The following is a 57671-nucleotide window of genomic DNA, read 5'->3' on the forward strand; positions in this document are numbered from 1 at the left end:
ATGAGCATAACGACGTTGATGCATCCGTCGTAGAAATTACATCTGCTCCCGAAAATGAAACGACGACTACCTCCGCTGCATCTGAAACCGATTCATCCGTAAAGGATGCTGTCGAAGCGGGTGCCTCTTCTTCTGAGGATCAGACTCCTCCTGTTAAACAACAGGAGGCCACCACTTCAGAATCCCCTGCTGACGCTGATGCGACACCAGAACAAGAAGAAACAGCGGAAGAAACGACACGTTCTGAGGTTTCAACTTCAGATACAGAGTCAAACATAACCGATGTCCATGCAGAAAACGCACAAGAGCCGGATCATTCCTCCGCGTCTCTTTTCCATACAGAAAACGATGCCATTCCCTCCTCTTCTGAGGCAGAGCAATCCGCTTCAGCCCACAGTGACAGCGAGTCTGAGCCTACGGCAAATTCTGAGGAGCCCGCGCACGCTGAGGAGACGATACACACCCATAGTGAGCCTGAGACAAGTACCGAAGAGGTATCCACGCATGCCGAGCAAGAGACTGAACAATCCTCTGTAACACCTGAAGAGGTTCCTGATACACAGGAGCCTGTCCAAGCGTCTGTAGAAGAGGAAGCAACCACTGTTTCTTTCGCTCATGTTGAGGAAGCCAGTTCCGTGGATACAGATACATCGGCATCTGTCGAGGCCACATCTGAGGAAGCAGAACCTTCCACGACACAGACCAACGAGGCACCTGTAGCCGAAAATGCTACCATCCCTGCCGATCAAACAGAGGATCAGGATATTCAGGGCGCGCAGAATGCGCGGCCAGTACAGGCAGAATTGCCTGAGGTATCACCCGCTGCGGAAAATCCAACTGCGCAGGAAAGCTTACAAGAACCTGAACAGAATTCCATTCCTGCAACAACCTTCCCATATGTAGAAGAAGCGGCCCTTATCGATACAAAAGCAGAAGAAGTGCGGCCATTTACAGATTTCATCGCCGAGTTTCGTCAGGCTGAAGCCGCCTTACATGCAACATTACGAGATACACAGGCCGAGGCATTCTCACTTCTGTCATCGGTAGCCGCTAACCTTGCTAGTTCAGAAAACCAGGAGAAACCTGAGTTGATTGAGTCTACCGAAACATCCGCCACAGAAAAGAATCCTGGCACAAATGAGCCACAGAAACATCAAACACGCTTCGGTCATGCCCGACGCGAAGCTGAACAGAAAGAAGTGCAGCATGAGGCCGAGTCGCAAGAGGCTAAACCTGCCGTGCGACCAGTTTCACCACTCTTACGACCCGCCTCCCGCTTACGTTTACCCCGCCATGGAATTGGCAGACATGTACGTGAAGATCTGATTCAGGCGGCAACTGAAGAAGCAACAGCTCCAGAGACAAACGCTGAACCCGTGATTGAGCCTACTGCTGAGCCAACACCACGTCCCGCTCGTCGCTATCGTTTTGATCGCCCTGCGACTGCAGCGACATCTGATGTCAATGGTTCTAGCAGCCCGACCCATCACACGCCAACGGTCATCCGCGCGGCGCAAACACAGACACCCAGTCCAACGCAAAAACTTGAAGAGAAACGCCTTGCAGCTTCAGTAAACAACCGTGTTGAGGAAGCGAAACAGACACCTGAGTCATCCTCAAATGGTACCGCCAATGCGATCAATCAGCCGGTTGAGGTACAGAGCAACAAAAAGCAGCAGAATGCTCCGCAGGAACCCGAGGCCACGCCTGTCGCAACACCAGTAGAACATGGGCGTCGTCGTCATAACCAGAAGGAGCAGCAGAATGCAGCTCCAACTCAAGAGACAGAGGCATCTGCACCGGTAGTAGAATCGGTGGCTGCTACCACGAAAAAGGATGTTCCCCCTGAAGAATTGCCACCATTGGAATATTCCGAATTGCAAAAAGCGAGCTCTCGCCGTCGCCGTCGCCATCGCTCTGGCACAAACAGCACGGTTGCTCATTCAGTACCTGCGACAAACAGTGTCAATGAGTCACCAGTTGTACCACCGACACCGACGCCGACGCCGACACCTGCGCCCGTGCCAATGGCCGTACAGCATCCGCGTACCCCGGTGACGGCACAGGATAATGACAATCAAATGTATAACATTGTTTCTGGCTACACTGTCAGCCAGATGAATCAAGGAAATGATGTGACTGGACCATTTATGGGGCCGGAGCCCTCTCCTGCTCGCGGTAGCGTTGTGATGCGCGATGGCCGTAATACACGAGCCGAAGCACGTACAACGCCAACCCCCGCGCTTTATTCAGCATCGCGTCCTGCCGAGAGTGGTTTCTCGACAGCCGCGATCAATCAATTTGCGAACGTTGTCGCACAGGCATTACAGACACAGACAGATCGCATGGTGGCTGAATTCCGCCGTGCCAATCAGGCACCAACTAATGTCTCGGTGACCTTGCCGCCCTTCCCTTCTACGGAACGTGTTGGCGTTTTCGTCGACGTTGCTAACCTGCTCTACTCGGCGCGCACACTGCGCATGGGTGTAGACTTTGGCAAACTGCTGGACTTCCTGCGCGGCAATCGCCGCCTGGTTCGTGCTCATGCATATTGTCCAACCAGCCCACAGGTCAGCGATGAGCAGATGTTCTTACAGGCGGTGAAAGGCCTGGGCTATCGTATCACCACCAAAAACTATAAAACATTCTCCAGTGGTGCCAAGAAAGCCGACCTGGACCTGGACCTCTGTATGGATGTGGTACGTCTGGTTGACGGTGGGGCCGTTGATTGCGTCGTACTGGTCAGTGGCGATAGTGATTTCATGCCCATGCTGGATTACTGTTCTGACCATGGCGTTCGCGTTGAGGTTGCGGCCTTTGACGAAGCCATGTCCGCCACTCTCCGCCAGAGTTGCGATCTGTTCATCAACCTGTCCATGCTCGAAGAAATTCGCGCATAATTGCTGAACAGTTTGTGAAGACAAACGTAGCGACAAAGAGAAAGCGGGCTTCGCACCTGGGTGCGGAGCCCGCTTTCTCTTTGTCGCTATGAGCCCTCATTCCTGTTATTTTAGCGGTATTGCATGTTACAGCACGTCGCTAGCACATGTTTGCCCCAATCGCCGCGATCAAACCTGCCAGCAGGGCGGTACGAGGAGCGATGCTATCTTTTTCCATGTATTCATTGGGACTATGATCCAGGCCTCCTACCGGTCCCAGGCCGTCAAGGGCGGGATAGCCAAAGCCAGAGGCATAGTTGGCATCAGAGATGCCACCAGTGGGCGCATGATTGACGGCAAAGCCCAGTTGATTGGCAATTTCCTGCGCCCATTGGGCCATATGGAGATTTTCTGGCGTGCAGAGCATAGGATCGCGATCATCGGGATCGGTCTCCAACGTTAATTCAACCCCTGGAATACATTTATCTTGTAACAACTCATACCAGCGGTGTTCGAGATCAGCACGATCCTGATTGCTGGCGAAGCGCACATCAATAAAGGCTTCCGCATAGTCAGGTACTACATTGGTTGCAGTACCACCATTGATACGTCCGGTATTAATAGTCAGACCTGAACGCCAGCCATTGAAGTCCTGCAATTGTAAGATCTGATGGGCAAGTTCAACGATTGCATTTGAGCCTTTTTCTGGCTCGACGCCCGCATGCGCTGAATGACCATAAGCACTCAATTTATACCAGGCTCCGCCTTTGCGCGCGCTCACCATATCCCCATTTTCACGCGCCGCCTCTAACACAAGCGCAGCATGACATCCCTTACAGACCGTTTCAATGAGATTTGTACTATGGCGATCACTTATTTCTTCATCAGAGACACATAGAAAACGAATTTCAGCAAAGTCCTGATAGTGAATAAATTGTAACGCTTCCAGAGCATAAATGGCCGCGAGGATGCAGCCTTTCATATCAATCACGCCAGGTCCATAAATTCTATTCCCATCAATACGCACAGGGCGCGCTGCAGCTATGCCCACCGGATAGACAGTGTCCATATGACCAAGCAACACGATAATCCCTTTACCTGTGCCCCGTAGCACGCCATAGATATCATTGCCCCAGGTTTCATTTTCGACGATTGTCACATCCATACCCAGACCACGCATGCGTCCCGCAAAATAGCACGCGACTTCATCTATACCCGCTTTGTAATAGGTGCCGGAGTCGATGGCACAAACATCACTTAGCTCATGGAGATAACGCTCTAAATGTTGCTGCACATAGACCTCCGCCTGTTGGGCGGGCGTGCGTTCCGCGAGCGAGGTTTGTTGCGATACTGGAGACTGTGTACTCATAATAACTACTCCTACTCAACATCAAAACTACAGTCAACTTTCCTTCAAAAGAAAGTTCCGAGTTCATTGGTGGTATGTGTGATCCCAGTCAGATCTACTGGCGACAGCAGAAAATGCCACTTGATTCTGACACTCAACCATATCCCATCTCTACATTGCCCACTGGTCTGGCCTGATTTTATGGTCCACTTCGGTGGTTAGCGATAAGCCAGCCACCGAAGATCACAGTGGATCACCATCGATACCACATGAGAGGAGCGCTACCCCGATTGACACGAGAATGCAGATCAAAAGTTGAGAAAAGATGGTATATAATTCCATAGATCAGGTTTGTTTCTTCTGCATGTGAGGACCGTATTGTTCGTTCCACACTTCACTGTCTCTCTGTATACGCTCTTAGCAAGAGAACAAACAGATGTTGTTCCTATGGGCTACATCGCCTGAGAAGAAGATATTTCTCCACACTCACAGATAAAGCTATCGTAGCTGCTTCTGCCGATAAAGTCAGGGCCATTATAATAAAAAAAAGAAGCGGAACGCTGTATACGTTCCGCTTCTGGTAATCATCTATTACACAGCGAAACGTGCTCTGTCTAAAAAAAGATTAAGCAGCTCCAACCAGAAATGGAGCTGAATAAACATTATAATGTTGCGAGCACGCCTCAGATTCATTTTATATCCCTATTATGTTTTTTGTATAACTTAAGTCTACTTACGTTATACTTTTATCATACATATGCTGTCAAGGAATTTGAACGGTCCTATGACCTTCTTACCACCGAGGCACCGGGCACGACCAGCCCAGTCTACAAAGTGATACAAACCAGGTTATGAATCCCAGCGGACTTTTTCTACTATGGATCGACCCTGCATGGATAAAAATTCAGATCGCCTGAAACAACAAAGCTATTAACAAATCGTGAAAGAGAGTAACAACTATACTTACAGATATTGACCGGCTATTCAATTGGATATGCCAAAGAATAGACGCCACCAATCGTTCCAGTAGCCCGCATGCGAGGATGCAGGGGTCGAGGACGATGCTCGTGCTGGCTGTGGCTGATCGCCATTCATGATCACGACAGGTTGTTCACCGGGACGTATATAGCCAAGTTCTTCTCGTGCTTCACTTTCAACCACGGCTGGATCTTGATAATGTTGGGCCGCATGCTGAAGTTGCGTGTGCTTTGCCTGTACCTGTTCCAGATTTTGCTGTTCCTTGTGAACCTGGGCAATAAAATGATCATTTGACCACGCCTGCGCGAAGGTGGCGAGTAGAAAGGCAATGCAGACCAATCCAGTGATCCATAGCAAGGTCCGCGTAAAGAGTGATGTGCGTCGTGCGCGTGAACGACCAAATGTCTCTTCCATCCCAATGGCTGAAGTCACATGGGCGGAACTTGCCTCTGGTCGCGCCGCAAATTGTGGTCTTCTTGGGCGACTTTGCACATTCCCTCCTTTCAAGTAATATACGAATTACACACCTTATAAGTATCATGATCCCCATTTTATCACGCATTCAAGCCCTATTTAGATGCTACACGCAACGTGTAGGAGAATCTGACACATTCTCCTAGAGAGTGTCAGCCTCCCGTGGTCTCCACAGTCTCTGTACATGAGTTTTTGCACCTGCGGTGCTCAAACATCTTTTTAGTGTGTAGCAAGATCCCGATGGTACTGGGAGTCTGACACATTCACAGCTTGAGTTTGTACAATTTTGAAAACATGAGCTCGAAAATGCGTCGCACTGGCCCTTTTTCGCAGGCTCAAAAACCTAAAAATGTACAAAGCCGAGCACAGACGCTGGGAAGAGGAATTTGCTAGAGAGAGAGGGATGAGATGGGGAAGTAAGAGGAGCCGTCTCAGAAATAATAACAGTCTTTTACGGCCCTCTTAGCGCATATGTAAAACCAATAAACCCATGATATCGAAGCCAATCAGCACAAACATTAAGGCCAGACCAAAGAAGATAATCCATTGTTGCCAGCGCTGACGCGGAGATGAATTCTCAAATAAATAGGACAATGGCTCCGTCTGTGGACCGGTCTGTGCCTGGATCAATGGTTCCGTCTTGTACAGCGGCCGGGACTGTACTGTACGCAGCGTGAGATCACTTAGATGACTATGCTCTGCCATAATGCGCTCGCTCAGTGCCTCATCAAAGGAGGCATGTAAAGCCTCCTCATTGATAGGTAGTGGTTTGGGGAGCACAATACCCATTGGTTGCGTCGCATAGCGGTCATCTGTTGCCGTGACTGGTGGACATATATCCAGGGCTGTATCAGTGTTGATACACAATGTCGCATTCATGCCTCTACCTACCTCCTTAGTAATCTATTCTCTACACGATGAATAATAGCGGAAGTAAGACAAAAATACATGGGTCAGATGACCTGTTTTGAGCTCGCATAGCAGCGATTAAGGAAAATCTAATCCTATTGCCAGCAGGAATTAATGCTTGAGCACCTGACGCGGGTAAGGTCTACTCTTTATCATCGGTCCAGGCACGGCAAACGAGAGATCTTCAGGCTGCAGGCAGTGCTGCCGATAACAGCAAAGAGTGAAAAATGGGGATGTACAGAACATTCCAGAGCCGCTGGTATACTGAATTCGCGAGTCAAAAATTGTAGCTATGCCAACAACTACAAGCCGTATTCGCATGCTCAATGGTAAGAGTAGAGCGCTATTTTTTTCTATTTTTTATAAGGAGTCCCCACATGCTACCCTCTGTACTCATGCATGAGTCTGTCTTGCATGGACGACCTACTGATAGATACAACCTGACAGGATATTTGCAGTGGATCTGGCAAGTGTATTTTACCGATAGCTTTTTCGTCAATGAAGTCACCATTGATTATTGCTATCCCTGGAAAGCACGCCTGGGATTGATCCGCCTCTCTGTGGATAATACGGAGACATTCATTGGGATCAATACGCTTCTACAATCGTTCCAGGTGCCTGAGTATGTCATCATCACGACTATCGCACATGAATTGGTGCATTATATTCATGGCTTTGGCTCACCGCTCCCGCGTCTCTACCAACATCCACACGCCAACCGCGTCGTCGATCGTGAATTAGAGAAGCGCGAATTGGGCGAATACCTGCGCTGTTGCAACGAATGGATTGACAAGTACTGGTATTCATTCTATGATATGCAACGGGCGGCTGGTTGGGCGGGGATTCGGGATATCAATCGCTCCCCACACCGAAAAAGCAAGTAGAATGCATTCCAAAAAAACAGGCATTTTCGTTGCTTTGTAGAAACAGAAGAAGATGCAGGTGCCACACTTGACATCCCTTAGTGCCTGTGGTATATTCTAGCTAACTCTAGGGATACGTACTACGCTAAGCAGATAACTCACAGGTTCCCACCTGAGGTATGCGTGTTGTACAGCATCTCTGGCATACGGCTGGCACCTCTTTAATAACCATCAAGCCACCTATGACCAAGTCTTTCAAGCAGGGTAATATTTTCAACATGACCCGAAATATGAAATTCCCACCATTAACCATCCTGGTTCAACCGCAGAAAGGAGAAAGGGCGTTTTCCTCAAGTGTCTGCTGCGCCCTTACACAACGTGAACATAGCTGAGTTAGAAACGAAAACCATCACAGAGTTACGCGATATCGCTCGCGACCTCGAACTCTCTGGTTATAGCATCCTCAAGAAACAGGACCTCGTTTTCAGACTTCTACAAGCCAATACCGAGCAACAAGGTAACATTTTTAGCGCGGGAGTATTGGAAATCGTAGAGGATGGATTCGGCTTCCTACGCCAGGAACGCTTCCTACCAGGCAACATGGATGTCTATGTTTCGCAATCCCAAATTCGCCGATTTGGCTTGCGCACAGGTGACATGGTCTTTGGTCAGGTGCGCCCGCCCAAAGATAACGAGAAATATTACGGACTCCTGCGCGTTGAGGCCATCAATGGGGTAGACCCGGAGATCGCTAAACGGCGCCCTCATTTCGATAACCTGACGCCGATTTTCCCGCGTGAGATGTTTAATCTGGAAACAGGTTCTTCCAATATCTCGGGACGACTGGTCAATCTGGTAGCCCCCATTGGACGCGGACAACGTGGTTTGATTGTTTCTCCCCCCAAAGCCGGTAAAACCCTCCTCCTGAAGTCTATCGCCAATTCCATTACCGAAAATTATAGTGACACCCATTTGATGATTGCATTGATCGGTGAGCGTCCTGAAGAAGTGACAGACATGAAGCGCTCGGTGAGAGCTGAAGTGATCAGCTCAACCTTTGATGAGCCAACTGAGGCGCATACACGGGTGGCAGAGATGGTGCTTGAACGCGCGAAACGTCTGGTTGAAGGTGGCCGCGATGTCGTGATCCTGCTGGATAGTATTACCCGTTTGAGCCGTGCCTATAACCTGGCAGTTCAGCCCAGCGGTCGTACCCTCTCCGGCGGTCTTGATCCCAGCGCCCTCATTCCACCCAAGCGTTTCTTCGGTGCCGCTCGTAAGATCGAAGAAGGTGGTAGCTTAACTATCATCGCGACAGCCCTGGTAGACACTGGTAGCCGCATGGATGACGTGATCTATGAAGAGTTTAAAGGTACCGGCAATATGGAACTGTTGCTGGATCGCAAGTTGGCTGAACGCCGCGTCTTCCCAGCCATCGATATTGCTCGCTCCAGTACACGCCGCGAAGAACTACTCCTCGATGATAAAACTCTGCGTTCGATTGTGGTTATGCGTCGTATGTTCTCCACCCTGGCAGATCAGCAGAGTGGCAAGAGCAGCTTAGAGGCAACGGAAGCATTGCTTCAACATATGACCAAGACCAGCAATAACACAGAGTTTTTAGCCACGCTCACCAAGAGCATTTTCTAACAGCACACATCCCAGCACTCTGAAATGACCGTGTAACTTTACCACCATATTAATTACCAACATCGGTGCGTTCCGTATTGGACAGTACCGATGTTGGCATCCTCCTCTTGTTTGCCTCCTGCGACGGCGACAAAAGCCAACGTAGCCGCCACCGTTCTACAGTAGAGTCGCACGCAAACTTCACCCCGAAGACGCGCCAATGGCCGTTGGAGGTATGGCTTTCCGCGCTCTTCCGCATACGTTGGACCTGACGTCCTGCCCTGCCCTGCCCTGCGCATGAACATTGGAACACCCTGATGCATATGATTGATACATTGCACGATTCGTCTGCCATTGCTACAATACACAATAGGAATTGGTAAGATTTTTGGAGAGCTTTACATGGCATCATCTTCAGTCGCGCAAGAACAGGTCTTTATTGGGCCAGGATTAAGTCTATTTAAACGTGTTGTGACTATTATCGGACTCATTGCTATCGTTGCACTGATCTTATGGATCGCAGTCTACCAGCATGCGAACCGCAACGATGCTTCAGTCATCGGTAGTACAATCGCGGCTATCCTGTTTGTGGCTGGCTTCGCGTATTATCTCCGTCTGGTGGCTCCTGTTTCTTTTACGATTACGCTCACTCCGACTTCTCTGGTGCGCACGACCGGTCGAGGCGAGACAATTGATTTGAAGTGGGAGGATATTCCACGCATTAAAGAGGAATTTTTCCCCAATGGCAAACGTATCAGCATCAATGTCTATCGCAAAGTGACTGAACCAGGTCAGAAGGCAAAAGCCTGGGCCGTCTATCGCGATGATATCAAGAATTTAGATACGCTGGCCGAGTCCCTGCAACAGATTATCCCACCGACCTGCCAGTGGGAACGCGAAACAGTACACGATTAGAGCGCCAGGCAGATGCTGACGCGCCTGCGACATTATTCCGTGTTACACAAAAAAGTTTTTCGGACTTTTTGTGCAACACGGAATAACTGTTTTTGGGCACCTCAAATGTGAAAATACATGCGTGAAAGTCATGGAAACGATGGGAGTCGGGGGCATACTTCCTAAAATTTAGAGATATGCATTGGCTTCTGAGGCTTTGAAGGTCGCGTAGATTGTTTGTTGTTCGCTCAGTCCCATACGTAGCGCGGACGCCTCAGTAATCTCAGCGGTCAGAGGAGCATCACTTTGCTGAAGTTGGATACTGACCCGCACAATCCCTTCGTGGCTGCCATTGCTGGTTCCTACCTGGAGAATATGTATGATGCTTCCCTGAAAAATATTGCGGGCTGATCCTTCGGGTGGCGTCTGATGCAAGGTGATACTGCGTGGATCAATGACCACAAATACTTCTTGTTCGCGTTCAGGCAATGCTGTTCCCATCTCGGCACGATCCTTCAGGGTAGCTACCACGGTTGTCGATGCGCCTCCTGTAGCGCCATGTGGCAATTGAATGATGCAGGTTGTGGGATTTTCATAGTGTATAATACGGCCCCGCAAGAAATTGACACCTACTAATTCAGCGATATAGGTGGAACGTGGATATTCACGTAACTCGCGCTGCGCTCCCTGCTGGATCAGTTGACCATGATCCATCACCAGGATCTGATCACCGAAGAGCAATCCATCCAGATAGTGGTGAGTTACGAAGAGGGTTGTAACGGCGATTTCGCGCAGCAACTGGCGCAATTCCTGACGGACCTCACGTCTGGTCTGGACATCTAATGCGGCAAGCGGCTCATCAAGCAGTAAGAGCTGAGGACGTAGTGCCAGGGCGCGCGCGATAGCCACCCGTTGCTGCTGTCCACCCGAAAGCTGCGCAGGCAGACGAGATGCCAGTTCGCCAAGCCGGACTCGCTCCAATGCCTCGCCAGTACGCTGACGGATAATAGAACGTGGCAAATGTTGGGCCCGCAAGCCAAAGGCGATATTTTCAAAGACGGTTAAATGAGGAAATAGAACATAATCCTGAAAGACATAACCAAATGGCCGCGCTTGAGGTGGAATCACAATATGCCGTGTGCTATCATAATAAGGAACATTATCTAAAATAATGTGACCCTGCTCAGGTAGTTGTAATCCCGCCAGCAAACGCAAAACGGTACTCTTACCGGCTCCACTCTCGCCTAAAAGAATGGTAGTCTGACCTGTCTGAGCAGTAAAGGCTATATTAAGCTGAAAAGTATCAAAGTGAACGCATAGGGCGACATCAAGCATATTTTTTCTTCCATTCTCTCATATTGTCTGTATTGTACTCTTTCTCTATTTTCTTGTACAGGATTCCTTGTAGCATTTCCAGACCATTCCCCTACCCCTGCTTGACGTTCTGGACCTCAGGTAAGGGAGGCATCTTTAACGATCCCGCTGTTGTTCCTACATAGGGGGACTTACTTTTTACACGTTACGTTTCTTGCCTTAGAATAAAAAACATGGTATACTGATAATCACTTCAATTAATAGGTCGTAAGCTGATAAAGATATCTCTATTCTGTGAACCCCAGAATAGCAGAATAGGAAATGGTAGGCAGCGTATTTATGGCGACCAAGCCAACAGAACAAACAATACAAGCCGCTTCCCTGACTGCTTCATGTCCTCGTTATGAGCATGCGGTGCAGGTGATTTGCAAACGCTGGACTGGATTGTTATTAAACGCGCTCATGCAAGGTCCTCGACGCTTTTGCGAATTAACCTCGCTTGTCGAAGGTCTGTCAGACCGCGTTTTAAGCGATCGGCTACGCGAATTAGAGATGGAAGGTATCGTTAAACGTGTCGTTTACCCACAGATTCCTGTGCGGATTGAATATCAGTTAACTGAAAAGGGCTATGCGCTGAAACCAGTGACTGATGCAATTCACGTCTGGGCAAATGATTGGGTAGAATACACAGACTCCTGTGACACCGCTACCCTCAATGATGCAACTGGTAGATCCTAATATTCCACATCACCAGCTAACTCTATTGAGTATGCACGCCGGTTCACCAGGCAACATCCTTCCATTATAAAATTGCTACGCTTCCTGCTCGTGTGAGCAGATCCTCGTATTAAAAGGGATATCCGGCAGAAAAGCGTGGCGTAGTTCTCAGCACAATAATGATATACTGTGTGCAGTCTCTCTGTGCGCTAATACTAGCTACGAGGATTAGCTTCACGCACACAGTAACTATCTTACTGATGTGGTGCAGAAGCGCTATTCTACACAATTTGAGGCCATAATAGCATGGATAATTTATGGGCACCCTGGCGTATGGCGTTTATCGATCCCAAAGATCCTCCACCGCCAGGTTGTATCTTTTGTACCCAACCAGCCGCACGCGATGATCGGAAGTATCATATCTTACACCGTGGCGAGCATTGTTTTATGATGTTGAATCTCTATCCGTATAGCAACGGTCATCTTATGATTGCGCCCTACCAGCATACTGGCGCGCTTGATCTATTAAGCGCGGAGACGCTGGCGGATATGATGGCGCAGGCACAGTGGGCCTTACGGGCCTTAAAACTGGCGATGAAACCCGATGGCTTTAATATGGGCATCAACATGGGAAAAGTTGCGGGTGCTGGCTTCGCGGAACATGTTCATTATCATGTGGTCCCACGCTGGAATGGAGATACGAACTTCATGCCAGTGATCGGGGATGTCAAAGTCATGCCAGAACACCTGGATATTGTCTATGAGCATCTGCTGCAGGCTCTGGCCGAAACTAAATCCTGAAAGCCAACGTAGGAACCACTATTCACGGGCAATAACGCTTCAACAAGAGAATTCATGAAGGGAAGTGTAGGTGCAGCACGAACGTTTTCCATCATTCTCGCCAATCCCGGTCTGTCCATCATAATTCTCGTTATTTTAGCGGTATTGTCCGTGAAGGGTGGCGCTACGAGGTTGGTGGGGTTAGCCACGGAAGACATAGCCTACGCCACGCACGGTTTGCAGGAGTTTGGGGCTGGCAGGATCTAGTTCGAGCTTTTCACGTAACCAGCGGATATGGACATCAACGGTACGCGTATCTCCCACATAATCATAGCCCCAGACGTGCTGTAACAATTGATCACGCGTCAGGACGGTTCCATGATTGCGAGCCAGATAGATAAGCAAGTCATATTGCTTTGGCTGCAGGTCAATCATCTGTCCACGAATCGTCACTTGCCTGCCTGATAGATTGACATGCAGATCGCCAACAACCAGTTCATTGCGTTTGGATGGGGGTTGGCGTTCGCGTGGCTGTTCCTCGGCCCCATTGGGATAATCCGCGCGTCGTAAGAGGGCACGGACACGCGCTAACAGCTCACGGCGTCCAAAGGGTTTCGTAATATAATCATCAGCACCAACCTCAAGCCCCACTACTTTATCAATCTCATCCCCTTTAGCTGTCAACATAACGATCGGAGTGGTCGCAGTCGCATCCTGACGGCGTAACTGGCGGCATACTTCCAATCCATCCATACCGGGCAGCATTACATCCAGCACCACAAGATCTGGTGGCTCGCGCCGGGCTTCATCCAGGGCACTCAAGCCATTGGACGCCGTAACAACTCGATAGCCCGCCTGTTCCAGATTATAGGTAATGGTTTCGAGCAAAATATCTTCGTCATCAACTACCAATATTCGACGTACCACGGTCATCTCCCCTGTCAGGACAATATAGATCAGATCAGTGCTTCAGACTCCATAAAAATTTCATTATATACTAACCGAAGCGGCCGCTGATATAATCTTCGGTAGCTCTCTGTTGTGGACGTTCAAATAGCTGAACAGTTGGAGCATACTCTATCAATTTGCCACTTAAGAAAAAGCCAGTAAAGTGCGAGACACGCGCTGCCTGTTGCATATTATGTGTCACTATTACAACAGTATACTCTTTGACAAGCTCAGTAATCAGTTCTTCAATCTTCAGGGTCGCAATCGGGTCCAGAGCTGAGCAAGGTTCATCCATTAAAAGCACTTCAGGCTCAATGGCCAGGGCACGCGCAATACATAGACGCTGCTGTTGACCACCCGAGAGACTCAGAGCGGAAGTATGCAAACGATCCTTCACTTCATCCCAGAGCGCAGCTCCACGCAAGCTATATTCGACACGCTCCTGAATATGTTTCCTTGACTTTCCCTGAACACGCAATCCATATGCAATATTATCATATATCGATTTTTGAAAAGGATTGGCACGCTGGAAAACCATCCCGATACGCTGGCGTAGCAACACCACGTCGGTCTTTTTGTCATAAATATTGGCTCCACTGAAGAGAGCCTGCCCCTGAATGCGCGTGCCGGGAATCAAGTCGTTCATGCGATTCAAGCTGCGTAAAAAGGTTGATTTGCCGCAACCAGAAGGTCCAATTAACGCAGTAACCTGACGGTCGCGAATTGGCAAGGAGATATCATACAATGCCTGCTTCGAGCCATAAAAGAAATTCGCATTTTTAACATCGATTTTAAGTGGAGAACGCACATTTAACGTTTGAGTAGGATCGAAGTGACCCATATGCTCATTTTTTTCCTCCACAACCTCTTGAATAGCCGTATCAGCACTGATTTTTGTCCGGGTCGCGGCGTTGCTCTCAGATTGTGGTTGTTTATCGCCACTATGAAATTGTTGCGGTTCCATTCTTCCTCCTTAATAGGCACGCTGCTTCAAAATTATCACTGTTCGGTTAAAAATATCTTATGCAGAGGTTAAGAGAATGTTAAAAAAAATCCCTGGGGATAGGTTTGTGTAGACCTCGTCCTCACGGTGAGGCTCGGAAGATGAGCAGAGATGCATATTGATAACACATACACGAGTGTTGGAAAAGCGAGCAAAGATCTTTGGGATGATGAGATCTTATTATAACGCTAGTACGTTCATCCCGGGGGCCAGTACTCCTGCGGCGCGGGACAGCCTCACCATAAAAGGATGGCCTCCAGGATGAGGGCTATTAATTATGGTCGGCAGAGTCGGCTGTGGCTGTTGCGGAGTTAGCTTCTTCTTGAACTGGCTGCTCATCTGCGACGGTTGAGTTTGTAGGTTCAGCGGTTGCATCAGTAACAGGTTCTTCAACATTGCCCGGCTGATTGCTTTCAGCAGCAGCAGGAGTGTCCTGCTCAAAAGAATAAGCACCATTGCTCTGTAAAATTTCACTGACCTCTTGCTCGCGGCCATCAGGGCGAATAGAAACAACGATTTTCCCGGATTTATAGGCATTATTGTAATAGCTTGCCTGCTCTTCAGGCATGCCAAGTTTTTCCAGGTCAGATTGTAAATCAGAGGTCGCATGGCTGGATGAATTGATAGCTACCCCGACCTGATCATAGCGTAAGCCAAGGGTACGCAAGGTATCAACTGCCTGCCTGGCAGGATTCTCTGCTTGAAAAATACCTACGATAAGTGGTGTCTGATATGTTGTCATACAAATTCCTTTCAGACTAATCTTCCCAATACTACTTTTGCTCAGCCATCCAACACTTCATTTACTACGTATGTCTGATGGAATTGGATGCAAAAACTGTCTGAACAGGACATTTTTCGGCTCTTTATCCTTCCGGGTGATGGGGGAAGGGAATAATGGCAAGGACTGTCATGCCCCCGGCATGCCTGCCACCTCTGCACCCTGCATTCACCCTATAGCTGGATTGTTGTGAGGTGGATTGTTTTTTGGCTGGTGGAGGCGAGCAGAGGATGGGTAGGGGACCAGTCCAGTGCTCGTATCCAGGCCTGATGAAGATCTGAGAGGGCCAGATAGGTGGTGTCTGGATCAGAGGCGGACCAGATGCGTAGAATTGTATCGTCGCCACCGGAGGCGATTGCGGTTCCATCGGGCGACCAGGCGAGAGCTTTGATAGCTCGCGTATGCTGGGGATAGACATGCAGCAGGCGCCCCGTCGTAGCATCCCAGATATGCGCCCGGGTATCCTGACCGGCGGAAGCCATATGGATACCATCAGGCGACCAGCCCAACGTATAGACGGGTCCAGTGTGGTGTGTATAGGTAAGTGGTGGAGGTGCTTCGATTGGGAGCCAGATTTGTACGACGTTATCAAAGCTGGCGGAGGCAATACGACTGCCATCCGGCGACCAGGGTGCGGCAAAGATACGATACTGGCTACGGTGAGTATAGATATGCTGGCCGCTCAAGGCATCCCAGATCTGTACGGTATTATCGCCAAAGTCGCCTCCTGAAGCGATGGTATGTCCATCAGGTGACCAGGAGATGCTATGTACAAAGCGTTGATGACCGCGATAGGTTGTCACGACACGACCAGTGCTTGCCTCCCAGACATAAATGATCCCATTCAGATCACCGCTGGCGAGATAGCATGCATCCGGCGACCAGTCCAGGGCAAGTATGCAGGCTTGATGTGTGCGAAAAGTGTAGATAGTATGCCCGCTCTCAGGTTCCCAGATACGTACGGTATTATCGCGTCCACCGGAGGCGATACGTGTGCCGGCGGGCGACCAGCTTAGAGTAAAAACATTATCGGTATGTTCGGTATAATGAGAGTAGCTAGTTGCTGTGACACCCATGAAGGCTAATGCTCCCTGGGGCCATCAATAAGTAGATTGATGGCATGTGGCAATACGGGCAGGACATATTCGAGGCATTCCTGCACTGCCTTGGGGCTCCCTGGCAGATTAATAATCAGAGTATGCCCACGTACGCCAGCTACGCCACGGGAAAGCATCGCCATAGGCGTATATTGCAGGCTAATGGCACGTAATGCCTCAGCAATCCCCGGTGCCTCCCGTTCAATGACAGTGTTTGTCGCTTCAGGAGTGACATCGCGTGGAGCAAGACCAGTACCACCTGTGGTCAGAATCAGATTCAGATGTTGCTCATCGCTCCATTGGAGCAGGGTGCTGACAATCTGATCCTGCTCATCGGGAACAATCCTCTGAGAATGGACAGCTGAGTCCGGGAGTCGAGCGACTAATTCCCGGATACGTTCGCCGCTGATATCCTGGCGTTCATGGCGGGCTGCTCCATCGCTAATGGTCAGAATGCCAATGGTGATCATATTACCCTCGTGTTGCCAATTCACGCATTAAAGCGCCTACCTGACGGCGAGATCCATGGACCCAGACGGTATATTCATCGGGTTGATCTTCCACCTCGATACAGCATCCCATTTCGGTTGCGAGTTTGCGTGTAATATCATGGAATTGTCCGCGTTCCGCCTCATTCCGGCTCTGCGTACTCAAGGCCAGACGACCAAGGCGATCTTCTGGCGACAAAACAGCGCCAATCACCTCACCTAACTGCTCGATCCCAAAGACCACCTTCAAAGGAGGCATATCTTTCGCCTCGGAAGGGGTCAGCGAGACGACACGTCCGCCATTGTTATTCTCATCTTTATTACTTTGCTGATCACGCACCTTGCTCGCATCCATGTATACGTCGCGCAACTTTTCGAGGATCAATATACGCGCATCCTCAGGAGCATCGGCGCGTGGATGTACATAGGCCAGAATTTTATAGGCTGGATCGGAATAGACAAATGGCGTCGAAATAGCAGCCCTTCTCCCACAATTGGGACAGGTCGCCACATTGATTAAACCTGCCAGCACGACATAGCGCAGGTGTGGATCTTCTGCGGCATTTACATATTCATACGCCTGACCGGAAAATGGTTGTCCACAGGGACAGGTAAAAGTGTGTGTTGTTGAGCGTGACATATGACAAATTCTTCGCTATAACTTCTATCTAGTGAACGGATACAGATCAATACTCTCATAAGTATAACATACTTTTTGCGAAGATTCCCCGGCCATTGCACATGCTGGATCGTCCATTTTCCACTCACTACATCCATTTTCAAGGTCAGCGGCGGCGATTCTTGCTCAAGGCTTTGGTTGAGTAATTGAATTTGACTCCCTGATGCTCCATAAAAGCCTGGAAGTGGCCATAGAATTCGTTGCGGTCTTGCATGGAGATGACCGAGACGGCATCGGCGGTCTCAATGGCGTAGGGATAGCCATTGCCAGCAATAATTTCAGCGCGCACTACATCTAATACGGGTTCGAGAATGCCATCATCGATCATCCAACGCGGAAACTCGAGGCGCGTCGGTGGCCGGGTGCCAGAGGTTTGCAAATAACAGAAGGCGATGCTGTTGTGATAGGAGCCATAGCTGGCGAGAACGTCGTTACGAGCACAGATCATGGCAGGTGTGCGATCCCCCCAGTGGAGATGTCCCTTCCAGAGCAGGGCATCGTGTATTTTCCTGGTATCGCGCAAGACGGGTTGGGATGTGGTCGCATCCAGCCGCCGCAACATGGTAATCATATCGCGAGCATAGCTGGTATCAATATAGCCGATCAATGGCACGCGCAATTCCTCAGAGGTCCGCAGCAAAGAGATAGCAGCGTCGATGTAGCGCTGGCGATAGGGGTTGGGCATGGTGAGGGCGAAGGAGACGACCAGTGAGCCATCAAAGAAGACGACCGGACTGTATAATGGATCATCATCGCTGCGCACAGCCGCATACTGCTGCATAAGTGAGCAGAGCGTCTCAACTTCGAGCAGATAACGGCGCTGTGTTACCTGCATCTCAGAATAGGGATAGCTATCGGGATCATCTGAATCGTCGTGAACCTCTTCCATGAGCTCTTCGGGGGCCAGCACATCCATGCGCACATCTTTAGTATAGGGTTTGCTGCGCGAATGAGGATTAACAAAGAAGCCAACCTGGACCAGACCAACAGGAATTGAGGCGTCGCGCCAGGGCATCAACTGGCTGCCATCAACCGCAATCGTTGTAATCCCTTCAATACATTCGGCCCACAGTCGGGATTGTTCATGGGTATGGAATTCCCGTCCAAAGGGAAAAACCGGACCGTGATAATCCTGTTCGGTGATATTTGCCAGCCAGTGATCAAACTCCATGGTAGGACGAGCACCTGCGGAGGATATACCGCTATCCTCAGGAGGTAACATCCTTTCAAGCTGATTGCTGGATGTATAACGCTCATGAAGGCTTTCAAGGGCGTGTTGATAGAGTAATAGCTGCTCGGTGAAAGAGCCATCAAACTGCGAGAATTGTCCTTTTTTCGCGTTGAGCGCGGCCAATAACTTGCCTTTGTGCAGCATAATCTCTCCCTGCTAGTTAGTCGACAGCAATGAACGATCCTGTCCATGCGTTCCCGTATCACTCTGCCAGGTCTGGTTAAAGGTGGCCTGGGGCAATGCTCCATCATCGTCATCGAGGATGCGCGTCTCGCCATTGACCTTGTTGAGACGAACCAGACTGTCGAGTCCCTGTTCAAACGTATCATCGTGACTGATCACAATCAACTGATCAAAGCCACGCACACGCCGGATCTGCTCGGCCAGATTCATACGCCGTAGCTCATCCATGTTCTGGGTGGGCTCATCGAAGAAGGCAATATTGAGAGTTGAGAGCTTCTTGAGGAGCGCCAGACGGACCGCGAGGGCGGCACTCATCTGCTCGCCGCCACTCAATTGGGCAAAGCTGCGATCAACGCTCTGGCGGCGCATAATGATCTCATAATCATTGCGCCAGGATAACTGGACACTGCGATCACCGATCACCTCGCCAAAAATACGATTAGCCTCCGCGGAAATATCGGCCAACATCGCCTTTAAAACATGGGGAGCGGCCTCTTTAATCATGCCACGGAACTGCTCGGTCATTTTGGTGAGATCGTTTAAGGTCTGTTGTTCGGTACGGGCCGTCTCTAATTCATGATAGAGCGCCTCGGCTCGTTCGATATCCTGTTCCAGCTTCGCAATTTGCTCTTGCAGAGATTTCATGTTTCCGGCCAGTTCGTTCTGCGTATCTTTAAGCTGCCCAATCGTTGTGCGCAGGGTATCCAGTTCTTGCTGCTGGAAAGCTGCCTGAGCCTGCTGAAAGGCTTGCTGAAGCTGTTGCAATTGCTGTGCGGCCTGTGCAGTGGCCGTGCTTTGCTGCTGATAAGCCTCTGTGCGTTCAGGGAGAAGCTGGGCCTCATTCTGATATTGGAGATAACGCTGATAACCAGCCTTACTGAGCTGGCTAATAGCCTCCTGCTGCGCGATCATACTATCCAGCGTGGCATAAGCTACCAGTTGGCTATCCAGGGCCTGTAACTGCTCCTCTGACTGCTGTTGCTGTAATCGAGAACTGGCAAGCTGTTGCTGATACTGGGCCTCTTTCGCAATCACCTCTTGTCTGGCTCGGCTCTCAGAACGGGGATCATTCAATGCAACCAGTTCCGCTTCAAGCTGCTTGAGTCTGCTCAAGCTCCCCTGCAATTGTGTAGCCTCTTGTTGAAATGTCTGGATATCGGCAGCCACCTGTTCAAGCTGACGATGCCATTGCTCCTGCTGCTTCTGCAAGCCATCCAATTCACGTACCTGCTTATCGGCGTTCCGACTCTCACGTAACTCTTTCTCCGCCTCTTGCAGTTGCTGTTCTACCTGCTCGATAGCTTGCAGATCTTGATTGAGGATAGCAATTTCTTGCTCTGAACGTGTGATATCGCGTTTCAGACGCTGCATCTGTTCTGCCAGTGCATCGCGCTTCTCAGTATAGAGTTGTTGTCTGCTCAAAGCCTCTACAAAGGGTTGGATCTGATCCATGCGCTCCGTCAGACGATTTTGCCGGGTGATAATAATTGCGATGTTTTGCTTTTCTGTGACCAGCAGATCTTCAAAATAAGACTCCAGACTGACGATGCCACGTTGGCGGATGTTGAGACAACTTTCATTGAGCAAAGGACACTGTCCACCAGCTGATTGTGCCCGCGAACGGGCATAACCTTCAACGTTACCCTCTAAACGGTTCCGCTGTGCGGTAAGTTCCAGTAAGCGCTGTTCGAGCTCTGGCTGCTCCCCGGCCTCGCTACGATGCTTTGCGATATATTCCAGATTATTTTCAGCGCGCGCGAGTTTAACATTCAGTGGATCGTGCTCTTTCTGCCTTTCTTGCAAGAGCCTGATCTTCTCCTGGAGCTGTTGCTGCTTTTCGCTACGACGACCAGCCAGAGCTCGTAAATCGGTATAGGTCTCAGTGCGCGCTTCCAGCAATTGAGCCAGCGGCTGCAAGGGCTCGATAGCACTGATACGGACCTGACAACGTTCGCATTCCTGTTTCAAGCGTTTATATTGTGCCTGCGCCTGCTCGATCCTGATCGTGATATCATCATAGCGCTGCTTCTGCTGGCGCGCCTCATCGCGCTGCTGCTCCAGGCTCATCTGCCTTTCAACCAGTGGAGCGAGATCAGCAATACGGCGGCGGGCGCTCTCGACCTCCTGCAACTGATCCTGATGATGTTTGATGCGCTCCTCAAGCTGGAGGCGGGTACTCTCTATCGATGAGTGTTGCTGGCGCAAGGCATCGCGCTGACTGATCTGTTGTCGTAAGTCGCGGAGCGTCAGGGTGGCCTGCTGATTGCGTTCATAATCCACCTGAGACTCACTCACAATCTGCCGGGCGGTGCGAGCAGCCTCATAGCTCTGGGTACGTTGTTGTAGCAGTTGGAGGGCATAATCATAATGCTGGGAGGCTTGCTGATGCTGAATATCCAGTTCTCTGAGCTGCTCGGCCTGTTGATCCAGAACAACTTTGCGCCGTTCATATTGAATAAGTTGCTCACTCAATTGTGCATTGCGTTGCATATTCTGCAGATCTTCCTGGCGCTTCACCTTTAAATCTGCGCGCCAGGCATCCAAATCCCGCGTCTCATATTGCAGGCGATCAATGATGCTCTGCTGTTCCTGGGCCTGAGCTTTATAATAATTCTGGGTATCAAGCAGATTCTTAGCGGCTGTGGGATAATCCTCGATCTGGAGCAGGGCATCAAAGGTAAGCTTCCGTTTGGCTGGAGTTTCCAGGAAGATGGAGGTAAATGTTCCCTGTGGAACACCCAGGGCGTCGCGGAAGAGGGCATCCAGCGAGCGGCCACGCTCAATACCAAAGAGTTCGTGAAGCTTATCCAGAACGTCAGCCCGCTGCTCAAGGCGCATATCGGCCTCTTTGTCATAGATCAGCCAGTGCGCGCCAGAACCGATACGGCGCTCTACCGTGTAAGGACGCTCGTCGCTACCGATCAGATGAATGACAATCTTGCCACTTTTTTCGCCTTCGCGGATAAACTGGCTCTGATTATAGGAAAGATGGTCGAAGAGCGCGAAACCGATAGCCTCAACCAGCGTCGTTTTGCCAGCGCCATTGGAACCACTGATAGCGGTTGTGCCACGTCGAACATCCACACTAATTTGACGATAACTTTTTATATTTTCTAACTCAATACGCGTAATGAGCATAATACAGCGGCCAGCCTTCCCTGCAGGCAATTGCGAAAATAAAGATACCTGCACAACAACTATTCTGTATCAAGATAGCAAAAGTGGAAACATTCAGGCGCATTATAACATGCCTGGGAAGAATACCCCTGGAGACAGGCAAGAGTGAGGAATGCCGATCCACACAGAGCCTCATCGTAAAGGATGAGGCTCCGTGCGCGGGAGGGCTATTTTTTCTTTGCAGGCGGAGGAAGAACCGCCGTTGGAGACGCGGCCGTTGGCGTCCTGGTGGCATTGATTTTGGCCTTTTCGTCGGCGACCTTGCGTTGTAAGGCTCGCAGGTAGGCCTGAGCGCCATCCAGATCAGACTGGGTGATGGCATCCAGTTGCTTTGGCATCAGGTTTACCTGATTAACCCAGGACTCCAGGACTTTTTGAATGGCAATTAACGTTGCGTTATCCTGGTAGACGCCAGCCAGCCATTCACGAGCCGTTTTAAAGGCTTTAAGCATGCCCTGTAATACATCGCCAGTGATGGTCGCGCCAAATTTTACAATCGGTGAGACAAAGACATCATAAGCCTCGCGTGTCAGGCGGGCAGCAGAAATGGCCCCCTCAAGAGTAAAACCTTCAAGCGTATCCAGGGAGGAAACAAATTCCTTACGAGCCTGATCCACGCCCTGACTCACGCCTTTATTAAAGGCATCCTGTACCTGCTGCTCCACATTCGAGCCAACAGTACCGACCGCTTGCGGCACTTTGGGACCATATTCAATGGCGGCGAATCCTACACCAGCCACGGCTGCCGCCCCGGCTCCAATTAATAAACCGCGTCGTGAAAGCTTCTTCTTTTTAGCGCCACGCTTCGACTGTCCCACCGACGAACGATCCTCTTCATACTCATACTCATATTCGTAGTTTGGATCTTCATCGGGATAGATACGCTCAGGAAGGGCCGGGCTCAGGCGCTGCGTCAATTTTGCCGGAACAGGCTGGCGCAAAGATGATGCTCGCGCTGGACGCAAAGACGGCTCATCATCATAATCATCATCAAATGTACGCGTATAGCGTACACGCTGATTAAGAGATTCCTCAATCCCCAGATCAGGATCAACTTCAGCTAAATCACGCCAATCCTCATTGCGATAGATATCGCCATATTCATCATCGTTATCATGCTCATCGTATTCATCATCTGAGGGCACTAGCAGAGAGCTGGTAAAAGGTAGCGGAGGAACATCGGCGCGTCCTGAGCGCGATTGACGGATGGGATGATGGACAAAGCGCACATTCGAGCCATATTCTTCCGCTCCGCTATGACGTGCGCCTGAACGCCTACCAGAGCGCGAACCAACCAGCCCCGCTTCTGGATTGGGCTGGTCTGAAAATTCAAGCTGTTCAATGCCATCCTCGCCCGGACGTTTACTCGCAATGATACTTTGACGCATGAGCTGTCGAGTTCGCCGGGGGTCAGGTCGCTGTGCCAGCATCATACCAGAGCGGCTCGCAGCATTGGTAGGATTACTGCGCACACTAGAATCGTTGGGGGTGCGCAATGGATTATAATCATAGCCATACTGACGTCCAGGGCTTTTACGGTAGGTTCGTCTTTCCAGGTGATCCTTCGACATGCTTTCCTCTACTCCTCCTGAGTTGACAATCGCCAATTGGGGGCACTCATGCGGCACCAGAACGCAGGATAATGTAGCTCGTTCTTTATAATACACATTCTACATTACAACTGCCATTTCGTCCATATACCTACTCACCAATCAGCAAATTTCCCAGATTGTGCCAGATAGTCTGAATAGGAATAGTAACATCCTCCTATTCTTTTTCAATCTTACCAAACAGGTAGCTGCTCAAGCGTTTCAATATCAGGTAGATGTTTACGTACCCATGACCTTTTTTTAGCACCTGAGGTGCTAAAAAAAGGTCATGTGAGAGAGTGTCAGCCTCTCGTGGTCTCCACAGTCTCTATGCATGAGTTTTCGCACCTGTGGTGCTCAAACATCTTTTTATGGTGTAGTGCAGGAAAGGTGCTATGCACCTTTCCTGCACTACACCATAAAAAGGGCTCAGGCGCGCACGCGCCTGCCAGCCAGGGAGCAGCAAGATCGCGCTGGTATTGGGGGGCTGACACTCTCTGATAAAATCATGAGAGTCCAGCACTCATAAGGCGGATGATATGGCACAAACAAAGAGGCGCTGCTTTTGTGCATCGAACAATGGTACTTCTTTCTCCATGGAGAATGATAGCTGCCATTCGATAATTCAAAGGACGCGCCTGCCAGCAGGCACAAATCCATTATGCATATCGTGATTGAAAGCAAGCTATGCTATAATGACTCTCAGTGTTATTTCGCCTGAGGGCCAGGAGGAACGGACAGCATGCCTGAAACTGAAAGAGATACACAAAACATGCCAATCGTTGCATGTGTAACGGTTGGCGCTCTTGAGGAAAATTGCTATATCTATGCTTGCCCCGACACACGTGAGGCAGTTATCATCGATCCAGGGGATGAGCCAGAAAGAATTCTTGAGACGATTCAAGAGCTCAAGCTTATTCCCAGGTATATCATAAACACTCACGGACACATTGACCATATTTGTGCCATTGATGCGGTCAGTGAAGTATATCCGGTACCACTTGCAATTCATCCAGCTGACGTTCCTTTCTATACAGATGAACGAACAGCACAAAGTTATGGACTTCCGACTCCATTAGTCAAGAGGAAGCCAGATATTTTGCTTCAAGAAGGGGACCATATTTCATTTGGGACCTTAAGCCTTGAAGTTATGCATACCCCCGGTCATACTCCTGGCGGCATTAGTTTAATCAGCCCATCCTATTGTGTCTTTAGCGGTGATACCCTCTTCTATCGCAGCATCGGACGAACCGATTTGCCAGGGGGGAACTATGAACAGATTGAGCAATCGATCCGAAATAAATTATATACCCTTGAAGATGATCTCGTTGTCTTTCCAGGTCATGGGCAGCCAACAACTATTATAGAAGAAAAGTATGAAAACCCATTCGTAATTGCAGAGGAGTAAAGTAGTGTCAGTTATCTGCGTAATTGGAACAGGCTATGTAGGCTTGGTAACAGGCACGTGCCTCGCCGATCTAGGTAATACCGTCACATGCGTTGATATCGTACAAGAAAAAATTGACCGTTTAAAACAGGGGATTCTCCCCATCTATGAGCCAGGCCTGGAAGAGATGGTTGAGCGCAATGTGCAGGCGGACCGCTTGCATTTTACAACCAATTATCAGGAGGGTCTGAAAGATAGCGAATTTATCTTCATCGCAGTCAACACACCGACCGGCAATACTCAGGGAGGCGCAGACATGCGCTTTGTGGAGAGCGCAGCACGCAGCATCGCCGAGAATCTCGATCACTATGCAATTGTCATTAATAAGAGCACGGTGCCAGTAGGCAGTGGTGACGTTGTTTCACGCGTCATTCAAAACAATTTAAAATCTCCTCAAGCATCATTCTCGGTCGTCTCCAATCCTGAGTTCTTACGTGAAGGTGCAGCCCTGCTCGACTTCCAGAATCCTGATCGTATTGTACTGGGCTCAACTGAGCCAGAGGCTGCCCATAAAGTAGCACGCCTCTACTTACAGTTACGCGCCCCTTTCGTGATCACAGACCTCTATACAGCCGAGATGATCAAGTATGCATCGAATGCCTTCCTGGCAACCAAGATCTCTTTTATCAATGAGATCGCGCAGATCTGTGAGCGTCTGGGGGCCGATGTTAAACAGGTTGCCGTCGGTATGGGATATGATAAACGCATCGGGCATGCCTTCCTGGATGCTGGCCTGGGATATGGCGGTAGCTGTTTCCCGAAAGATGTGCGGGCCCTGGCCCACATGGCTGACGAGGCTGGCTTACATCCCCAGATGTTGCGTGCTGTGATGGACATCAACCATGATCAGCGCCGCCTGGTGGTCTCAAAGTTGACCAATATGCTGGGTTCCCTGCGTGGTACCACAATTGGAATTCTGGGTCTGGCCTTCAAGCCAAATACGGATGACATGCGAGAGGCACCAGCCGTCGATATTATCCACTGGGTCACCAGCCAGGGTGCCAGCGTGCGTGTCTATGATCCCATTGCCACAGAGACCGGTCGTGAGGCATTGCGCCATGAAAATGTCAATATGGATGCTGTAACCTTCTGTAAAAATCCTTATGAGGTTGCGGAACAGGCCGATGCACTGGTCGTCGTCACGGAATGGAATGAATTTAAAGCTTTAAACATGCAGAAGATCAGTGCCGTCATGGAACGTCCTGTCCTGATCGATGGACGCAACATTTACGATCCAGCTGAAATGAAACGCTATGGATTCTACTACCGTGGTATGGGGCGTGCAACCAATCCTGCACCGTCTGTGCTATCATCTGAGGATACTACCAGCCTTGATGAGGAAGAGGCGATCCAGGAAACATTAATTGGTCGCGAGAGCTAAAATAACGGAGTAGATATAGCATGCATCAGGAAGATCAGCCATTACTCTTTACCCCACTCGTACGACAAACCGGACAGCCAATCCCTGATTGGCTCTTCGGTCCAGGAGGCGTGACGGGTCTTCCCGGCGCCCTGCATCAGACACAGGGCGTGAATGTCGCCGTTGGCGTCGATATTATCGAGGTGGATCGTATCCGCAAGGTGTATGAAAAACACGGTGAGCGTTTCTTAAAGCGTGTCTTCACCGAACTCGAAGTAGCTCAATGCCGTGGCAAGGTCGCCCGCCTGGCGGGACGCTTTGCGGTCAAAGAGGCTATCTGCAAAGCCCTGGGAACCGGCATGCGCGGCGTGGCATGGCGCGAAATGGAGGTAGTCCAACTCTATAGTGGACGCCCCTCGGTGCGCCTGCATGGCAACGCCAAAAAACGCGCTGAATACCTGGGCCTGACAGCCTTTGATGTCAGTATCGCCGACCTGGCACAAATCTCCATCGCCATCGCCATCGGCGTACAGGTCGCCCCTCCACCTGATCCCCTCCCCCCCGAAGCATAAAACAAAAATATCCCCGTACCACCGTCATATCTAACATAACCAAAACAATTGATCAAAAACGTAGGCACAGCACGAAGCATAAGCACAGGTCCGTGCTCCGTTTCTCGTACGCCTCTCCTTATCCCCGCATACCATACCAGCGGCAAAGCAGTAGCACTCTGTTATGGTAAAATAAGCCGAAAAAGAATTGTTGGGAGAGAGCATATGCGAGCGTTGTTACAGCGTGTGAGCCAGGCCAGCGTTACGGTTGAGACACAGATTGTGGGACAGATTGAGCATGGTCTGCTGGTATTTTTAGGGATAGGTCAGGGGGATAGCGAAGTTCAGATCAAGACCCTGGCAGAGAAAATTGTCCATTTGCGGATCTTTGAGGATGCCGAGGGGAAGATGAATCGTTCAGTCCTTGATATTGGCGGCGCAATCCTGGCGGTCTCACAATTTACGCTTTATGCCAATGCGCGCCGTGGTCGCAGGCCCAGTTTTACCGCCGCCGCCTCCCCAGATCTCGCAGAACCCTTATTTGAACAATTCAAACAGGCCCTCACAGCCTATGGGATTCCTGTTGCCAGTGGCATTTTTGGTGCAGCTATGGATATTCAGCTTTGCAATCAAGGCCCGGTCACTATCTGGCTCGATAGTGAGGATCTTTAAGAATGTGTCCCACGGTCTCTTACCTCCCTCTCGCCGCCGCGTGCGGCGACAAATAAAAGAAGTAAAAGAGGTATTTTTTTTGGGGGGGACACCCCAAACCCCGGCAAAGGGCTGGCCGCCCTTTGCAATCCCGCTTGAAAAGCCTTACGTTCGCACCTATGGAGATTGCATCCCCTGCAAGCGCGCGAAAAGATTCCTACACATAGTAGTGCTTATCAGATATGATGAGCTGCATTTGCATATTTCTTTATAGTTGGATATGATGTATTGACAGCTTGCTTAAGAAATTTAGTGCTCCATTATACCTGAGAAGTTGCGAGGTAATGCTCTATGAGTTGGAATGCGAAACATCAGCAAGCAGGAGGTGCATACGCAGTTCGACCTGGCCCATCACATACTCCTGTATTATCATTGCTCGGTCTCTATGCGAGAGCTATTCTCAGACCTTCGGCTCGAACCTTCGCGCGTGCAGCGGAATATGCGCGTTGGCCGCTGATATGGATTCAACTGGCGATACTCGTCGCTATCCCCGCTGTATTAGGGGCCATCAGGGGTATCTTCCATGATCATTCGGCAGGTATCAATACACGCTCAAATGTGTTTTTTGCGCTGCTTGATGTCATTACAGTAGGAGCCACGCTGGGGGCCTTTATTCTAAAGATCATTCTGGTCCCAATCCTCTTTATCATCGGGGTTACGCTGCAATTTGTCATTGCGCGTGCCCTTGGTGGACGTGGGCACTTTGCCGGACATGCCTTCTCAATGCTACTCTATCAGGTGCCACTCACGCTAATCGGGAGTATTATTATCACCGCCTTTGTGTTGACCCATACCTCATCGCTCTTCTTTGCGCCGATTGTCAGCCTCATCTTTTTAGCGTATGGCATCCTCATCAATGTGTTTGTGATCAGGGGAGTGCATAACCTCTCACGCGATAAAGCCATTTTGAGTATCGTGATTCCATATGTAATTGGAGCCCTGGTTATATGTGGAGGATTGGCCGCAGTGGCGCATTATGTCGCGAATTCACTTTCTTCCCTGCACTGATTCCTGCACTATCCATCGCACAAAAGCAGACCGCCCAGCGAGGGTGTGGTCTGCTTTTGTTGTCACCTCTTTCTCTGCGCCATACGAAGAGGTAGAGTCATGTGCAAAAAAACCTGCACTGCGACGTTTTCTTGCTAAATTGACACTCCCTGGCATAAATGCACAGGGATTCTTCCTTCATCCATGAGACTTGCCCATCAGTCTCACAACTGAAAGGTAGCGGTCCACATGTCCAGAAGCGTTGCGCAAACCGAGGTTTGCAGGTTTCCGAGTGCCCCTGGGTACCAACCACTTGTTCTTGTGGTGCATGAAGCCCAACCAACCGTGAGGTGGGTATCGTGCCTCATCGTCTTCAGACGAATCTTTTTGCAATGGCTTCATTTCATACAGGAGAGTATACCAAATGTTTTAATGGTTGTCAATCAGGAAGAGCCATTCATCCCTGCCATGAATGGACAGGGCTTTCTGGCTCGTTTCCTGTAAAATCCTCACGAGGAAGTGAAAAGATGTTAAATAGATATGAATCAATGAAAGGCAACGCAATGGGCAAAAAAGTCGGCATGGCTATTGTAAGCGTTGTCATTATGCTATTTTTTCTCGCCATGAGCATCTATCAATTGGGCCGTGCCTTCAGCAACACACTGACCGGCCCCTCCGAAAACGCTGTACAAGTTTCAGGATGGATCGCACTGATACTTTTCTTGCTCAGCAGTATTTGCTTCATTCTGATTATCAGAAGCGACACCAGCCAGATGTAACCTGCACACCTGCATTACAACTTCATTTCAAGCATGTATCAATGAGAGTTGGATACGAACATAGGGCAAGAGATGCAGAACAACTATCTATATCTCTTGCCCTGCATATGAGATATACGCTATTAGTACTGAGGATATTGTGGCCCACCTGGCTGATTCGCACCTGAAGGGAATTGAGGTGGCTGTGGTCCCTGTGGATAGGAATTATATGATGGATAGGGTTGCTGCGGCCCACGGACCTGCTGACGTAACATATTCAACTCTTGATAAATCGGCCATTCACCAAATGCTAGCACTAACAGTACAATCAAATTGCCAATTGGAACAAACATTAATAAACTCAGTGCACCACTGTAGCCCGCTCTGGAAAAGATACGCCACCAGATGACAAGAGAAAAAACAATAGATACCAGAATGATAACAAGCATTACCACTCCATAGATAGCCAAAAAGCTGGAGTAGTCCGGAGTACCAGAGTTGGATGACATAAGAGTCTCCTTTTACCTGTAGGGGGATTTTTGTAATTTTTCTAAAGTTTTGTCGTACCAATAATACATAGGCATAATATGCCTATTAATAACAACTCATCCTATAATTAAACGTAACTTAATAGCAATAGTTAAACGTGCCACCATAGCAATATTAGGATAGTTATTTTTCACCGCCATTCCAGAGCATGAAACAGGGCTATTTAATGTTCGGAAAAAAGCGGGGTTGTTAGGGGCGGCAGATCCTGACCGGAGCGCGATGGCAGGCATGCCGGGGGCATGACAGTCCTCGCTCCTCTCTTCCGTTCCCCCGCCTGCGGCGGGAAAAGGGAAAATTAAATAGCCCTGAGCATGAAATCAAAGCTCTTGTTGCATGGCTTGAAATGCAGTATCATCTAGGTTAAGAAATTACAACCCGGAGCTACAAAGTCATGAGCGACACAAAGATAGAGCAGATCCAATCTTCCAGGCAGATAGCATCTGAGAATTTGCCACTGGTGATAGGATTAGACCTCGGAGGGACACAAATCCGTACCGCGGTGCTGCGGGGTTCTCAATTACTCTCTCGTGTTGGACTCCTTACTGGCGAGAATCCTTCTCCTGATCGTATCATTCCTCGAATGTACGAATCAGTTTATCAGGCATTGCAGGAAGCGCATATTACTCTGGATGAGGTTGCAGGTATCGGTATTGGCGCACCAGGACCATTAAATAACCGCACCGGTGTGGTCTATGCTCCACCCAATTTGCCCGGTTGGAACGATGTACCATTGCGCACGATGTTCCTTGAGGAATTTAATATACCTGTATTTGTAGAAAACGATGCCAATGCAGCGGCGCTAGGTGAATATATGTTCGGCGCGGGCCGTGGCAGTAAAGAAATCGCCTATATCACTATCAGTACCGGCATTGGCGGTGGCATTATCGCGGATGGAAACATTGTTGAAGGTATCTCAGGGACAGCTATTGAACTGGGTCATATGACCATTGACTGGCATGGGGTGCGTTGTAACTGTGGCAATATCGGCTGCTGGGAGAGCATCTCATCCGGTACGGCAATTGCACGCCGTGCTCATGAGTTAATCGCGCTTGGCAAAGGCGAGGGTTTGCTTAATTTCGCGCTCACCCATCAGGCGCAGGAGGCAGGCGCGGATACCCCTTCTGATAGAGCGCGTGCGCACCTGGGCAGGGTTCATGTGAATGCTCGTATGGTTGCGCAGGCTGCTGAAGCCGGAGTACCAGAGGCGCAGGCTATTCTCAATGTCGCGGCCGAAGGATTGGGTGTCGGACTCATCAATGTCATTCATATATTTAATCCCGAACGCATCGTGCTGGGCGGTGGGGTTGTTCAGATTGGGGAACTCCTTTTGGCACCCGCCAGACGTCTTATTCAAGAGCGAACGATGAAAGTTCCCAAAGAAGCTGCGGAGATAGTGCTGGCCGAATTAGGCACGGATGCAGGTCTGGTTGGTGCCGGAGCCCTGGTCTATTATCATTGTTCATAACAAAGGAGAGATTACCACAACATGGCAGTACATAAAGAGCGCCTCGATGTAGCATTGGTGCGGTTAGGACTGGCTCCCAGCCGGGAGCGCGCCCGTGCTATTATCATGGCAGGGCAGGTCTATGTGGGAGAGCGGATGGTGGATAAACCTGGCACCCTTGTGCCACTCGATGCGCACTGCCATATCGCAGGAATCTCGCCCGAATTAAAATATGTAAGCCGCGGCGGCCTGAAGCTCGAAAAGGCGCTGGACGCCTTCCTGCTTGATCCTGCCGGGCGGATCGCTGCCGATATTGGGTCTTCGACGGGTGGTTTCACAGAATGCTTGCTAGAACGCGGAGCAACTCATGTCTATGCTATCGACGTTGGACATGGACAGCTCGCCTGGAAGCTGCGCAATGATCCACGTGTAATCGTGATGGAGCGCACCAATATCCGTAATGTCACCAGCCTGCCGGAAGCGATCCAGTGCGCCGTCATCGACGTCTCATTTATCTCTTTGCGACTGGTACTCCCCGCGCTGATCCCCTTACTTGTGAAGTCGCCGGACACCTGGATTGCTTCGCTGGTTAAACCCCAGTTTGAGGCTGGCAAAGCCGAAGTGGATCGCGGGGCGGGAGTGATTAAAGATCCACTGGTCCATCAACGCGTCCAGCAAGAACTCCAGGCATGGATCGAGCAAAATACCAGTCTCACGGTGGCAGGGATCGAAGATTCACCCATTCTGGGACGTGACGGCAACCGCGAGTTTCTCTTCCAACTCCGCTTCAAAGCCGCCCCATAAATAGAATTTCTGTGCGGGGATATCGTACAATAGAACCAGAGGTTTTCAGAAGAGAAGGAGCATGAAGACGTTGGCTGAACAGAAACCCTGGACGGTATTATCCTATACACGTTTGATCGATACTCCCTACTTGAGCGTGCGCTGTGAGCAGGTGGCGATACCCGATGGCCCGACGCTACACGATTATTACATTATCGAGAATTTTGGCTGGGTCGGTATTGTGCCAGTGACGGCCGATGGGTGTTTTTTGCTGAATCGTCAGTATAAGCATGGTATCGGGCTGGAAGTCCTGGAGTTCCCGGCTGGCGGCATCGATCCCCATGAGCGCGATGAGCCTGTTCTAACGGCCCATCGGGAGCTGATGGAGGAGAGCGGCTATAGCGTGGCCCCGGAAGATATGATCCTGCTGGCCCATATGTATGCCAATCCTACCGGCGCAGAGACGCGCATCTGGTGGTATCTGGCGCAAAACATCCAGCTCACGGGCGAACAGAAGATTGATCCGGTTGAGGTGATTGAGAATATGCTGGTGACCCCACAGGAATTGCTGCAGCTGATTGCCACGGGCCAGTTTGCAGTCCAGGGTCAGATCGCCGCCGCCTATATGGCTCTGGAACGCCTTGGCTATCTTCGTTCGACCTTCGAGTAAAGACAATACAAAAATCTTACAATTTCCTGCTATTTCTTTGATGTGTTACAGGTAAGATACTGGTATGAAGATTCTTGTTATAGAGGATGAAGCAAATATCACGCAGGTGATCCGGCTCTATCTGGAACAGGCCGGCTATGCAGTCAGCACGGCCAGCGACGGCATCGCTGGCCTGGAGTTGCATGCCCGCGAACAACCAGATCTGGTTGTCCTCGATCTGATGCTTCCGATCCTGGATGGAATGGAAGTCTGTCGACGCATTCGAGCCTGGGCCAGCACTCCTATCCTGATGTTAACAGCACGCCAGGGTGAAGATGACCGTATTGCGGGATTGGAAGCCGGAGCGGATGACTATCTGATCAAACCGTTTAGTCCACGTGAACTGGTCAGCCGTGTCAAAGCTATTTTGCGGCGCACGAGCAATACCAACGCAACCGCGACCGTCAGCCATACGGGAGAAGAGAAGGCGACTAGAGAAGAAAGCGTCAGCCCCTCTGCCACTGAAGAACGGAAATTTGGGGGCCTGATTATTAATCTACCCGCCCGACGCGTCACAGCCAATGGACAACAGATCGCGCTGACCGTCAAAGAATTTGATCTTTTGGTTGCGCTCGCCTCATCGCCTGATCGAGTCTTCACCCGCGAATCGCTGCTCAATCAGGTCTGGGGGTACAGCTATCTGGGAGATGGTCGTACCGTCGATGTTCATATCGGCACGCTGCGTAAAAAGATCGAGGCAGCCCCTGGTATGCCCCATCATATCCAGACGGTCTGGGGGGTCGGCTATAAATTTGTGCCCACACCAACAACAACCTCAAACGCTACCACGCAACACGCATAATACTGCAAGTCAAACAGGGAGAGATCGCATGAGCGCACGTCACAAAGCATCCGGCTTCAGCCTCAAATCCAAACTGGTGCTCAGCTACCTCCTTGTCATTCTGGGCACTGTGCTTGTGCTTACCTTCACTGTCTCTATTGTGATCCGCAACTACTACTATCAGGTAGAGATTGCCGAGCTTAAAAAAAATACCGTCGCGCCTTTCACTAACAGGCTCCTCAATTTTTACGCACAGCGTGGAAACTTTAATAATATCGCGGGCTTCCAGGATGGCGTGCCTCCATCCCAGATTCTCATGGTTTTTGATGCTCAGGGGACACTCACCTATTGCAGTGCGTCAGACTCTTCAGGCAACTCATTTTTTGGACAACAATACAACAATAATCAATACACAAAGAAAAATTGCGATAATAGCGCAATCAAGCAAGTTGCGCAGAAAACCCTGTCAGGAATAGATCAGCTTTCCGGTGATGTAAACCTTACAAATGCGAATGACACCGTTTCAGCCATCTATGTCAGTACACCACTGGTCGTCAATAGCCAGACCGTGGGTGTGTTGTATATGGCTGCCCCAAACTTTATCAATGGAAGTTCCGCCGTCACCGATGTCATCAATCAGATTAACTGGTCCATTATTATGACGGGCCTTGGAGTCGCAATCATTGCGGCCCTGGGTAGCTATCTCTTTGTGCGACGCTTTGTACGGCCGTTGGAAGCGCTGACAGTGGCGGCCGAACAGATGAAGCGCGGCAATTATACCGAACATGTGCAACCAAATTCTCATGATGAAGTCGGACTACTGACACAGACCTTCAATGAGATGGCCGATACTATTGAGGCCGATGTGAACGAACTGCGCCATCAGGATCAGATGCGCCGCGAGCTGATTGCGAATATTGCGCATGATCTGGCGACACCATTGACGGCCATTCAAGGACTGAGTGAGGCGATTGCGGACGATGTGATCACAACGCCAGAGGCGCGGCAGGAGACGGCACAGCGGATTGGACGAGAGATTCAACGCTTACGTCGTCTGGTAGCTGATGTGCGCCAGATGACCATGCTGGAAGCGGGACAGATCCAGCTTGATCTGGCTCCGTTGGATCTCCATTCCCTGGCGGATGAAACGGTAGCGGTGATCGAGCCAGAATGCACAGCAATGGGGATTACAATAAAAAATACCATCCCGACAACTACACCACAGGTACAGGCCGACAGTGATCGTATTACACAGGTGCTCTTAAATCTCCTTGATAACGCGCGTCGTCATACGAAAGCTGAAGGCAAGATTAGCATCGACGCACGACAGCAGGGCAACCAGATCCTGGTAGCAGTTACCGATACCGGCATCGGGATTGATCCAGCGGATCTCCCCCATATCTTCGAGCGCTTCTATCGCGCGGATCGTTCGCGGGCCGCCCAGACTGGTGGCAGCGGGTTGGGATTGGCTATCGTCAAGGCGATTATTACCGCACATGGTGGACAGATCTGGGCCGAAAGTACACCTGGAGAAGGAACACACGTCGTCTTTACACTGCCTCTTGTCGCACCAGTTCTCCCACCACAAAACATCCCACCATCCCGCCAACACGCTCGCCCCCAACGCGTCGGCTCGTAGGAGCCATCTTTCACGGGCAGTACAGTACCGTTTCAAGAAAAGGAATGATAAACAAAAAGGGTGGGGAATTCGTAGTCTGTCTATCCATTCCTCGTATTGAAACGGTATTGTCCTTCACGGGTGGCAATGACACAAAATAACCTCCTATGATATACTATGACAAGCAAACAAACAGTATTTTACATGACGAGATCCTTGTAGGCGTCGAATAAATAGTAAACATCATGCCTATTATTCTACTGTGGTCCTCCGCCGATAATAGAAAGAGGAGGGAGAGCGTTTTGTCACGATGAAGATGACATACACATTCCCACAGGAGCACGTGGAAAAGGAGTCTCTGATGGAGCGAGGAATTCATGATCCGCTACTCATTACAACAAAACTAGCCATTCCGCCACAATATTTGAACAGGCTCATCCCCCGTACCCATGTCTATACGCAAATGGATGCTGGCCTACAACGTCCTTTCATTCTAGTAACCGCCCCGGCAGGATTTGGCAAAACGACCCTGGTCAGTGAATGGATTCGCCAGCGCCATGTCCAGGCCGTATGGGTATCGCTCGAAGAGACTGATAATGATCTGTTGCGCTTCTGGCATTATGCACTCACAGCGCTACATCCACTCCATCTCGGACTGGATGCCTTACTGGCGGATTGGGAAACAACCCTCCAGTCGCTCTCACTTGAAAATATTCTGACCCACGTCATCAATATATCGATGGATATCACACAGGAGATCGTGCTGGTACTCGACGATTATCACACGATCAATACACCAGCCATCCATCAGTCGCTCATGTTTTTATTGGAGCATCTCCCCCCAAACTTCCATCTTATTCTACTGACACGGCATGATCCACCACTGCCACTGGCACGTCTACGGGTGCAGGGCAAGCTCAGTGAACTCCGTTCTAACGATCTGCGCTTCACCCTGGATGAAACCTCGCTCTTATTAAGCCAGACCATGCAGCTAGAGTTGACCAGTAACGAAATCACTGAACTACATACACGCACAGAAGGCTGGATTGCGGGCCTCCAACTTGCCGCGCTCTCCCTGCAATATAAGGAGAGTGCCAGCGCAAAACAGCATTTCATCCAAACATTTACAGGCATCAATAAAAATGTCATGAATTATTTAACCGATGAAGTGCTATTACAGCAACCGGAAGAGGTGCAGGATTTTCTCTTGAAGACAGCCATCCTTGAGCAACTCAACGTGAAACTGTGCGATGCGATCACCGGCCAGCACAATAGCGAGGCAATGCTCGAATGGCTGGAGCGGCATAATCTGTTCTTGAATATCTTAGATTCCCAGCAGGCATGGTATCGCTATGACCAGCTTTTTCGAGATTTACTCTGCTATCGCCTCAATCAGAAGTATCCAGAGCTGAAAGCGGAACTGCATCATAACGCCGGAAACTGGTATGAAGAGCATGGCATGATCAGCGATGCGATTAAACACGCAATCGCGGCTGAGGCGATGCAGCATGCCGCACAACTCATTGAGCAGCATGCCTGGACATTTATTCAACAGGGGGATGGACTCTTGCTGCTGAGCTGGTTGCGCCGCTTACCAGAGCAGATCTTTAACACCTGTCCGATGCTCTCATTTTTGCAGGCGTGTATGCACTGCTATCAAGCGCAGATGGAAAACTTTGAAGCGGCATTAAAGAGAGCAGAACTTGGCTGGCAACAAACACAGAATCAAGCGTCACTCAGCTGCGCCTATGATCTGCGTGCTCGGGTTGCCCTCTATCGTGGACAGGCCTTCCTTGCTATCAAATACGCGCAACAAGCACTCTCATTGATCAGTGAAGAGCAAGCGCCCTTATTTTATAGTAGCGCGCTTGTACATCTTGGAGCGGGTTATCTCAACGTGGGAAACTGTCAGCAAGCACAACACTACCTGGCCGAAGGATATCGCCTGAGCCAGAAGCATCACGCCGTTGTGGTCACATTAGACGCCTTGCTCTATCTGGGTTATCTACAACGTCTCCAGGGCAACTTACGCCTGGCGCAACAGACCTGGCAGCAAATGTTATCCGAAATAAGCACGCGCTTTGTAGCCTACCAAATTGTCGCTCATATTCTTCTGGCGGATATCTATCGTGAATGGAATGAGCTGGCCAGCGCACTTGAACATCAAACGCAGGCCCAGAAACTGGCAGAACACACCCAATATGAAGATATTGCCACCTCACAACGCTATCTGATCACCGCCCGCCTGGTCTGGTTACAGAATGATCCCGAAACAGCCTTTAGCTTCCTCGATCAGGCAGAGCAAAGCTCACAACGCTTCGGCATCCAACAAACGTTTCTGGCACAGCTGGCGGAAATCCGTATACACTTTCTACTAGCACAAAGGGATCAACGCACAGCCCGGCAATGGTTAGCTCAATCCACTCCAGAGCTGTGCGATAGCATGCCCGTCTATGAAAAAGAATCTTGGATTAAAGCACATGCCCGCTTACTCATCGATCAAACACAGAGTCAGGCCGCGCAACAACTCCTGAAGTCAGCCTATCAGATAGCGCACGAGCAGGGAAGAACTGAATCCGCTATCGCGCTCCTGATATTACTTACGCTGGCATATCACATGGAAGGGAATACGCAATATACGCTGCAAACATTAGAGCAGGCCCTGATCCTGGCTGAGCCCAATGGATATACCCGTATCTTCGTGGATGAAGGGGACGTGATGGCGGCGCTACTGACCGAACTCTATAGCCGCTATCAACGCCGTACGGTCAGTGAACCGCAAAATATTGCGCTCGGCTATCTCTACACATTATTAACCATTTTTGGTGCAGATGCCAAACCGCCGCTCTGGCTCGTCTCTCAGGAAAACGATGACATCCTGATCGACCGCCTCAGCGAGCGTGAGTATATGGTATTAGGACTGATTGCTGAAGGGCTCTCAAACCAGGAGATCGCGCAGAAATTAGTTGTCACGGTCAGCACCATCAAGACCCATCTCAATAACATCTACGCCAAACTCCACGTCCATACACGCCTGCAAGCAGTCACACGCGCGTATGATCTAGGCGTGTTACGGCGTAGCGAAGTTGATACCGAACCGCTAGCACATTCCAAATCCACCGAAAAGTAATTTCAGTGCAGGTGCTCACGCGCCTGCACTTTTTATTATATTTTTGAGCACCTCTGCTGCGAAAACTCATATGCGAAGATCGCAAAGATCCGGGAAGTCAGACACATGTTAAAGTCACGGTGAGAGCAGGCCCACAGCGTGAGCACGTGTCAGAGCCTGCAAGCGCGAATTCACGTTCAATTTACTATAGATATTATTAAGATGAGTCTTAATGGTGCTTTCAGCTACGACCAGTGTGCACGCAATCTGCTGATTGGAATTGCCTTCAGCAATCAGCTTGAGCACCTCTAATTCGCGCTCACTTAATTGTTCTAGCGAAGCCTGCGCTCGCTGCGCCCGTTTCTGCCAGGATTGCCAATCGCGTGGCTCGACATTACATCCAAACATCAACAACAATGAATGTATATATTTCAATGTACTGGGCTGTAAATCGCCAGAATAGCGTTTCTGCTGACGATGATATAAATCAGACAAAAGACTCTTTATGCCCTGTCCTTCTTCAAGGAAGAGGCGACGATAACCACCTGCCTCAGCCATCGTCAGGAGGCGTTCTAGCGCCGGTCGGATATGTCGGCTATCCTCAAGCGCAGCATAAGCCTGCACCAGCACTGTTTGTATCTGTAGCTCATCGAAGACACGACCTTGCGTGCGAAGAGCAGGCAGGAGCGCCACTAGCAATTGTACTGCCAACTCTGGCTGATGCTGCGCCAGTAAGACGCGGGCCCGCGCCTGGCACCAGAGTTCGCGTTCCCGTATTCCCAGGCCATCCAGATCGGCAGGCTGCATCCGCGCCAGCCAGTCCTGAGCCTGCGCACTTTTTCCTTGCGCCAGCCAATATTTGATACGCAACGCCGCGATTGAGGCCAGATCTAACTGGGACTTTTCTGAGCGTTGCACCTCAGCTTCCAGCTGGTCCAGCAAATCCAGTGCCTCATCCTGTTTATCAGCAGCCCAGGCGATACGTGCTTCCAGTAGCGTAGCAACGGTACTGCGATGTCCATGCCAGAAATGCTCACTGAGCATCGTCACCCGTGCGCTCTGTTCCCGGGCATGGGACAAATCATTCCATTCGCAATATATTTGTCCCGCACGTACATGGGCCAGCACGCGAAACCAGATCACACAATTCCCTGTATTGGTGATACATTGGGAATAAAAACTCATCGCTTCATGGAACTGACCCTGCAACGCACAGAGATCTCCCTGATAGAGCGCCGCCCCGGCAATCGCCAGCACACGATGCGTTTGTATGCCGATCCGCTGTCCCAGCAGTAGTTCCACCCTGGCTTGCTGAAGATCACCACTATAGAGATAGCCCGCCCCCTGTAAGACATGCGAACAGGCGGATGCCAGTGACTTATGTTGTTGGAAAGCCAGAGCCTCCTGTGTATACGCCAATACCTTTGGACCATCCCCCTGACAGAGGGCACAATACGCCTGCAACTCACAGAGACAGCTCAGCATTTCAACATTCTGCGTCTCCTGCCAGCACTCGCGCGCAATACAAAGTGCCTGCTGATATTCAGCAAATTGGGCGGCATGTAAAAAGACCAGACATGATAGATACGCGATCATCGGACGTGCTGCCAGAGTAATATGTCCATGTAAACGAGCAAGCCAATCAAAGACCAGAGGAGTCTTTCCCTGTATCCATAACGGCCAGACACAGTACTCGATCAGATCAGCGGCACGCTCAAAGGCATCCGCTGCCAGGGCATGCTCAACCGCCTCATTCATCATCTGAGCCTGCTCATACCAGCAGCTGGCGCGCAAATGTAATTCTGGCAAGCGCTCAGGTGAGCACAGGAGCAGGCGTTGCCGCAACAGATCCGCGAACAAAGGATGATAGCGATACCAGCAGTTCTGCTCATCCAGCAGAGAAATAAAGAGATTGGCATGTTCCAACCAATCCAGCATACGCTGTCCATGCGTCTGTCCGGTAACCGCATCGCATAAAGCGGGATGCAGACGTGTCAGGATAGCCGTCTCCAGCAAGAACTCCTGAATCTCAGCGGGAAGCGTCATCCATACTTCTTCCGTTAAATAGTGCAGAATATCGCGATTGACATGCGTAGAAGATGTGACAAGCCGCGCTCTCGCCTCTATCCCAATTTCTCCTTGCAGAGCATGAGCAATCAACCGCAAACCAGCCGCCCAACCTTCGGTCCCCTGTTGCAAGGACAGCATATTCTCTGACTCTAACGATAACTGGAGACCCTGCACCAGATAGTGTTCCGTCTCCTCAAGCGTAAAGCGCAATTCAGTCGAACGGAGTTCCAAAATCTGGCCTCTTACCCGTAAACGTGCCAGCGGTAGCGCAGGATCAACACGGGTACTGATGATCAAATGACAATGAGCGGGGAGATGCGCCAGGAAAAAAGCCAGCGACTCATGAATCGCTGGATCGTCAATCACATGATAATCATCCAATACAAAGAAAATATCTTCTGTGGGATAGCTAACCAGGGTATTGATCAAGGCAGTCAACATCTCTTCAAGTGGCTGAGTTGGCTGAATACAGGCGGCGAACTCTGGATGCAGTGTACCTAAAGCGGCGACACAATAGTGCCAGAAGCGCATCAGATCATTATCACTACGCTCCAATGAAAGCCAGGCCGCCACATGGGGAACGTCGCGTAACCATTCACCAAGCAACGTCGTTTTGCCAAAGCCAGCCGGAGCAGCCAGCAGGGTGAGAGGATAGTGGATGGCAGTAGCTAATCTCTGATAGAGGCGTACGCGCGGCACCACAGCCTGGGCATAGCTTCGAGGCACAGTTAGTTTAGTCGCCAGTAGTAGCTGCGTGTTCCAACTCGTCTCCATCACATCTCCTTCACCAACACGCATCCCTGCACACAATACATTCTCACAGTAGAGCAAACAATCACTATTATATAATAAACTCAAGGCCCATATCCAGGGTAATCTAAACGTGTACAGCTAGATTTTTCGTCTATTACGCGCATAGTCAAATCTATAGTTTACTCTTTATTTCATCATTATAATAACAATACAGGAGTAAAATACTTTGGCAGGTGATTTTTGAGTGGGGCATCAAATCCATATTTTATGCAAAATATCTACAGGAGCGCCACTTCAAAATGGAGACCTTGATACACCCTCGGGTCAAACAGGTGTTCTCATAGAGTATGCCACCCTACTTGATCGGATAACGTGGCAAAGACTCTCTGCTACCATGACAGACGTACATGTGTGATCCTACCTTTTTCTCCACCTGACGGTGGAACACACACTATCACGTCCTCACTATACTAATGCTGTAGCATCATTGTCAGCCAACTGAGCATAGTAAGCAGCACTATTTGTACCTTTAAGCGTGTAAGAAAGGAATGAACAGCACGATCATATTTTCTCGTCAGAGAAGATCTTTCGTCACAAAATACCTGCCTTCCTGTCATGCGATCTGGGAGATGTCTGGTTGAATGCCATATATCTGCATGGCCAGGAAATGGCAATGGGTTATCAGCCAGCCGATAGTAACACTACATGTAGTTAAAAACATTACTTTAAATGGAGAGTATACAACAATGGAACAAACTGATGAGCTGCTGACCGTACGTGAAGTCGCGCGACGTTTACGTGTAGATGATACCACGGTCCGACGCTGGATCAAACACGGGACACTGGAGGCTGTTTCCCTCCCCCATGTAGGCAAACGTCAGGCATACCGCGTTCGTCGCAGTACGATTGATACCCTCTTGAATCAGCCCGCACTGCCGGTATAAATAACCCCTTAAAGGGATTAAGAATGTGTCATGCAGGCGCTCATGCGCCTGCATCCTTTTTCTAAGAGAGTGTCAGCCCCCCATACCAGCGGGATCTTGCTGCTCCCTGGCTGGCAGGCGCGTGCGCGCCTGCGCCCTTTTTAGTATGTGGTGTCGGAAAAGTTCTTCGAACTTTTCCGACACCACATACTAAAAATCAGTTTGAGCACCGCAGGTGCGAAAACTCATGCACAGAGATCCTGCTGCTGACCTACTGGCAGGCGCGTGCGCGCCTGCACCCTTTTTGTGCTGTGTTGTAGAAAAGGTGCTTTGCACCTTTTCTACAACACAGCACAAAAACAGGCCACTTCCCTCGGGTTTCCCATCTACAACCGCAGGGGTTTTCCCTTCGTATAAGTGATATATGTGATAACAATAAAGTACATATTTATGTAAAAATTTCGATACTTCTAAATGATAGCATTCGACCAGAGTTCTCTCATACTCATACAGGAGGGACAGAGGGATAGCCATCCCATCTTCTCTCTTCTCTTTCCACCGCTGCAGGCGGCAAAACAGAGATCTGGAAAGCTCAGAACATTCGGCATGCTGCAATTGTCACGAATACTCCTATATGCTATAGTGGACATGTAACGGACCAGAGGAGTCTCCTGCTTGGGTGAGGTAATTTACTATGCATTTAAAACTGACTGCTGCTGATAAAACAGATGTTGGAAAACAACGTGATCAAAATGAAGATTCAGCCTATAAACGCGTGGAATCCTCAGAAAATGGTGATCGTGGTCTATTCATTGTGGCTGACGGCATGGGGGGCTATAAGGCAGGAGAGGTGGCAAGCAGGCTGGCCGTCGAGACAATGAGTAGGGAATTGGATTTTTTCTTCAAACCTGTACATGATCAACCTACTATCAAACTGGAAAAATCAGCGCTTGACCCTGACCAGACAGTAAAATTAAAATTTACCCCTGCAAACACATCCGCGAAACAGAAAACTCAGAAGTTGCCTGAAACACAGGCCGTTTCCTTGATTGGAGATCAACTTGAGTCAGCCATACAACAGGCCAATAAAGCTATCGTGGGATATGGTGAGAAAAAATCATCGGCCCGTGGCCTGGGTAGTACCGTCACTGCAGCATTAATTCAAAATGATCAGGCTTATATTGCCAACGTTGGCGACAGTCGTACGTATCTGTTACGAGGAGACAAATTAGCCCCGGTGACTCGTGATCACTCACTGGTCGCAAGGCTGGTCGAATCGAAACAAATCGACCCAGATGATGTCTATACCCATCCGCAGAGAAACCTGATTTATCGCTCTCTGGGTGCTGGACATAAACATGTCGAGGTAGATATTTTCCATGAAGTGCTGCAACCGGGTGACAAATTATTGTTATGTTCCGACGGCTTATGGGAAATGATACGGCATCAGGATCTACGCAGCGCGCTTGGTGAGCAAAAGAGTCCGCAAGCTATTTGCGACGCCCTGATTGATCTGGCAAATGCCAACGGTGGAGAAGATAACATCTCAGCGATTGTTGTGCATATAAGTGCCCTGTAAACATCCTGAGTGCATTTGGAGAAAATGTTTGTATGGCCCTCCCAATAGGTACGGTCCTTGACGGAAAATTTAAGATTGTGCAGATTCTTGGCGAAGGTGGTATGGGCACCGTCTACAAAGTAGAACAGATCGGAACCCCACCAGGTACTCCTCCCTATTATTATGCTGTCAAAGAACTGCTGATCAGTCCAAATACCAGTGAAGAAGATCGCAAATCTGCGATTGAACGCTTTAATAAAGAGATTGCCCTGCTGCGGGGTCTGAAACATCCACGTATCGCGGCCTTGATGTTGCCTTTTCAGGAACGTGGCAACTATTACTTCGCGATGGAATTTGTTCCGGGGCGTAGCCTGGAGAAAATTCTTGAAACCACCCGAGGTCCCTTACCCGAGGAGCAGGTAATACGCTGGATGATTCAGGTATGTGAAGCCCTGACCTATATTCATACGCGCAATCCTCCCATCATTCTGCGCGATTTAAAACCCGGGAATATTATGATTACGCCAGATGATGAGGTGCAATTGATCGACTTCGGCATTGCACGCCGTTTCGATGCCAATAAACGAACCAATACAGAGAATCTAGGGACCATTTCCTACGCCTCACCTGAGCATCTGGGTTCGATTACCATGCCTGGTCAACGGCGCACAGCTCAGAATCCTGGCAAACTGGTGCAAACGGACGCACGTTCTGATATGTATTCACTGGGTGCGACCATGTATCACTTGCTCACGAACTATGAGCCAGACCCGATCCAGACTCCACCGCAGGGAAGCATACTGGCAAAAAATCCCCGTCTTCGTACGATCCAATTGGGAAACAAAACAGTTTGTCCGGTGGAGCAGGTGATTATTAAGGCAATGCAACAGGATCCCGCGCAGCGCTTTCAAAGTGCTGAAGCGATGCGCGTGGCCCTGTACCAATGTCTGCCCAATCAGGCTGCTCCAACCACCATCCAGATTCCTGCCCTGACGCCCAACGCGACCATTATGGTACCGGCAATGGGCACAACATCTCAAACATTGAATGGTGGTGGCGCGATTTGTCCCAAATGCGGCTTTCAGAATCGACCAGGAGCCAAATTTTGTAAACGCGATGGACAACCCCTGGTCCAGGGAGCTTCAATCGCGCCACCGCAACAGCGCGCTCAACCACCTCGCGCACCCATTCGCGCACGACCTGTACAGTCCGCCATTCAAGCACGGCCTATACAATCCCAACCAATTAAGGCACGGCCCGTACAATCCAATGGCAGCATTCAGGCACGACCAGTCGTACCAGCCTCTAACGCAGGTATTCAAGCACGGCCAGTTCAACCAATTCTGGCGCGTCCGGTCACGGCGACGGCGGTGGCAGATCCGCAAACGGCCTTTCGTGCTGGGACGCAGGCGTTGCAAAAGCGCGACTTTCCTGAGGCGATTCGTCAGTTCCAACTGGCGCGCACGCGGGGAGCTGTGAATTTTGAGGCGCTTGATAATCTCGGTCGTGCCTATCGTCAATATGGACAGGCGGTGCGCGAAAGCGATCAAAAGCTCTATGCCGAAAATATGAAGCAGGCTGCCAAGCATTTTGAAGAGGCGCTACATATAAAGCCGGATGCATTGGATGCCCAGTTTCAATCAGGGATGTGCTATCGCGATCTCAAGCTGTACCATCAGGCATCCTCGGCCTTTAAAAGAGCACTGGCCCTGGCGCCTAATGATCCCGCGGTCTACTATCAATTAGGATTAGTAGCCAGCGAGCAAGGCTTAAACACTGAGGCAATCTCTTACTTCAAGCGTGGTCTGGAAATTAGTCCAGATCATGCGTTGATCTTAGTCGCGCTGGGACGCCTCTATACTGAAATGAAGAACCATCTTCCTGCCGCCATTGCTTCTCTGCAACGTGCCACTCAGATTGATCCTGCTTTATGGGAAGGCTGGTATGAGTTGGGCCGCGCCCATATGAAGGCCAGAGAATGGAACTTTGCCTTGAGTGCTTTGCGGCGTGCGCTCCAGATACAGACTCAGTCATCATCTCTCTATAGCGCTATGGCTAGCTGTTTTCTCAATGTAAAAAAGAAGTCGGATGCCCGGCAGATGGTCAAAGAGGCGCTTCAGCGCGATCCTCAGAATGCCGAAGCTATTCGCATACAAAAACAACTTTAAAAGGAGGGCAGGAATGCTCTGTCCGTTGTGTCATACACAAAACCGCGATAATGCTAGATTCTGTAAAGGCTGTGGTCAGCTATTAATAGCTGATGACGCGCATGAGGTGAGTACCGGGCAACCAGCAACCGTGGAACAGCCTGACTCTATCGAGCATGCTGAGATACAGAGAACGCCTTCCTCCCAGCATGCGAATACCACGCCTGAAGCAGGTTCGGATACAGATACCAATCCACAGCCGACATCAACCGAGGCACCTGAATATATTGAGACGACAGTACCTGCAGCAGAGGAACTGCCACAGGCACCATCTACTGACGCAACGCCTGCATCTGAACCTGCCACGACTGAGGCCGAAAATAGTCAGCCAGACGTATCAACAGAAGAGGATATCAGTCAGGCACCAACCCAGATTTTAACACAGCAGCAGATGCTGGAATTTCATGCCCGACGCTGGAAACAGGAGGCCGAGCATGAGCAGCAATTGCAACAGATTGGCGCGAAATATGACGATATCGCTGATGCCCCGACGCTCTTGATAACACCGCAGACGCAGGCAGAGGAGGTCAGCAGCGAAACGACACCAGAACAGACACACACAGAGGGTGCAGAGGGTGCTCCTCCACAAAATAATGTTTCTGAAGCGCCTGCACAGGAAGAGGAGAACGTGGAACCAATTATTAATGACCATGAACCAGAAGCTGAAGCGAAGACAACTGGCACAGAACCAGCAGAGACAGGCACGGAGGCGAATGCCACGCCAACAATAACGCCAGCAGCCGAAGTAGGTACCATCGTTGGTGGTCGCTATGAGATTGCGCAGGTACTGAATACAGCAGACAACGAACATGTATACGTCGTCACGGATCATCAGGGATATCAGCATTGCTGGAATTGTAGCTCTGAGCAGAACGCTGAAGGCGACGAGTTTTGTATTGATTGTGGTGCAGAACTGCTCAATGCCTCCTATGTGCTACATGAGTATTCTGCTACGGCACAGCAAGGTGATGAAGCCCAGGTCTTACAGGGACAAATCGTCAATACCTTTGTGGATAACGAGAACACCTATGTTGTGGAACAACCACAGACAACACAAACAGCCTTTCCCAATGGTGTTCATCTGATCGGGGCGAGCAACTCTGATGCCGGCACAGTACGCCGTAGTGAGCCGAATGAAGATAGTACACTGACCCTGACACTCGAACGCGTGCATGAGTCGATTTCCACACCAGTTGGTCTGTATGTGGTTGCCGATGGTATGGGCGGACATGCCAATGGACAGGGCGCGAGCCGCACGACCATCGCCTTGATCGCCGAACGCGTGACCCGCGAACTCTTGCTCGCTCCCTTGCAGGCCGAAAAAGCCGGCGAGGCGGTTCCCGCCACGGATGATGAGACCTACAAAGAACTGCTGCGTGGCGCGATTGAAGGAGCCAATACTACCCTCTGCCAGATCAATCAAAAAGACAAATCTGACATGGGCTCTACGCTGACGGGATTTATGATTATCGGGGATCATGCGTATATATTCAACGTAGGCGATAGTCGTACGTATATGTTAAGAGATGAAAAACTCTATCAGTTAACGAACGATCACTCGCTGGTTGGACAATTGGTCGCTGGTGGTCTGATTGAGCCGGATGATGTGTATACCCATCCACAGCGCAATCAGATTTTCCGCAGCATTGGGGATAAGCAGAATGTACAGGTGGATTTGTTTACTCAACAGATTCATCCCGGCGATATCCTCTTGAGTTGTTCGGATGGACTGTGGGAAATGGTACGCGATCCACAGATCACCGATCTACTCAATCAAGCACCTGATCCACAGGCCGCCTGCACACAACTGATTGAGGTAGCTAATGCGAATGGTGGAGAAGACAATGTCAGCGCAGTCGTCGTTTTTGTGCGCTAACGGCTGAGTTTCCCGACTGCTCTGCGGCACGCTGGAGATGAGGTTTGCAAGCACGAAAATCACTTCCAATGCTGTAGATACAGAAAGCAGTATGATATACTGGGAAACCAGCCGAATGCGAAAGGAGCAAATGCAATATGCCCGGAGAGGTAAATCTGGTCCACCAACTAGGCAAGGATTATATGCCAGTAACTGGTGGTAGCCAATTAGCATATCTTTTATTAGAAGCCAAACCGACGGCTTTAATGGCACAGGTACGCATGCCATTGAACTTTGCCCTGGTGATTGACCATTCAGGCTCGATGAAGGGCGCGAAGCTGAGAAATATCCGTGAAGCAGTGAAGATGGTGATTGATCGTCTTGAGCCGAGCGATTACATTTCTGTGATCATCTTTGATGATACCGCACAGGTCATTATTCCCTCGATGCCAGCCAATGATAAACCAGGCATGAAGGCAGCCATAGATCGTATCCAGGATGCTGGCGGCACGACGATGTCCCTGGGTATGACGCAGGGTCTGGGTGAACTGCGGCGCTGGAATATTCCAAATGCAGTCAACCGTATGATCCTCTTGACAGATGGGGTAACATACGGTGATACTGATCGTTGTCGCCAGTTAGCGCGGGAGGCCGCCTCGGCTGGTATTGCGATCTATCCTCTGGGCATTGGCTCTGACTGGGATGAAGGACTGCTGGATGACATTGGTCAGCTCAGCGGCGGTCCGCCAGCTGAGTTCATCAAATCACCAACCGACGCGATGAGCCTCTTTGAGCAGCAGGTACAGAGCGCGGTGGCCGTCGCCGTTCGGAACACGACCGTGACATTACGCCTGCCAACAGGCGTGTCACCACGGAAGGCCGTCAAGGTTCTACCGCTCATCCGCGATGTAGAAGCCAATGCGCTATCCGACCGTCAGGTTGTGATCAATCTGGGTGATCTCGAAAAAGATACCGCACAATCGGTCCTTGTCGAGCTGATGATTGACCCACGTCCGGCAGGGCTCTTCCGTATCGCTCAGGCTGAACTGTCCTACGATGTACCAGTCGTCGGTCTGGTGGGCGAAAAAATTCGGGAAGATATTAAAGTGACCTTTAGCAATGACGCGAATTTAAACTCGCAGGTCAATGCTCTGGTCATGAACTTTGCCGAAAAATCAAATGCACAACGCCTGGTCACACGCATTCTGGATGAATATAAACGCACCGGAAAGGCGACAACAAAAATTGCGCCAAATGTGACACGCGTCCTGGATGCCGAAACGCTTTCGGCGATTGAACAGATCAATCAAGGTCAGCAAATTTCGCAAGAACAGGTAAAATCTATCGGAAATAAGACGCGTAAATTGACGCAACGTCTGGATGATTTGCTTCCATAAGGAGCAGGCCATCGGCCATTCTTACTTCCATAAACGAGGAATTTACCTGCGCAAATGCATTTACGATGATGTTAAACAAGCTGTGTATAGAACAATAAGACAGAGGAAGGATACATTCTTATGTCGGTACAATGCTCTTTAGGCCATGATAATCCTGATGGATCGGCATTCTGTGATGAATGTGGTGAGCCACTGAGTGCGGCAGCACCAGCTCCTGCAGCTCAGTCACCGGCTCCGGCGGCCCAGGCCGCGCCAGGCAACCAGGCGTCACCAGCTGGCACCCAGACGTGCTCATCCTGTGGCGCGGAGAATCCTGCCGGTGAGGCTTTTTGTTCCAACTGTGGCGTTAGCCTGTTAGGCGCGCCCGCCCCAGTGGCACAGGCTCCGGCCGCCGTTTCAGCCGCTCCCGAGTCAAATACGGCAGCACAGGCTGCTCCACAGTCGACAGGCTCCGCAGTTGCTGCTCCGAGTGCCTTGCAGGCAAGATTGATTGTTGAGGCCGACAATCAAGAATTCGACCTGAGTGGCAAAGAGAATATCACCATCGGTCGCGAAGATGCCGTCAGCAACATTTATCCCGATGTGGATCTGACTCCCCATGCCGGTGAAGAAGGTGGCGTCTCACGCTTACATGCCAGAATCTTTGTAGACAATGGTCAGTATATGCTTGAGGATGAAAATAGTACTAATTTCACATTCCTCAATCGTCAACGTCTGGCGGGCAAAACGCCAACCCCGCTGCATGACAATGACGAGGTCCGTTTAGGACGCGTGCTCTTGCGCTTCAAAACCGCGTAAAAAAGAGCAAAGCAGGACTTTCCCATGCCACAATATATGGGGAGAAGCAAGCCTGACACTATGCCAGAAGCTTGCTTCTCCATCCTGAGAAACGTAGCGGGTATCTGGTTGGAAGGGGAAGAAACTCCTCACTATTCGATCACATTTATTGAAAAGTTCTGAAGTTTTTCTTGCCGTAGAATTGACAGTACGTCTGATACTCGCTATAATCTACGGGATATCTTGAGTGGAGGCTATGAAAGGGTCTTATGAAACGCACCTGGCAACCAAAACGCATTCCGCGTAAACGTGAACATGGATTTATGAAGCGTATGTCCACCCGCAATGGACGTCGTGTGATCAAAGCACGCCGCGCCAAAGGGCGCTGGAGCTTAACTGTCTAGGCTCGCCTGGATAGCATTATGGCACTCAATCGTGCGGTACGCTTACGTAAGAATAGTGATTTCCAGCGAGTAAGGCAGCAGGGAAGCAGTACGTCATCCCGGCTGCTTATCCTCGCTTGGAAAGCAAATGATCAAGCAGCACTGCGAGTAGGATTTGTTGTGAGTAAACGCATCTCCAAACGAGCAGTGCGGCGAAATCATATCAAACGCCTGCTTGCAGAGGCGGTTCGTCCTTATATTGCGGATATCCCTTCCGGTTTTGATTTAGTATTTAGCGCAAGAAATCAGATCGTTGATATACGATTACCTGTTCTGATACAGGATATATCTACGTTGTTACGTCGGGCGCGACTCCTTGAACACGCTCCCAAAGTGGAGACCAAGAGTTGAATATACGCAAGGGTGTGTAACGTGAAATATATCGCACTGGTAATGATTCGTGTCTATCAGCACACGCTGTCGGTAATCCTGCCTTCATCGTGTCGATTTACTCCCTCATGCTCACATTACGGATATGAGGCTATTCAACGCTTTGGCTTTTTCCGTGGCGGCTTGATGACTATCAAACGTATTGGCCGCTGCCATCCCTTTTATCATGGTGACCTCTATGATCCAGTCCCCGAGCATCTGGGTAACTGATCAAGGAAGGCAGGAGTGTTCTTGTGGGTCAAATAGCTAATTTGTTCAATCTCATTTTGACTTTCCCCATTTTCAATTGTCTTATCATCCTTTATCACCTCTTTGGTGATTTTGGTCTTTCAATCCTTGTTTTGACACTGATCATCAAATTGATCCTTTTCCCTTTAACGCTGCAACAACTGAAATCTACCAAAGCGACTCAGGCGTTGCAACCACAAATGCAGGAAATCAAGAAAAAATACGCAAATGATCAACAGGCGCAGGCGGCAGCTCTGCAAACGCTTTATAAAGAATATGGTGTGAATCCACTGGCCGGGTGTTTGCCATTGTTAATTCAATTGCCAGTTCTCTATGGTCTCTACTTTGCACTTAGCACAGGTATTAAGACCGACAAATTGAGCGATCTGAACGCGCACCTTTATCCATTTGTTCCTCATTTCACGTATGTTCCTCATTTTAACCTCGACTGGTTTACCTGGCTCTCGTTCCTGAATCCAATTTTACATGTCGATTGGACCTGGGCTTTGCCTTTGAATGCCGCCGATCCTTCGCACGTCTTACCAATCGTCGCCGGTCTGGCTACCTTTATCCAATTGCGTATGTCACAGCCAAAACCGGTTTTGAAAGCAGATGGCACTCCGGCACCAGCCGATCCAACGCAACAGTCGATGAAGATGATGCAGTATATTATGCCTTTCTTCACCCTGTTTATTGCCTGGAACGTCGCTTCTGGCCTGGCTCTCTACTGGACCATTTCTTCTATCTTCCAGGCCGTGCAACAATACTTTGTGACTGGCTGGGGGGCGTTGTTGACCAAGCCCAACCTGAAGGATCTCACCGGCGGCAGTCCTGCTACTACGAGTAAGGGGAGCACAACGAGTACCGCTCGTCCAGCTGTCGTGGAGAGTACTCTGGCGAATAGCAAGAGCAGTAAAAATTCACAGCCCATATCGAATGCGCGCACAACACCAAAACCCGCAGGTACAGCTACCGGCACGAATGGAACAAGCGGTGGATCTCAATATACACGGCGTCAACGCAATAATGGTAGCGCTTCAGCACGCCGACGTAATAATACCCAGAGAGCACGTTAAGTAACCATCCAGTATGCGCATTTCGCATCTATTGTGTCGGCCACAACAGATGCGTATCCATAGATAATTTTTACAGGGAGGCACAGAAAAGTGGAAAGCATAGAGGCTAGTGGCAAAAGTGTTGATGAGGCAATTGCGCAGGCGCTCAGCCGCCTGAATAAGCGCCGTGAAGAGGTGGAGGTCGCTGTTCTACAGGAGCCCAGTCGGAAAGCCTTTGGCCTGGGTAGTAAAGATGCCCGCGTGCGTGTGACAGTGCGCGCTGGCGTGACTGACTCCCGTGGAGCAGGTGCTATTATCACTCCTGAATTGGCTGACGCTATTCTGGGCTCAGGCGATATCGAAATTCCTCTACCCGATCAGGATGAGGATCTCTACACGGATGAAGAGATCAGCGAGGAAGAAGAGGAAGAGGAATATGAGGAAGAGGAATATGAAGAGGAGGAGGAGGAGGATTTAGAGGATGAAGATAATGAACCGATGCCCTTCATTGCCTCTTCTGAGCCGTCTTTGCAGCCGCTAATAGAGGCGGCAACCGTTGCTGCCGCCAGCGGTGAAATACAGGATGTTGAACATCCTTCGCGCGAGGATGTTGAGATTACCGTTGATGTGTTGCAGAATATCTTACGCTATATGAGTATTCACGCAACCATACAGGTGCGTACAACCAATCCTTTGACCCTGAATATTCGTGGGATTAATGAAAATCTGGGCCTCCTGATTGGCCGCCGTGGTGAGACATTGGCAGCCTTACAACTGCTGGTGAATCTGATTGTGAGCCATCGCACAAAACATCGCATGCGCATTATTGTGGATGCTGAGAACTATCGCGAACGACGTGAGGAGAATCTGCGTTCGCTCGCTCAACGCGTGGCGCAACAGGTACGCAACTATCGACGCTCAATCGCGCTTGAGGCGATGCCACCACACGAGCGCCGCATCGTGCATATTGCCCTCGCTGAGAGCAAGGATATTAGTACCGAGAGTATCGGTGAAGGCGAAGAACGGCGCGTAGTTATTTCGCTCAAGCGCCCGGCTCGCTAACTGCTCGCTCTCTTTGAAACGAGAGCCGAACACGTTGATACCAGATAGAACAAACCCTTGCGTTTGTTGCCCGGATAGCGAAAGCGATCTATCAGCTTTATTGCTATCCGACAACAGCCGCAAGGGTTTGTTCTATCTGGCAATCTTGCTCAAGCAAGCTGCTCTCTAATGACAGCGAGAAAGGATAAACTTGCTGTGATTCAACAACCTGAGTTTCTGACAGTGGGACATGTGGCACGGGACGTACAGGATGATGGTTCATTTACGCTGGGTGGTACAGTGACATTTGCGGCGCAGACGGCCTATCATTTGGGATTAACCGCCGCTATCGTGACATGCGCAGATCCAGAAGTGGCGCAATTACTGCCCGAAGCACTCCCTGGAATTGCCTTGCAGATCTCTCCTACCGAGCAGAGTACCACTTTCGCGAACCATTATCAGGATGGTTTTCGCACCCAATATCTCTATGCCCGCGCCCCTGATCTTTCTCTACAGGATATCCCCTCCACCTGGTGCGAGTGCGCACGCATTGTCCTCTTTGGCCCACTGGCTCAAGAACTATCCAGTGACATGATCAAACAATTTGCGCGCCAGCCAGGGATGCTGCTGGCCGCGACCCCGCAAGGCTGGTTGCGCCAGTGGGATGCCACTGGCCGCGTGTCACCGGTACTCTGGCAGGATGCCGAACAACTATTGCCTGCTCTGGATGTCCTGATTTTAAGCCATGATGATCTGCTACCATTCGCAGACGGCAATCGCGCCGCCGCTGATAAGTTATTAGTGGATTGGAGCCTGCTGGTACCACTCCTGGTGGCAACCGATGGTCGGCATGGTGCAACCCTGTTCCAACATGGTCAGATGCGCCATTTTTCCGCCTATCCTGCTCAAGAGGTCGATCCAACCGGTGCCGGGGACGTCTTTGCCGCTGCCTTCTTAACGCATTTGGATCGTCATCACGATCCCGCGCAGGCGGTTGATTTCGCTAACTATGTAGCCGCCCTATCAATCGAGAAACCCGGCATCCTGGGTATTCCACATCGAAGCCAGCTCAAAGATTTTTAACAAAGTGTTTGATTCCCACTCCCAGCGGGATCTTGCTGCTCACCTGCTGGCAGGCGCATGCGCGCCTGCACCCTTTTTATTGTGTGGTGCAGAAAAGGTGATATGCACCTTTTCTGCACCACACAATAAAAACAGTTTTGAGCACCGCAGGTGCGAAAACTCATGCACCAGGATGGCGAAGACCATGGCGAGTCCAACTTTGGGCGACAAATTCTTTGTTGCCCAAAGTTGGACTCGCCATGGTCTTTGTGATCTTCTGCTGTTTTTCCTACAATTATACTATATATAATTACTATACGCTTATCATTCGTAATTGTACAAAACAAAAGGAAATGCTTTGATGCTGGAATACGCTCTTTCCCGTCACCTCGTCATAAGTGCCGTTATCTGCCTGATGCTGTTTAGTGGCTTGACAACGTTGCTCTCTCTCTGCGTTGAGGAAACCACTATCCATACGCATATGCGCCCAGAGAGCGTCAGGATTGCGCCTCAATATAGCTATATCGGGCAGCTTCATGATCAAAAGTACAAATGCCAATCCAATACCTCACCCCATAAATGTTATGGTGTACAACAGATCTATACAGCGTATAGTATTGCTCCCCTGTTACAACAGGGCATTACTGGCAAAGGGCGCACTATTGTCATCCTAGACGCCTATCAAGCTCCTGATTTAGCAAAGGATATGGCGGCCTTCAATCAACGCTTTGCCGTACAGTCCGCGCCTCTCACGGTTATCGCCCCCTACGGTGTCCCCACATGGAATGCCAGGAGTCCAACCCAGATCAACTGGTCCGGTGAAATCACATTGGACGTTGAGTGGGCGCATGCGATTGCTCCCGGAGCGCGAATTGTACTGGTTGAGGCCAAAAGCGACGACGATAGCGATCTCGTGCATGTTCTCAACTATGCCATCGACCATAATCTGGGTGATGTCATTTCTATGAGCTTTGGCGAAGAGGAAAACTGCCCCACATCCCAATGGAAAGAAGCCTGGCACAAAGCCTTTTATGCCGCCAGCCGCAAAGAAATAACCTTGCTGGCCTCGGCTGGCGATACAGGAACGGCTCAACAGACCTGTGATGGGAATGCCTGGCTCAAAGGAGTATCCATTCCCGCCGCCGATCCATTAGTCACAGGCATAGGCGGCACCACACTCGATGCAGATGCCATTACAGGACAATACCATAATGAAGTAACCTGGAGTGAGCCCACCAAAAATGAAGCAACTGGTGGCGGTTTCAGTAAGCTGATCAGTATGCCATTCTATCAACAACTTATATCTGATAGCAAGCATGGACGCGCCCTACCCGATGTTGCCTATGATGCTTCTCCACTCCACGGCGTCATCAGTGTCTGGTCGGAAGGCAAAAAAGGGCCGGGCGGCATCTATGAATTTGGAGGAACCAGTGCTGGCGCACCACAATGGGCAGGACTGATTGCGCTCGCCGATCAATATGGCAACCGACGCATCGGCTTTATCAACTCCGCCCTCTATGTCATCGGGCAGTCCAGCACGCTTTACGCAGCCGCTTTTCACGATATCGTCAGTGGTTCCAATACTTTACCCTTAATGAATAACCATCATCTCATCACAGTCTTCCAGGGAAATACAGCCGGTCCAGGCTGGGATGCCACCACAGGCTGGGGTTCACCTATTGCCGCACAACTGATCCCCATGCTCTCCTATCTCACTCTGGCCCATAACGGCGCATACGCCGACCTGCAAGACAGCATACACTGATCCTGGATGTATTAATTGTATATTTTTGATATAGATATCGAAAAACGTAGGCATCGACCTGCACTGCGCTCCATGCGATGCCTAATTTTTCCTGCATCTTATCAGTTTTCGTGGATTGCTCGTCTTTAAAACTGAAAATTTAGTAACTACTTAGGTCTTGTAGAGGTAGGCTAGACAAAGCTGGTAAACTAAAAGTATGACAGAAGAAGAGGTAAGAAAACAGGGAGAAGAGCTCAGAGACCTCAAGGAGCAACTGGCAAAAAAAGATCAGCGAATTGAGGAACTCGAAGCCTATTTGATGCGGGCGTTACTCCGTATTGAAGAGCTCGAAAGACGGCTGGGGAAAGATAGCCATAATAGTAGCAAACCTCCATCCAGTGATGGCTTGGGGCGTAAACCTGGCAAAGCAAGGAAAAAGAGTGAAAAACGTTCGGGTGGGCAAAAAGGACATCAGGGAACCTCACTCTTGCAGGTTCGCACTCCAGATGAAATACGTTCTCATCGCCCCACCCATTGTGAAGTCTGCCAGTTTGATTTGCAGCAGGAAGTCGGTCGTGTGAAAGAGCGGCGCCAGATACATGATATCCCAGAGATCCGCCTCCACGTGAGAGAACATCACGTGGAAGAAATCTGTTGTCCCGCCTGCCAGCATCTCACGCGAGCACGTTTTCCGGCGGGGGTAGATGCTCCAGCGCAATACGGTCCCAATGTGCAAGCGTTGGCGGTGTATCTGTCGCAATTTCAGCTGCTCCCCATGGCACGGACCTGTGAGGTGCTCGAAGATCTCTGCCAGTGCCATCTTTCAGAAGCGAGCTTGGTGAATTGGATTGGAGAAGCTGCCACCCACTTAGAGCCAACCATTCAACGTCTCAAAGCCTTGTTCATCAGTGGCAAGTTCCAGCATGCCGATGAAACGGGAATACGTGTTAAGGGTCTTTTGCATTGGGTGCATGTGAATGCAACCCAGTGGCTAACCCTCTATAGCTGGCATCGGAAACGAGGGCACGAGGCATTGGAAAGTATTGGGATCTGGCCGCAGTTTCAAGGTCGAGCGATGCATGATCGTTGGTCCAGTTACGATCGCTATTCATGCACTCATAGCCTCTGTGGAGCCCATCTCCTTCGAGATTGCTTGTATGTGGCAGAGCAAGAAAAGCAGCCATGGGCACAAAGCATGTTCGACCTCCTGCTTGCCATGAACAAGGCGGCGGAGTACTGGCGTACCCAAGGAGCTAAAGCCATCCCAAAGGCGGAACGAGATGACTGGATCGCTCGCTATTTTGCAACGCTTGCTTCTGGATTGAGCAGATATACGGCACAGGCACCTCCTATCGACGACCGGATACCAAAGAAGGTTGGTCGCAAGAAACAAGACGCCT

47 protein-coding genes (2 of these 47 cut by a window edge) are annotated in these 57671 nt (G+C 50.1%); 32 read left to right on the top strand and 15 right to left on the bottom strand.

Annotation, left to right across the window (positions count from 1 at the left end; all coding sequences use genetic code 11):
• A protein-coding gene (locus F1593_RS00405) for an NYN domain-containing protein (protein ID WP_149399175.1) crosses the window boundary here: on the top strand, positions 1-2900 show its 3' portion. Its footprint begins 22 nt before the window's first position; 2900 of the gene's 2922 nt are visible here — the last part of the coding sequence; the start codon falls outside the window, past its left edge; its stop codon occupies positions 2898-2900.
• 139 nt (positions 2901-3039) lie between these two features.
• Here F1593_RS00405 and F1593_RS00410 read toward each other — a convergent pair whose 3' ends face one another.
• The 3 genes from F1593_RS00410 to F1593_RS00420 form a co-directional block, all read right to left on the bottom strand.
• Positions 3040-4248 (bottom strand): M20 family metallopeptidase, encoded by a 1209-nt coding sequence (locus F1593_RS00410; RefSeq protein WP_149399177.1) that lies wholly within the window; start codon positions 4246-4248, stop codon positions 3040-3042.
• 963 nt (positions 4249-5211) lie between these two features.
• Positions 5212-5697 (bottom strand): FtsB family cell division protein, encoded by a 486-nt coding sequence (locus F1593_RS00415; RefSeq protein WP_149399179.1) that lies wholly within the window; start codon positions 5695-5697, stop codon positions 5212-5214.
• A 444-nt stretch (positions 5698-6141) separates the two neighbouring features.
• Entirely contained in the window at positions 6142-6558 is a 417-nt protein-coding gene (locus F1593_RS00420) for a hypothetical protein (protein WP_149399181.1), read from the bottom strand.
• 407 nt (positions 6559-6965) lie between these two features.
• Between F1593_RS00420 and F1593_RS00425 the strand changes: the two genes are divergently transcribed.
• The 3 genes from F1593_RS00425 (at position 6966) to F1593_RS00435 (ending at position 9995) form a co-directional block, all read left to right on the top strand.
• On the top strand, positions 6966-7472 hold the full coding sequence (locus tag F1593_RS00425; protein ID WP_149399183.1) for a hypothetical protein: 507 nt from the start codon (positions 6966-6968) through the stop codon (positions 7470-7472).
• Between the two features lie 357 nt (positions 7473-7829).
• Positions 7830-9101 (top strand): transcription termination factor Rho, encoded by a 1272-nt coding sequence (rho, locus tag F1593_RS00430; protein WP_149399472.1) that lies wholly within the window; start codon positions 7830-7832, stop codon positions 9099-9101.
• 381 nt (positions 9102-9482) lie between these two features.
• Positions 9483-9995, top strand: coding sequence for a hypothetical protein (locus F1593_RS00435; protein WP_149399185.1), 513 nt, complete (start codon positions 9483-9485; stop codon positions 9993-9995).
• 168 nt (positions 9996-10163) lie between these two features.
• On the opposite strand, the gene F1593_RS00440 is transcribed toward F1593_RS00435, so the two are convergent.
• Positions 10164-11309 (bottom strand): ABC transporter ATP-binding protein, encoded by a 1146-nt coding sequence (locus F1593_RS00440; RefSeq protein ID WP_149399187.1) that lies wholly within the window; start codon positions 11307-11309, stop codon positions 10164-10166.
• A 318-nt stretch (positions 11310-11627) separates the two neighbouring features.
• On the opposite strand from F1593_RS00440, the gene F1593_RS00445 reads away from it, so the two are divergent.
• Together F1593_RS00445 and F1593_RS00450 are read left to right on the top strand one after the other, a co-directional pair.
• Positions 11628-12026 carry a winged helix-turn-helix transcriptional regulator gene (locus F1593_RS00445; RefSeq protein ID WP_149399190.1) on the top strand — a complete coding sequence of 133 codons (399 nt, stop codon included), beginning with the start codon at positions 11628-11630 and terminating at the stop codon, positions 12024-12026.
• A 285-nt stretch (positions 12027-12311) separates the two neighbouring features.
• Positions 12312-12806 carry an HIT family protein gene (locus F1593_RS00450; RefSeq protein WP_149399193.1) on the top strand — a complete coding sequence of 165 codons (495 nt, stop codon included), beginning with the start codon at positions 12312-12314 and terminating at the stop codon, positions 12804-12806.
• Between the two features lie 180 nt (positions 12807-12986).
• Here F1593_RS00450 and F1593_RS00455 read toward each other — a convergent pair whose 3' ends face one another.
• From F1593_RS00455 to F1593_RS00495, 9 genes are all read right to left on the bottom strand, one after another.
• The gene (locus tag F1593_RS00455) at positions 12987-13712 is read right to left on the bottom strand and encodes a response regulator (RefSeq protein WP_172631750.1); all 726 of its coding nucleotides are present in this window, start codon (positions 13710-13712) and stop codon (positions 12987-12989) included.
• A 70-nt stretch (positions 13713-13782) separates the two neighbouring features.
• Positions 13783-14574: a phosphate ABC transporter ATP-binding protein PstB gene (pstB, locus tag F1593_RS00460; RefSeq protein WP_149399474.1), complete on the bottom strand. Its 792-nt coding sequence runs from the start codon at positions 14572-14574 to the stop codon at positions 13783-13785.
• Positions 14575-15007: 433 nt separating this feature from the next.
• Positions 15008-15478 carry a hypothetical protein gene (locus F1593_RS00465; protein WP_149399198.1) on the bottom strand — a complete coding sequence of 157 codons (471 nt, stop codon included), beginning with the start codon at positions 15476-15478 and terminating at the stop codon, positions 15008-15010.
• Between the two features lie 212 nt (positions 15479-15690).
• Entirely contained in the window at positions 15691-16593 is a 903-nt protein-coding gene (locus F1593_RS00470; protein ID WP_149399200.1) for a WD40 repeat domain-containing protein, read from the bottom strand.
• 5 nt (positions 16594-16598) lie between these two features.
• The gene (gene mog / locus F1593_RS00475) at positions 16599-17084 is read right to left on the bottom strand and encodes a molybdopterin adenylyltransferase (protein ID WP_149399202.1); all 486 of its coding nucleotides are present in this window, start codon (positions 17082-17084) and stop codon (positions 16599-16601) included.
• Between the two features lies 1 nt (position 17085).
• Positions 17086-17742, bottom strand: coding sequence for a CpXC domain-containing protein (locus F1593_RS00480; RefSeq protein WP_149399204.1), 657 nt, complete (start codon positions 17740-17742; stop codon positions 17086-17088).
• A gap of 145 nt (positions 17743-17887) precedes the next feature.
• Positions 17888-19156, bottom strand: coding sequence for a DNA double-strand break repair nuclease NurA (locus F1593_RS00485; RefSeq protein ID WP_149399206.1), 1269 nt, complete (start codon positions 19154-19156; stop codon positions 17888-17890).
• 12 nt (positions 19157-19168) lie between these two features.
• Positions 19169-22387, bottom strand: coding sequence for an AAA family ATPase (locus F1593_RS00490; protein ID WP_149399208.1), 3219 nt, complete (start codon positions 22385-22387; stop codon positions 19169-19171).
• A gap of 152 nt (positions 22388-22539) precedes the next feature.
• Positions 22540-23943, bottom strand: a complete 1404-nt coding sequence (locus F1593_RS00495) for a hypothetical protein (RefSeq protein ID WP_149399211.1) — start codon at positions 23941-23943, stop codon at positions 22540-22542.
• 760 nt (positions 23944-24703) lie between these two features.
• Here F1593_RS00495 and F1593_RS00500 point away from each other — a divergent pair.
• The 6 genes from F1593_RS00500 (at position 24704) to F1593_RS00525 (ending at position 29796) form a co-directional block, all read left to right on the top strand.
• Positions 24704-25369 (top strand): MBL fold metallo-hydrolase, encoded by a 666-nt coding sequence (locus F1593_RS00500; protein ID WP_216368736.1) that lies wholly within the window; start codon positions 24704-24706, stop codon positions 25367-25369.
• A gap of 4 nt (positions 25370-25373) precedes the next feature.
• Positions 25374-26789, top strand: a complete 1416-nt coding sequence (locus tag F1593_RS00505) for a UDP-glucose dehydrogenase family protein (protein ID WP_149399213.1) — start codon at positions 25374-25376, stop codon at positions 26787-26789.
• A 20-nt stretch (positions 26790-26809) separates the two neighbouring features.
• Positions 26810-27340, top strand: coding sequence for a holo-ACP synthase (acpS, locus tag F1593_RS00510; RefSeq protein WP_149399215.1), 531 nt, complete (start codon positions 26810-26812; stop codon positions 27338-27340).
• 204 nt (positions 27341-27544) lie between these two features.
• Positions 27545-27991 carry a D-aminoacyl-tRNA deacylase gene (gene dtd, locus F1593_RS00515; protein ID WP_149399216.1) on the top strand — a complete coding sequence of 149 codons (447 nt, stop codon included), beginning with the start codon at positions 27545-27547 and terminating at the stop codon, positions 27989-27991.
• Between the two features lie 330 nt (positions 27992-28321).
• Complete coding sequence (locus F1593_RS00520; protein WP_149399219.1) at positions 28322-29038, top strand: YIP1 family protein; 717 nt, start codon at positions 28322-28324, stop codon at positions 29036-29038.
• A gap of 506 nt (positions 29039-29544) precedes the next feature.
• Entirely contained in the window at positions 29545-29796 is a 252-nt protein-coding gene (locus F1593_RS00525) for a hypothetical protein (RefSeq protein WP_149399221.1), read from the top strand.
• 122 nt (positions 29797-29918) lie between these two features.
• On the opposite strand, the gene F1593_RS00530 is transcribed toward F1593_RS00525, so the two are convergent.
• Positions 29919-30284 carry a DUF805 domain-containing protein gene (locus tag F1593_RS00530; protein ID WP_149399223.1) on the bottom strand — a complete coding sequence of 122 codons (366 nt, stop codon included), beginning with the start codon at positions 30282-30284 and terminating at the stop codon, positions 29919-29921.
• A gap of 431 nt (positions 30285-30715) precedes the next feature.
• Here F1593_RS00530 and F1593_RS00535 point away from each other — a divergent pair, with 431 nt between their 5' ends.
• The 6 genes from F1593_RS00535 (at position 30716) to F1593_RS00560 (ending at position 38789) form a co-directional block, all read left to right on the top strand.
• A complete protein-coding gene (locus tag F1593_RS00535) occupies positions 30716-31789 on the top strand; it encodes an ROK family protein (protein WP_149399225.1) in 1074 nt (357 codons plus the stop codon).
• Positions 31790-31810: 21 nt separating this feature from the next.
• Positions 31811-32572, top strand: a complete 762-nt coding sequence (locus F1593_RS00540; RefSeq protein ID WP_149399227.1) for a TlyA family RNA methyltransferase — start codon at positions 31811-31813, stop codon at positions 32570-32572.
• Positions 32573-32642: 70 nt separating this feature from the next.
• Entirely contained in the window at positions 32643-33221 is a 579-nt protein-coding gene (locus F1593_RS00545; RefSeq protein WP_172631751.1) for an NUDIX hydrolase, read from the top strand.
• A gap of 64 nt (positions 33222-33285) precedes the next feature.
• Positions 33286-34062 (top strand): response regulator, encoded by a 777-nt coding sequence (locus F1593_RS00550; protein ID WP_149399231.1) that lies wholly within the window; start codon positions 33286-33288, stop codon positions 34060-34062.
• Positions 34063-34090: 28 nt separating this feature from the next.
• Positions 34091-35680, top strand: a complete 1590-nt coding sequence (locus tag F1593_RS00555) for a sensor histidine kinase (RefSeq protein WP_172631752.1) — start codon at positions 34091-34093, stop codon at positions 35678-35680.
• Between the two features lie 340 nt (positions 35681-36020).
• On the top strand, positions 36021-38789 hold the full coding sequence (locus F1593_RS00560) for a winged helix-turn-helix domain-containing protein (protein WP_172631753.1): 2769 nt from the start codon (positions 36021-36023) through the stop codon (positions 38787-38789).
• A gap of 114 nt (positions 38790-38903) precedes the next feature.
• Here the strand turns inward: F1593_RS00560 and F1593_RS00565 are convergent, their stop codons facing one another.
• Positions 38904-41612, bottom strand: a complete 2709-nt coding sequence (locus F1593_RS00565; protein WP_172631754.1) for a winged helix-turn-helix domain-containing protein — start codon at positions 41610-41612, stop codon at positions 38904-38906.
• A 635-nt stretch (positions 41613-42247) separates the two neighbouring features.
• Here F1593_RS00565 and F1593_RS00570 point away from each other — a divergent pair.
• The 14 genes from F1593_RS00570 to tnpC all read left to right on the top strand — a co-directional run.
• A complete protein-coding gene (locus F1593_RS00570; RefSeq protein ID WP_503826814.1) occupies positions 42248-42535 on the top strand; it encodes a helix-turn-helix domain-containing protein in 288 nt (95 codons plus the stop codon).
• A gap of 673 nt (positions 42536-43208) precedes the next feature.
• Positions 43209-44093: a PP2C family protein-serine/threonine phosphatase gene (locus F1593_RS00575; RefSeq protein WP_149399239.1), complete on the top strand. Its 885-nt coding sequence runs from the start codon at positions 43209-43211 to the stop codon at positions 44091-44093.
• A gap of 32 nt (positions 44094-44125) precedes the next feature.
• Positions 44126-46240: a serine/threonine-protein kinase gene (locus F1593_RS00580; protein WP_149399241.1), complete on the top strand. Its 2115-nt coding sequence runs from the start codon at positions 44126-44128 to the stop codon at positions 46238-46240.
• Between the two features lie 13 nt (positions 46241-46253).
• The gene (locus F1593_RS00585) at positions 46254-48155 is read left to right on the top strand and encodes a PP2C family protein-serine/threonine phosphatase (protein WP_172631755.1); all 1902 of its coding nucleotides are present in this window, start codon (positions 46254-46256) and stop codon (positions 48153-48155) included.
• Between the two features lie 137 nt (positions 48156-48292).
• Complete coding sequence (locus tag F1593_RS00590) at positions 48293-49531, top strand: vWA domain-containing protein (protein ID WP_149399245.1); 1239 nt, start codon at positions 48293-48295, stop codon at positions 49529-49531.
• Positions 49532-49651: 120 nt separating this feature from the next.
• The gene (locus F1593_RS00595; RefSeq protein WP_149399247.1) at positions 49652-50329 is read left to right on the top strand and encodes a double zinc ribbon and FHA domain-containing protein; all 678 of its coding nucleotides are present in this window, start codon (positions 49652-49654) and stop codon (positions 50327-50329) included.
• Between the two features lie 248 nt (positions 50330-50577).
• Positions 50578-50712 carry a 50S ribosomal protein L34 gene (gene rpmH / locus F1593_RS00600; protein ID WP_149399249.1) on the top strand — a complete coding sequence of 45 codons (135 nt, stop codon included), beginning with the start codon at positions 50578-50580 and terminating at the stop codon, positions 50710-50712.
• A gap of 18 nt (positions 50713-50730) precedes the next feature.
• Entirely contained in the window at positions 50731-51102 is a 372-nt protein-coding gene (gene rnpA / locus F1593_RS00605; protein ID WP_149399251.1) for a ribonuclease P protein component, read from the top strand.
• Positions 51103-51123: 21 nt separating this feature from the next.
• Positions 51124-51351: a membrane protein insertion efficiency factor YidD gene (gene yidD, locus F1593_RS00610; protein ID WP_149399253.1), complete on the top strand. Its 228-nt coding sequence runs from the start codon at positions 51124-51126 to the stop codon at positions 51349-51351.
• 23 nt (positions 51352-51374) lie between these two features.
• Positions 51375-52445, top strand: coding sequence for a YidC/Oxa1 family membrane protein insertase (locus tag F1593_RS00615; RefSeq protein WP_172631756.1), 1071 nt, complete (start codon positions 51375-51377; stop codon positions 52443-52445).
• 90 nt (positions 52446-52535) lie between these two features.
• Entirely contained in the window at positions 52536-53486 is a 951-nt protein-coding gene (gene jag, locus F1593_RS28120; protein ID WP_172631757.1) for an RNA-binding cell elongation regulator Jag/EloR, read from the top strand.
• Between the two features lie 195 nt (positions 53487-53681).
• The gene (locus F1593_RS00635) at positions 53682-54548 is read left to right on the top strand and encodes a PfkB family carbohydrate kinase (RefSeq protein ID WP_172631758.1); all 867 of its coding nucleotides are present in this window, start codon (positions 53682-53684) and stop codon (positions 54546-54548) included.
• Positions 54549-54888: 340 nt separating this feature from the next.
• Complete coding sequence (locus F1593_RS00640) at positions 54889-56292, top strand: S53 family peptidase (protein WP_149399262.1); 1404 nt, start codon at positions 54889-54891, stop codon at positions 56290-56292.
• 196 nt (positions 56293-56488) lie between these two features.
• Positions 56489-57671: the 5' portion of an IS66 family transposase gene (tnpC, locus tag F1593_RS00645; protein ID WP_149399264.1), read on the top strand. Its footprint extends 284 nt past the window's final position; 1183 of the gene's 1467 nt are visible here — the first part of the coding sequence; it begins with the start codon at positions 56489-56491; its stop codon lies off the right edge, out of view.

It is taken from the genome of Dictyobacter arantiisoli, assembly GCF_008326305.1.
GTDB classification, from domain to species: Bacteria; Chloroflexota; Ktedonobacteria; order Ktedonobacterales; family Ktedonobacteraceae; genus Dictyobacter; species Dictyobacter arantiisoli.

Excerpts from the sequence above, each read along its gene's own strand:
- F1593_RS00420 (WP_149399181.1), bottom strand. The coding sequence starts at position 6,558 with ATGAATGCGACATTGTGTATCAACACTGATACAGCCCTGGATATATGT.
- F1593_RS00410 (WP_149399177.1), bottom strand. The coding sequence starts at position 4,248 with ATGAGTACACAGTCTCCAGTATCGCAACAAACCTCGCTCGCGGAACGC.
- F1593_RS00555 (WP_172631752.1), top strand. The coding sequence starts at position 34,091 with ATGAGCGCACGTCACAAAGCATCCGGCTTCAGCCTCAAATCCAAACTG.
- pstB (WP_149399474.1), bottom strand. The coding sequence starts at position 14,574 with ATGGGTCACTTCGATCCTACTCAAACGTTAAATGTGCGTTCTCCACTT.
- F1593_RS00530 (WP_149399223.1), bottom strand. The coding sequence starts at position 30,284 with ATGTCATCCAACTCTGGTACTCCGGACTACTCCAGCTTTTTGGCTATC.
- F1593_RS00435 (WP_149399185.1), top strand. The coding sequence starts at position 9,483 with ATGGCATCATCTTCAGTCGCGCAAGAACAGGTCTTTATTGGGCCAGGA.
- F1593_RS00525 (WP_149399221.1), top strand. The coding sequence starts at position 29,545 with ATGTTAAATAGATATGAATCAATGAAAGGCAACGCAATGGGCAAAAAA.
- F1593_RS00590 (WP_149399245.1), top strand. The coding sequence starts at position 48,293 with ATGCCCGGAGAGGTAAATCTGGTCCACCAACTAGGCAAGGATTATATG.
- F1593_RS00565 (WP_172631754.1), bottom strand. The coding sequence starts at position 41,612 with ATGGAGACGAGTTGGAACACGCAGCTACTACTGGCGACTAAACTAACT.
- F1593_RS00425 (WP_149399183.1), top strand. The coding sequence starts at position 6,966 with ATGCTACCCTCTGTACTCATGCATGAGTCTGTCTTGCATGGACGACCT.
- F1593_RS00465 (WP_149399198.1), bottom strand. The coding sequence starts at position 15,478 with ATGACAACATATCAGACACCACTTATCGTAGGTATTTTTCAAGCAGAG.
- F1593_RS00640 (WP_149399262.1), top strand. The coding sequence starts at position 54,889 with ATGCTGGAATACGCTCTTTCCCGTCACCTCGTCATAAGTGCCGTTATC.
- F1593_RS00560 (WP_172631753.1), top strand. The coding sequence starts at position 36,021 with ATGGAGCGAGGAATTCATGATCCGCTACTCATTACAACAAAACTAGCC.
- F1593_RS00580 (WP_149399241.1), top strand. The coding sequence starts at position 44,126 with ATGGCCCTCCCAATAGGTACGGTCCTTGACGGAAAATTTAAGATTGTG.
- mog (WP_149399202.1), bottom strand. The coding sequence starts at position 17,084 with ATGATCACCATTGGCATTCTGACCATTAGCGATGGAGCAGCCCGCCAT.
- F1593_RS00520 (WP_149399219.1), top strand. The coding sequence starts at position 28,322 with ATGAGTTGGAATGCGAAACATCAGCAAGCAGGAGGTGCATACGCAGTT.
- F1593_RS00440 (WP_149399187.1), bottom strand. The coding sequence starts at position 11,309 with ATGCTTGATGTCGCCCTATGCGTTCACTTTGATACTTTTCAGCTTAAT.
- F1593_RS00470 (WP_149399200.1), bottom strand. The coding sequence starts at position 16,593 with ATGGGTGTCACAGCAACTAGCTACTCTCATTATACCGAACATACCGAT.
- F1593_RS00540 (WP_149399227.1), top strand. The coding sequence starts at position 31,811 with ATGGCAGTACATAAAGAGCGCCTCGATGTAGCATTGGTGCGGTTAGGA.
- F1593_RS00595 (WP_149399247.1), top strand. The coding sequence starts at position 49,652 with ATGTCGGTACAATGCTCTTTAGGCCATGATAATCCTGATGGATCGGCA.
- rnpA (WP_149399251.1), top strand. The coding sequence starts at position 50,731 with ATGGCACTCAATCGTGCGGTACGCTTACGTAAGAATAGTGATTTCCAG.
- dtd (WP_149399216.1), top strand. The coding sequence starts at position 27,545 with ATGCGAGCGTTGTTACAGCGTGTGAGCCAGGCCAGCGTTACGGTTGAG.
- F1593_RS00450 (WP_149399193.1), top strand. The coding sequence starts at position 12,312 with ATGGATAATTTATGGGCACCCTGGCGTATGGCGTTTATCGATCCCAAA.
- F1593_RS00575 (WP_149399239.1), top strand. The coding sequence starts at position 43,209 with ATGCATTTAAAACTGACTGCTGCTGATAAAACAGATGTTGGAAAACAA.
- F1593_RS00570 (WP_503826814.1), top strand. The coding sequence starts at position 42,248 with ATGGCCAGGAAATGGCAATGGGTTATCAGCCAGCCGATAGTAACACTA.
- F1593_RS00445 (WP_149399190.1), top strand. The coding sequence starts at position 11,628 with ATGGCGACCAAGCCAACAGAACAAACAATACAAGCCGCTTCCCTGACT.
- F1593_RS00485 (WP_149399206.1), bottom strand. The coding sequence starts at position 19,156 with ATGCTGCACAAAGGCAAGTTATTGGCCGCGCTCAACGCGAAAAAAGGA.
- F1593_RS00535 (WP_149399225.1), top strand. The coding sequence starts at position 30,716 with ATGAGCGACACAAAGATAGAGCAGATCCAATCTTCCAGGCAGATAGCA.
- F1593_RS00550 (WP_149399231.1), top strand. The coding sequence starts at position 33,286 with ATGAAGATTCTTGTTATAGAGGATGAAGCAAATATCACGCAGGTGATC.
- F1593_RS00495 (WP_149399211.1), bottom strand. The coding sequence starts at position 23,943 with ATGTCGAAGGATCACCTGGAAAGACGAACCTACCGTAAAAGCCCTGGA.
- F1593_RS00500 (WP_216368736.1), top strand. The coding sequence starts at position 24,704 with ATGCCTGAAACTGAAAGAGATACACAAAACATGCCAATCGTTGCATGT.
- F1593_RS00480 (WP_149399204.1), bottom strand. The coding sequence starts at position 17,742 with ATGTCACGCTCAACAACACACACTTTTACCTGTCCCTGTGGACAACCA.
- acpS (WP_149399215.1), top strand. The coding sequence starts at position 26,810 with ATGCATCAGGAAGATCAGCCATTACTCTTTACCCCACTCGTACGACAA.
- rpmH (WP_149399249.1), top strand. The coding sequence starts at position 50,578 with ATGAAACGCACCTGGCAACCAAAACGCATTCCGCGTAAACGTGAACAT.
- F1593_RS00585 (WP_172631755.1), top strand. The coding sequence starts at position 46,254 with ATGCTCTGTCCGTTGTGTCATACACAAAACCGCGATAATGCTAGATTC.